General features: G+C 42.8%; 51 protein-coding genes and 2 pseudogenes. 31 read left to right on the top strand and 22 right to left on the bottom strand.

What is annotated here, in order from left to right; translation table 11 throughout:
• Window positions 1–10: 10 nt before the first annotated feature.
• Window positions 11–151, bottom strand: a complete 141-nt coding sequence (locus tag ABZA00_RS00970; protein WP_372880269.1) for a hypothetical protein — start codon at window positions 149–151, stop codon at window positions 11–13.
• Between the two features lie 40 nt (window positions 152–191).
• Window positions 192–558: pseudogene (locus ABZA00_RS00965) on the bottom strand (MmcQ/YjbR family DNA-binding protein).
• A 326-nt stretch (window positions 559–884) separates the two neighbouring features.
• Between ABZA00_RS00965 and ABZA00_RS00960 the strand changes: the two are divergent.
• From ABZA00_RS00960 to ABZA00_RS00915, 10 genes are all read left to right on the top strand, one after another.
• Entirely contained in the window at window positions 885–1595 is a 711-nt protein-coding gene (locus tag ABZA00_RS00960; RefSeq protein ID WP_372880268.1) for a cupin domain-containing protein, read from the top strand.
• A 5-nt stretch (window positions 1596–1600) separates the two neighbouring features.
• Window positions 1601–2956, top strand: a complete 1356-nt coding sequence (gene mgtE, locus ABZA00_RS00955; protein WP_372880267.1) for a magnesium transporter — start codon at window positions 1601–1603, stop codon at window positions 2954–2956.
• A 218-nt stretch (window positions 2957–3174) separates the two neighbouring features.
• Window positions 3175–3609 (top strand): SUF system Fe-S cluster assembly regulator, encoded by a 435-nt coding sequence (locus tag ABZA00_RS00950; RefSeq protein WP_372880266.1) that lies wholly within the window; start codon window positions 3175–3177, stop codon window positions 3607–3609.
• Window positions 3610–3797: 188 nt separating this feature from the next.
• Window positions 3798–5246, top strand: coding sequence for a Fe-S cluster assembly protein SufB (gene sufB / locus ABZA00_RS00945; protein WP_372880265.1), 1449 nt, complete (start codon window positions 3798–3800; stop codon window positions 5244–5246).
• Window positions 5247–5295: 49 nt separating this feature from the next.
• Complete coding sequence (sufC, locus tag ABZA00_RS00940; protein ID WP_372880264.1) at window positions 5296–6069, top strand: Fe-S cluster assembly ATPase SufC; 774 nt, start codon at window positions 5296–5298, stop codon at window positions 6067–6069.
• A gap of 56 nt (window positions 6070–6125) precedes the next feature.
• Entirely contained in the window at window positions 6126–7520 is a 1395-nt protein-coding gene (gene sufD / locus ABZA00_RS00935) for a Fe-S cluster assembly protein SufD (protein WP_372880263.1), read from the top strand.
• On the top strand, window positions 7520–8791 hold the full coding sequence (locus ABZA00_RS00930) for a cysteine desulfurase (protein ID WP_372880262.1): 1272 nt from the start codon (window positions 7520–7522) through the stop codon (window positions 8789–8791). Before sufD ends, ABZA00_RS00930 begins: the two co-directional genes overlap by 1 nt.
• Window positions 8792–8796: 5 nt before the next feature.
• Entirely contained in the window at window positions 8797–9258 is a 462-nt protein-coding gene (sufU, locus tag ABZA00_RS00925) for a Fe-S cluster assembly sulfur transfer protein SufU (protein WP_372880261.1), read from the top strand.
• Between the two features lie 5 nt (window positions 9259–9263).
• Complete coding sequence (gene sufT, locus ABZA00_RS00920) at window positions 9264–9821, top strand: putative Fe-S cluster assembly protein SufT (protein ID WP_372880260.1); 558 nt, start codon at window positions 9264–9266, stop codon at window positions 9819–9821.
• Window positions 9822–9847: 26 nt separating this feature from the next.
• Window positions 9848–10174 carry a Rieske (2Fe-2S) protein gene (locus ABZA00_RS00915; RefSeq protein ID WP_372880259.1) on the top strand — a complete coding sequence of 109 codons (327 nt, stop codon included), beginning with the start codon at window positions 9848–9850 and terminating at the stop codon, window positions 10172–10174.
• 49 nt (window positions 10175–10223) lie between these two features.
• Here ABZA00_RS00915 and amrS read toward each other — a convergent pair whose 3' ends face one another.
• From amrS to ABZA00_RS00890, 5 genes are all read right to left on the bottom strand, one after another.
• A complete protein-coding gene (amrS, locus tag ABZA00_RS00910; protein ID WP_372880258.1) occupies window positions 10224–11321 on the bottom strand; it encodes an AmmeMemoRadiSam system radical SAM enzyme in 1098 nt (365 codons plus the stop codon).
• 149 nt (window positions 11322–11470) lie between these two features.
• Window positions 11471–11734 carry a hypothetical protein gene (locus ABZA00_RS00905; RefSeq protein ID WP_372880257.1) on the bottom strand — a complete coding sequence of 88 codons (264 nt, stop codon included), beginning with the start codon at window positions 11732–11734 and terminating at the stop codon, window positions 11471–11473.
• Between the two features lie 40 nt (window positions 11735–11774).
• On the bottom strand, window positions 11775–13172 hold the full coding sequence (locus ABZA00_RS00900; RefSeq protein WP_372880256.1) for an MBL fold metallo-hydrolase RNA specificity domain-containing protein: 1398 nt from the start codon (window positions 13170–13172) through the stop codon (window positions 11775–11777).
• An 87-nt stretch (window positions 13173–13259) separates the two neighbouring features.
• Complete coding sequence (locus ABZA00_RS00895; protein WP_372880278.1) at window positions 13260–13370, bottom strand: hypothetical protein; 111 nt, start codon at window positions 13368–13370, stop codon at window positions 13260–13262.
• Entirely contained in the window at window positions 13361–13852 is a 492-nt protein-coding gene (locus ABZA00_RS00890; RefSeq protein WP_372880255.1) for a tetratricopeptide repeat protein, read from the bottom strand. Before ABZA00_RS00890 ends, ABZA00_RS00895 begins: the two co-directional genes overlap by 10 nt.
• 523 nt (window positions 13853–14375) lie before the next feature.
• Here ABZA00_RS00890 and ABZA00_RS00885 point away from each other — a divergent pair.
• Window positions 14376–15345: pseudogene (locus ABZA00_RS00885) on the top strand (transposase domain-containing protein).
• 43 nt (window positions 15346–15388) lie between these two features.
• On the opposite strand, the gene ABZA00_RS00880 reads toward ABZA00_RS00885, so the two are convergent.
• Window positions 15389–17782, bottom strand: coding sequence for a diguanylate cyclase (locus ABZA00_RS00880; protein ID WP_372880254.1), 2394 nt, complete (start codon window positions 17780–17782; stop codon window positions 15389–15391).
• Between the two features lie 382 nt (window positions 17783–18164).
• Between ABZA00_RS00880 and ABZA00_RS00875 the strand changes: the two genes are divergently transcribed.
• The 4 genes from ABZA00_RS00875 to ABZA00_RS00860 all read left to right on the top strand — a co-directional run bounded on the left by ABZA00_RS00875 (window position 18165) and on the right by ABZA00_RS00860 (window position 24148).
• On the top strand, window positions 18165–18809 hold the full coding sequence (locus ABZA00_RS00875) for an HAD family hydrolase (protein WP_372880253.1): 645 nt from the start codon (window positions 18165–18167) through the stop codon (window positions 18807–18809).
• Between the two features lie 300 nt (window positions 18810–19109).
• Window positions 19110–21032 (top strand): PrkA family serine protein kinase, encoded by a 1923-nt coding sequence (locus tag ABZA00_RS00870; RefSeq protein ID WP_372880252.1) that lies wholly within the window; start codon window positions 19110–19112, stop codon window positions 21030–21032.
• Window positions 21033–21350: 318 nt separating this feature from the next.
• Window positions 21351–22625 (top strand): YeaH/YhbH family protein, encoded by a 1275-nt coding sequence (locus ABZA00_RS00865; protein WP_372880251.1) that lies wholly within the window; start codon window positions 21351–21353, stop codon window positions 22623–22625.
• Window positions 22622–24148 carry a SpoVR family protein gene (locus ABZA00_RS00860; protein ID WP_372880250.1) on the top strand — a complete coding sequence of 509 codons (1527 nt, stop codon included), beginning with the start codon at window positions 22622–22624 and terminating at the stop codon, window positions 24146–24148. Before ABZA00_RS00865 ends, ABZA00_RS00860 begins: the two co-directional genes overlap by 4 nt.
• Window positions 24149–24378: 230 nt before the next feature.
• Here ABZA00_RS00860 and ABZA00_RS00855 read toward each other — a convergent pair whose 3' ends face one another.
• The 10 genes from ABZA00_RS00855 to coxB form a co-directional block, all read right to left on the bottom strand.
• On the bottom strand, window positions 24379–25650 hold the full coding sequence (locus ABZA00_RS00855) for a metallophosphoesterase (RefSeq protein ID WP_372880249.1): 1272 nt from the start codon (window positions 25648–25650) through the stop codon (window positions 24379–24381).
• A gap of 135 nt (window positions 25651–25785) precedes the next feature.
• Window positions 25786–27117 carry an MATE family efflux transporter gene (locus tag ABZA00_RS00850; RefSeq protein WP_372880248.1) on the bottom strand — a complete coding sequence of 444 codons (1332 nt, stop codon included), beginning with the start codon at window positions 27115–27117 and terminating at the stop codon, window positions 25786–25788.
• 113 nt (window positions 27118–27230) lie between these two features.
• Window positions 27231–28166 carry a heme o synthase gene (gene cyoE / locus ABZA00_RS00845; protein ID WP_372880247.1) on the bottom strand — a complete coding sequence of 312 codons (936 nt, stop codon included), beginning with the start codon at window positions 28164–28166 and terminating at the stop codon, window positions 27231–27233.
• Window positions 28166–29284 (bottom strand): heme A synthase, encoded by a 1119-nt coding sequence (locus ABZA00_RS00840; RefSeq protein ID WP_372880277.1) that lies wholly within the window; start codon window positions 29282–29284, stop codon window positions 28166–28168. The genes cyoE and ABZA00_RS00840 overlap by 1 nt, the downstream gene beginning before the upstream one ends.
• Before the next feature lie 92 nt (window positions 29285–29376).
• Entirely contained in the window at window positions 29377–29877 is a 501-nt protein-coding gene (locus ABZA00_RS00835) for a transmembrane cytochrome oxidase associated protein (protein WP_372880246.1), read from the bottom strand.
• Window positions 29878–29909: 32 nt separating this feature from the next.
• Window positions 29910–30626 (bottom strand): SURF1 family protein, encoded by a 717-nt coding sequence (locus ABZA00_RS00830; RefSeq protein ID WP_372880245.1) that lies wholly within the window; start codon window positions 30624–30626, stop codon window positions 29910–29912.
• A gap of 3 nt (window positions 30627–30629) precedes the next feature.
• On the bottom strand, window positions 30630–31514 hold the full coding sequence (locus ABZA00_RS00825) for a cytochrome c oxidase subunit 3 (RefSeq protein ID WP_372880244.1): 885 nt from the start codon (window positions 31512–31514) through the stop codon (window positions 30630–30632).
• Window positions 31515–31517: 3 nt separating this feature from the next.
• Window positions 31518–32039: a cytochrome c oxidase assembly protein gene (locus tag ABZA00_RS00820; protein WP_372880243.1), complete on the bottom strand. Its 522-nt coding sequence runs from the start codon at window positions 32037–32039 to the stop codon at window positions 31518–31520.
• Window positions 32039–33643 (bottom strand): cytochrome c oxidase subunit I, encoded by a 1605-nt coding sequence (ctaD, locus tag ABZA00_RS00815; protein WP_372880242.1) that lies wholly within the window; start codon window positions 33641–33643, stop codon window positions 32039–32041. Before ctaD ends, ABZA00_RS00820 begins: the two co-directional genes overlap by 1 nt.
• A complete protein-coding gene (coxB, locus tag ABZA00_RS00810; RefSeq protein WP_372880241.1) occupies window positions 33643–35268 on the bottom strand; it encodes a cytochrome c oxidase subunit II in 1626 nt (541 codons plus the stop codon). The genes ctaD and coxB overlap by 1 nt, the downstream gene beginning before the upstream one ends.
• Window positions 35269–35804: 536 nt before the next feature.
• Between coxB and ABZA00_RS00805 the strand changes: the two genes are divergently transcribed.
• The 5 genes from ABZA00_RS00805 to ABZA00_RS00785 all read left to right on the top strand — a co-directional run bounded on the left by ABZA00_RS00805 (window position 35805) and on the right by ABZA00_RS00785 (window position 39418).
• Window positions 35805–36164, top strand: a complete 360-nt coding sequence (locus ABZA00_RS00805) for a DUF2750 domain-containing protein (protein WP_372880240.1) — start codon at window positions 35805–35807, stop codon at window positions 36162–36164.
• A gap of 89 nt (window positions 36165–36253) precedes the next feature.
• Window positions 36254–36787 carry an RNA methyltransferase gene (locus ABZA00_RS00800; protein ID WP_372880239.1) on the top strand — a complete coding sequence of 178 codons (534 nt, stop codon included), beginning with the start codon at window positions 36254–36256 and terminating at the stop codon, window positions 36785–36787.
• A 256-nt stretch (window positions 36788–37043) separates the two neighbouring features.
• Window positions 37044–37712: a DsbA family oxidoreductase gene (locus tag ABZA00_RS00795; protein ID WP_372880238.1), complete on the top strand. Its 669-nt coding sequence runs from the start codon at window positions 37044–37046 to the stop codon at window positions 37710–37712.
• 481 nt (window positions 37713–38193) lie between these two features.
• A complete protein-coding gene (locus ABZA00_RS00790) occupies window positions 38194–38496 on the top strand; it encodes a DUF496 family protein (RefSeq protein WP_372880237.1) in 303 nt (100 codons plus the stop codon).
• Between the two features lie 130 nt (window positions 38497–38626).
• The gene (locus tag ABZA00_RS00785; protein ID WP_372880236.1) at window positions 38627–39418 is read left to right on the top strand and encodes a 4'-phosphopantetheinyl transferase superfamily protein; all 792 of its coding nucleotides are present in this window, start codon (window positions 38627–38629) and stop codon (window positions 39416–39418) included.
• 29 nt (window positions 39419–39447) lie between these two features.
• Here ABZA00_RS00785 and dauA read toward each other — a convergent pair whose 3' ends face one another.
• Window positions 39448–41145 (bottom strand): C4-dicarboxylic acid transporter DauA, encoded by a 1698-nt coding sequence (gene dauA / locus ABZA00_RS00780; protein ID WP_372880235.1) that lies wholly within the window; start codon window positions 41143–41145, stop codon window positions 39448–39450.
• Between the two features lie 395 nt (window positions 41146–41540).
• Here dauA and ABZA00_RS00775 point away from each other — a divergent pair, with 395 nt between their 5' ends.
• The 7 genes from ABZA00_RS00775 (at window position 41541) to gcvH (ending at window position 48659) form a co-directional block, all read left to right on the top strand.
• Window positions 41541–42476 carry an SPFH domain-containing protein gene (locus ABZA00_RS00775; protein ID WP_372880234.1) on the top strand — a complete coding sequence of 312 codons (936 nt, stop codon included), beginning with the start codon at window positions 41541–41543 and terminating at the stop codon, window positions 42474–42476.
• Window positions 42477–42478: 2 nt separating this feature from the next.
• The gene (locus ABZA00_RS00770; protein WP_372880233.1) at window positions 42479–42934 is read left to right on the top strand and encodes an NfeD family protein; all 456 of its coding nucleotides are present in this window, start codon (window positions 42479–42481) and stop codon (window positions 42932–42934) included.
• Between the two features lie 220 nt (window positions 42935–43154).
• Window positions 43155–43502 (top strand): putative quinol monooxygenase, encoded by a 348-nt coding sequence (locus ABZA00_RS00765; protein ID WP_372880232.1) that lies wholly within the window; start codon window positions 43155–43157, stop codon window positions 43500–43502.
• 50 nt (window positions 43503–43552) lie between these two features.
• Complete coding sequence (locus ABZA00_RS00760) at window positions 43553–44503, top strand: serine protease (protein WP_372880231.1); 951 nt, start codon at window positions 43553–43555, stop codon at window positions 44501–44503.
• A gap of 88 nt (window positions 44504–44591) precedes the next feature.
• The gene (gene dbpA / locus ABZA00_RS00755) at window positions 44592–45980 is read left to right on the top strand and encodes an ATP-dependent RNA helicase DbpA (protein WP_372880230.1); all 1389 of its coding nucleotides are present in this window, start codon (window positions 44592–44594) and stop codon (window positions 45978–45980) included.
• Between the two features lie 497 nt (window positions 45981–46477).
• Complete coding sequence (gene ptsG, locus ABZA00_RS00750; RefSeq protein ID WP_372880229.1) at window positions 46478–47887, top strand: PTS glucose transporter subunit IIBC; 1410 nt, start codon at window positions 46478–46480, stop codon at window positions 47885–47887.
• A 394-nt stretch (window positions 47888–48281) separates the two neighbouring features.
• Window positions 48282–48659, top strand: coding sequence for a glycine cleavage system protein GcvH (gene gcvH / locus ABZA00_RS00745; protein ID WP_372880228.1), 378 nt, complete (start codon window positions 48282–48284; stop codon window positions 48657–48659).
• A gap of 224 nt (window positions 48660–48883) precedes the next feature.
• Here gcvH and ABZA00_RS00740 read toward each other — a convergent pair whose 3' ends face one another.
• Window positions 48884–49561 (bottom strand): glutathione S-transferase family protein, encoded by a 678-nt coding sequence (locus ABZA00_RS00740; protein ID WP_372880227.1) that lies wholly within the window; start codon window positions 49559–49561, stop codon window positions 48884–48886.
• 270 nt (window positions 49562–49831) lie between these two features.
• Here ABZA00_RS00740 and ABZA00_RS00735 point away from each other — a divergent pair, with 270 nt between their 5' ends.
• A complete protein-coding gene (locus tag ABZA00_RS00735; protein ID WP_372880226.1) occupies window positions 49832–50269 on the top strand; it encodes a universal stress protein in 438 nt (145 codons plus the stop codon).
• Between the two features lie 85 nt (window positions 50270–50354).
• Here ABZA00_RS00735 and ABZA00_RS00730 read toward each other — a convergent pair whose 3' ends face one another.
• Both ABZA00_RS00730 and ABZA00_RS00725 read right to left on the bottom strand, forming a co-directional pair.
• Entirely contained in the window at window positions 50355–53174 is a 2820-nt protein-coding gene (locus tag ABZA00_RS00730) for a TRAP transporter permease (RefSeq protein WP_372880225.1), read from the bottom strand.
• A gap of 145 nt (window positions 53175–53319) precedes the next feature.
• Window positions 53320–54285 carry a TAXI family TRAP transporter solute-binding subunit gene (locus tag ABZA00_RS00725; RefSeq protein WP_372880224.1) on the bottom strand — a complete coding sequence of 322 codons (966 nt, stop codon included), beginning with the start codon at window positions 54283–54285 and terminating at the stop codon, window positions 53320–53322.
• An 849-nt stretch (window positions 54286–55134) separates the two neighbouring features.
• Here ABZA00_RS00725 and ABZA00_RS00720 point away from each other — a divergent pair.
• The 3 genes from ABZA00_RS00720 (at window position 55135) to ABZA00_RS00710 (ending at window position 57232) form a co-directional block, all read left to right on the top strand.
• On the top strand, window positions 55135–55290 hold the full coding sequence (locus tag ABZA00_RS00720) for a hypothetical protein (protein WP_372880223.1): 156 nt from the start codon (window positions 55135–55137) through the stop codon (window positions 55288–55290).
• 184 nt (window positions 55291–55474) lie between these two features.
• Window positions 55475–55786, top strand: a complete 312-nt coding sequence (locus ABZA00_RS00715) for a hypothetical protein (protein WP_372880222.1) — start codon at window positions 55475–55477, stop codon at window positions 55784–55786.
• Window positions 55787–56350: 564 nt separating this feature from the next.
• On the top strand, window positions 56351–57232 hold the full coding sequence (locus ABZA00_RS00710) for a LysR family transcriptional regulator (RefSeq protein ID WP_372880221.1): 882 nt from the start codon (window positions 56351–56353) through the stop codon (window positions 57230–57232).
• The last annotated feature ends 439 nt before the right edge of the window (window positions 57233–57671 follow it).

Genomic DNA, 57671 nt, shown 5'->3' with positions numbered 1-57671 from the left:
GTTTATCGCTTTATGGGCGGCTGGCGTGAGCACCTTGCTGCTGGTCGCCCTGCTGATCCGCTTGCTGCTGCCGGGTATGTAGACGACAATAAGCCGCTGTTACTGAGCCTCTAAATCCGGCTCCAATTTTTGTCTGCCAAATTAGAGACAATTGGAGCCCTCTTTCTTGCAATAGTTTCCTGTGGCAATAGTTATTCCTGATTTAAACCCAATTCTTTTTGCTTTTTTTTAGTCAATCCCAGCGAAACAATACGATAAGACTTCTTCAGATAATAGATTAAATCTTCATCTGTTTCTGCTGAGCTATCGTAGTGCTGTATCCACTTCATTCCCCGCGAAGCAAAGTAAGGGGCCGGCTTATAACCCGCGATTTCACTTAAAAAATAAAAAATTCTGCTCAGATGTTTTAAAAATAAAAGCAGGCTGATCATTTTTCCCTAAACCGCCAATAGCAAACACTTTTCCGCCTACTTTCCATACATGGGAGTTGTTCCATTGCATTACGTATGTCGTCGCCGGCAATCCACAACACAACGCATTAAATTCGTCATAGGTCATTCAGAGCCCCCCGCCCCACTGTCTGTTTTATTATTTTTCCCTGAATAAATTTACTTTCATACATGAGTTTAGTACCATTTTAATATTTAAAAACAATCAGTTGCAATAAAACATTAAAAAAACAAAGGTACTCTGGTAGGAAATCAAAACACTTGCCGATAATTATTGAGTGCAATAGAAATTAAAGCCAGGAGCTGCTCTCCTCCTTGTTAATTAGCCTCACCGGCAACGTACAATATATTGCTGACTTATACTTTCAGATCAGGCAGACTGAATGACAGTTTCCATCCGAAAAATAGACGCTTTGCTAATGACAAGGGGGATAAATGGCAGATTTAAACTTAGATTTTTGCAAACGGGTAGTGATCGATACGGCGAAGATGCCCTGGGTAAACTCTCCTATGCCGGGTGTAAGACGGAAACCGCTTGCCAGGGCCGCAGCTGAAGGTGGTCATATCACCAGCGTAGTGCAGTATTCACCTGGTTCTTACTTCAGCGGCCATTATCATCCGCAGGGTGAAGAGATATTTGTACTGGAAGGCACTTTTTCCGATGAAAATGGTGACTACGAAAAAGGGAGTTATCTGCGTAATCCGCCAGGCAGTTATCATCAGCCTTTTAGTAAAAACGGTTGTACTATACTGGTCAAACTCAACCAGTTTGATCCGCAGGATAAAAAATCTGTCGTTATTAACAGCAATACAACAGAGTGGCAACAAGGTTCAGGTGGTTTACAGGTGATGCCTCTGCATGATTTTGCCGGGCAACATACCGCGCTGGTAAAATGGCCAGCCGGAGAAATTTTTCATTTACATGAACACGTTGGCGGTGAGGAGGTTTTCGTTTTGTCCGGTCACTTTAAAGATGAGTACGGCAGTTATCCCAAACATAGCTGGATACGCAGCCCGCATTTGAGCACACATCGCCCTTTTGTGGATCAGGAAACCATTATTTTAGTTAAGGTTGGTCACCTTGAGTTGACGCACCACTCTGATTCAAAAACACAAGGCAACAATTGTTTAACTAAGGGTAAATAACAAATATGAGTGAAAATAGTACCGAACTAGTCAGTCAATTGATCCATTTTTTAGAGGAACAACAATCTGAAGAGCTGCTGCTTGCTATTGAACAGCACCATCCGGCCGAACTGGGTCGCTTGATTGAATCCCTGCCCAATAAATACCGTCAAACTTTTTGGGAGTTGATCCCGGTTAAAGATAAGGGTGAGGTTTTATTGGCAGTTCACCGTGAGCTGCGTCTTTCTTTAATAAATATTACCAGCGAAGCGGATCTTCTGAAATCTCTCTCTACCCTGCAGATGGATGAGCTGGCTGATATCGATGCCGATTTGCCCCTGCCCGTCGTTACCGCGATGGTCGAGGCCATGGACAGTCAGCGCAAAGCACGCTATCAAACCGTCAAGGATTTTCCGGATAATACGGCGGGCGGATTAATGGATACTGACGCTACCGCGGTTAGAAAGGATGTCAGCCTTAAAGCTGTGTATCGCTATCTGTGTAAATTGCGCAAAAAAGAGGGGATGCTGCCGGAGCAGCTGGATCATTTAGTGGTTGTGGACAGAAATAATCAGGTAAAAGGGATTTTACACCTCAGCGATCTGGTTTCATGGGATAACAGTCTGTCGGTCAGCGATGTGATGAAAGATGATGTGCCGTTAATTGACTCCTTACTATCAGCCAGTCAGGTCGCACAAATTTTTGAGGATCATGATTTGACCTCTGCTCCCGTGGTTGATCAGAATAAGCGTCTGCTCGGCAGGATAACCGTAGATGATGTTATCGATGTTTTAAAACACAATGCAGAACAGCGCTTATTAGCGCAGGCGGGTCTCAATAATGAGCTGGATATGTTTGCCCCAATTGCGCATATTTCATTGAACAGAGCAATCTGGCTGGGGACCAATCTGATCACCGCTTTTGTTGCTGCCTGGGTAATTGGTTTATTTGAATCTTCCATTGAACAGCTGGTTGCGCTTGCCGTACTGATGCCGGTGGTGGCAAGTATGGGCGGCATTACAGGTAGTCAGACGCTCACCGTCGTCACACGGGGAATAGCACGCGATCTGGTGAGCGGTGCCAATATTACTGCGCTCACTGTGCATGAATTAAAAGTATCTTTCATTAATGGCACACTGTGGGCAGCAGTGGTCTTTTTCGTGGCTTTTTTCTGGTATGGAGATTTGAAGTTAGGCGGCGTTTTTGCCCTTGCACTCTTTGTCGTCAGCCTGGCCGGTACAGTTTCCGGTGCACTTATTCCATTCATCTTAAAAAAAATGGGAATCGATCCTGCTATTGCCGGAGGGGTTATTTTAACTACGATTACCGACGCGGTAGGATTTTTAATCTTTTTAGGTGCAGCAACTTTAATTTTGATTTAGTTGATCTAGAGCCCGTAACTTAAGAAGTGGGCTATCTGCTTACGGCTGACGACTGACGACTGACGGCTGACGGCTGACGGCTGACGACTGACGGCTGAAAATACCGGATAATTTTTTATTGAGTACTTATACCAAAGGAAGTTATAACTTTTCACAGCCAATAATTTATCACTTTTTTTAACTGGTACTATAATAGTAATAGTTAAATGGAGATGTGAATGCTACGCGTGAATAAATTAACAGATTACGGTTCGGTGATTCTGGCGTTTATGGCCTCACGCCCCGATCAGGTAATGAGTGCAGCAAGTTTATCCAGAGATCTTTTACTACCGCTGGCGACTGTAAGGAAATTATTAAAGATGCTGGTTAACAGTGGTCTACTCTGTTCCAGCCTGGGCAAACAAGGTGGTTACCAGCTTGCCAGATCAGCAGATAAAATTTCTTTAGCTGAAATTATAAACGTACTGGAAGGTGGCATTGAGTTGACTGATTGTGCTATGAAAGAAGGCTTATGCCGTATTGAAGGCAGTTGTGAAATACGCCAAAACTGGCAGGGTCTTAACCAGATCGTCCAGCGAAGTCTCAGTCAGGTGAGTCTGCAGGAGATGTTGGTGCCCAGGGAGCGAGCCCAGAAAATTATCTCCGGCAGTTGATATAGGTTTATACCAAATGCATCAAATAGGTGATCGGTCTTGCTGGTTAAAATAAACCCTAACCGCGTAATGAGTTTTGAAAGGAGAGTAACTACTGCCTGCAACTCATACCTTGTTAGTACTGATTTTTTCTTCGCAATACAAGATCGCATCTTTAATACACTTGGTATTAATAGGTGGAGTAAATAATGACTGCATCACGGCACAATTTAGATCGCTTTGTCGATAGCGACTACCCCCATGGTTTTGTTACCGATCTGGAAACAGACAGCCTGCCTCCCGGCCTGAATGAAACGGTAATACGGCAGATATCGGCGCGAAAAAAAGAGCCGGCATTTATGCTCGAGTGGCGCCTTAAAGCCTACCGGCACTGGTTGACCCTGAAGACCCCTACCTGGTCAAAACTGCATTATCCGGAGATCGATTATGAGAAAATCGTTTTCTACAGCGCTCCAAAAACCAATGCAGACGGCCCGAAAAGTCTCGATGATATTGCCCCGGAAATTTTACAAACCTATGAAAAACTGGGCATTCCGCTGCATGAACGGGCACAACTGGCAGGTGTTGCCGTCGATGCGGTTTTTGACAGCGTATCAGTCGCGACCACCTTTAAAAAGAAATTAGCCGAGGTTGGGGTTATCTTCTGCTCATTTTCTGAGGCGGTAAAAGATCACCCCGAACTGGTGAAGAAATATCTGGGCAGCGTTGTTCCTCATACCGATAACTTTTACGCCGCGCTTAATGCTGCGGTATTCAGTGATGGCTCTTTCTGCTATGTCCCTAAGGGGGTTCGCTGCCCGATGGAGTTATCCACTTATTTTCGCATCAACTCTCTGAATACCGGCCAGTTTGAACGTACTCTGATAGTGGCCGAAGAAGGTAGTTATGTCAGTTATCTTGAGGGCTGTACAGCCCCGATACGTGATGAACATCAACTGCATGCAGCAGTAGTTGAATTGATCGCCCTTGATGATGCCGAGATAAAATATGCCACAGTACAGAACTGGTATCCCGGTGACAAAAACGGTAAAGGCGGGATTTATAATTTTGTCACCAAACGGGGATTATGCCGCGGGCGCAACGCAAAAATATCCTGGACGCAAGTAGAAACCGGCTCGGCCATCACCTGGAAATATCCCAGTGTTATTCTCCAGGGTGATAATTCCAGAGGCGAATTTTACTCCGTTGCATTAACCAATAACTATCAGCAGGCAGATACCGGTACTAAGATGATCCATATCGGTAAAAACACCTCAAGTACTATTATTTCCAAGGGCATCTCTGCCGGGCATGGCTCCAATGCCTATCGGGGGCTGGTAAAGGTCGGTCCGCAGGCAATTAATGCGCGTAATTACAGTCAATGTGACTCCCTGCTGCTCGGTGAAAAATGCTCTGCTCACACCTTTCCTTATATCGAAGTGAAACACCCTTCAGCTAAAGTAGAGCATGAAGCGACCACCTCCAAAATTAGTGACGATCAGCTGTTTTATTGTATGCAGAGAGGGATTTCTCAGGAAGATACGGTGGCGATGATCATTAATGGATTTTGTAAAGCCGTGTTCCGTAAACTGCCGATGGAGTTTGCTGTTGAAGCTCAGGCATTAATGGAAGTGAGTCTGGAAGGTTGTACAGGATAATCGCTGCTGAAAGCAGTGAATGCATAGTTGCTCAGCGCAGGAGTTCAGTATGTTAACAATAAATAATTTACACGCGGAAATTCAGGGTAATGCCATTTTAAATGGCCTTAACCTGTGTGTAAAGGCGGGCGAAGTGCACGCCATTATGGGGCCGAACGGTTCAGGTAAAAGCACCCTTGCTCATGTGCTGGCCGGTCATCCTGACTATCAGGTAAGCGATGGTAAAGTCGATTTTAACGGTCAGGATTTATTGTCGCTTTCTGTTTCAGATCGCGCCTGTGAAGGTATTTTTGTCGCTTTTCAATACCCGTTGGAAATTCCCGGGGTCAGCAATGTGCAGTTTCTGAAAATGGCACTGAACAGCCAGCGTAAATACCGCCAGTTGGAAGAGCTTGATGCGATTGATTTTTTACAGCTGGTCAAAAGCAAAGTACAGGCTGTCGCCATGGATGAGCAGCTTCTGTATCGCTCAATCAATGAGGGGTTTTCCGGTGGTGAGAAAAAACGTAATGAAATCCTACAGATGCTGGTGCTTGAGCCGCAACTGGCAATCCTCGATGAAACCGATTCAGGTCTTGATATTGATGCCCTGAAAGTGGTTGCCCAAGGAGTAAATGCCTTCCGCACAGATCCCGATTCAGGACAGAAACGCGCCATTATTCTGGTCACCCATTATCAGCGTTTATTAAACTATATCCACCCGGATTTTGTCCATGTGCTGTTTGACGGACGCATTGTACGTTCTGGCGGGCCAGAACTGGCGCTGGAGTTGGAGGAAAAAGGCTATGCAGATTTATTGCCCAAGGCGTCAGCTTCCGCCTGAGATTGAATTAAACTGAGGTTAATACCGTTTAGAATGAACATCAACAGGAGGCACAGATGAATGCCTGTGACCGTTTGCTTGAACAATACAAGCAAAGCAAAGAGCAGTTGCCGGGACACCTGTTGCCCTGGTTAAGGACAATGCGCGAAAGCGCTGCTGAACGCTTTGCCACGTTGGATTTTCCCGGGGCAAAAGATGAAAATTGGAAATACACTAATCTCAAACAACTGCAGAAAACTGAATTTCAGCTTGCTCAAGCACAACCGGCTACAAATATCAGCACCCTGCCCCTATCGATTAAACGCTGTGCTGATAACGAACATTTATTGGTATTTATCAATGGTGTTTATAACCCTCACCTTTCCAACATTGCCGGACTGCCTGAAGGTTTTATCCTGTGCAGCTTCGCTCAGGCTGTAAAGGATCATCCACAGTTACTCGCGGGAGCATTAGGAAAAGTAAACAATGAACCATCCCCGCTGTTCAGCGCCTTAAATACTGCGCTGATGTCTGACGGTGTGTTTTTATCGGTACCTGAAAATACCCATATAAACTCCCCTGTCCACTGTCTGTTTATCTCCTCGCCAGCGACGGAAGCTGAAATATGTAATTCGCGTTTATTGCTGCTGCTTAACAAAAATAGCCGCTTAACGCTGCTTGAACATTATATGGATCTTGCCGTACCTGATGCAGAAATAACAATCGCAGAGACAAAGCGCAGGCAAAATCTAATTAATGTGGTAACAGAAATAGCACTGGGTCGACAAGCGCACCTTAACCATTATAAATTGCAGGATCACTCTCTCAACAGCAGCCACATTGCCGCCATGTATGTCCAACAGCAACAGGAAAGTGTTTTCACATCGCACAGTTACTCTCTGGGAGCAGCGCTCGCCCGGCACGATATCCAGGTACAACTCAGCGAGCCGCAAGCCGAGTGCTCGTTAAACGGCGTATATTTGGTGGATGGCCACCAGCATGTCGACTACCACACGCAAATCGAACATTTAGCGCCGAACTGCAGCAGTCAACAGATCTATAAAGGGGTTATCCAGAATCAATCCCGGGCGGTATTTGACGGTAAGGTCAATATTCAACCCATCGCGCAACGTTCCGCAGCCAGACAGATTAATAAAAATCTCCTGCTCGGCGAGCAGGCAGAGGTGGACACTAAACCCGAACTGCAGATATATGCGGATGATGTTGTCTGCAGTCATGGCGCCACGGTCGGACAGCTGGATGCACAGTCACTGTTTTATCTGCAGTCACGCGGCATAAGTGAAAAGGATGCACAAGCCTGGCTGGTCTATGGGTTTATCAGAGAAGTACTTGAACGCATTGATAATTCCTCGATGGGGGAATTTATCCAGTTGCCTGTTATGGCAAAGCTTAACCAGCTGGTAGGCAATGATATCAGCACGTTGCTTGCGCCGGAAAGAGGAGAACAGTGATGTTTACAGCGCCTCAAGCGACAGATCATAAGAGCCTATCGGCTCCCGACTGGTCAGCGATACGCGCGGATTTTCCGTTATTATCTCAGCTCGCGCATCAGCAGCCGCTAGCCTATTTGGATAATGCCGCCACGACTCAGAAACCCAATGCTGTTATTGATAGTATCACCCACTTCTACCGTTTTGATAATGCTAATGTCCATCGCGGTGCTTATCAGCTAAGTGAGCGTGCAACGCTTGCCTTTGAAACTGCACGGGACAAGATACAGCGCTTTTTACATGCACCATCACGTGAGGAGGTAATCTTCGTACGCGGTGCTACCGAAGCGATCAACCTGGTCGCACAGAGTTATGCCAGACCCCGCCTGAAACCCGGTGATGAAATCCTGATCAGTGCCATGGAACACCATTCCAACATTGTGCCCTGGCAGATGGTTTGTTTGCAAACCGGGGCATTGTTAAAGGTCGTGCCAATAAACGATAGTGCTGAAATCAATATTGCTGAGTATCAGGCATTGCTAAATAAAAAAACTAAAGTCGTCGCATTAACCCACCTGTCCAATGCCCTCGGCAGCATTACTCCGGTGGACCAGATGATCGCCATGGCACACGCAAGGGAGATTCCGGTATTAGTGGACGGCGCACAGGCGGCCCCCCACCTCAGCTTAGATGTAAAACAGCTGGATTGTGATTTTTACACCTTTTCCGGCCATAAAATTTACGCTCCGACCGGTATCGGCGTGTTATATGGTAAACAAAGTTATCTTGAGGCGATGGAGCCTTATCAGGGCGGCGGAGATATGATCAGCCGGGTCAGCTTTGAGCACAGTGACTATAATTGTTTACCCTACAAATTCGAAGCGGGTACACCTAATATAGCGGGCGTGATCGGACTGGGGGCGGCAATTGATTACATTCAGGCAATCGGCATCGACCATATTAAACAGCGAGAACGTTTATTATTAGATTATGCCACTGCCGGAGTAAGTCTGATAAAAGGCTTACGCATTATCGGCACAGCCAGAGATAAAGCCAGTATCCTCTCATTTGTAATGGACAGTGCCCACCCCCATGATATCAGTACTATTCTGGATCAGCAGGGCGTGGCGATTCGCGCCGGACACCACTGCGCGATGCCGGTAATGACCCGCTTTGATGTACCGGCAACTGCCCGTGCTTCATTTTCTTTCTATAATAATGAAAGCGATATTGATCAGTTCCTGCAGGGGTTGCATCTGGTAAACAACATTTTTTCCGGAAAAAACGGGTGAAAGTTATGAATGAAGAGTTACGTGCATTATATCAGGAAGTGATTATCGATCATGGCAGACATCCGCGAAATTTTAAAAAGCTGGAACATCCCAGTTTTTGTCAGGAGGGCTATAACCCCCTCTGCGGTGATCATCTGAAACTTTATGTACGAATTGAAAATAATACCATTGTTGATGCAAGCTTTGAGGGACAGGGATGCGCTATATCCATGGCGGCATGCTCTCTTCTCACCGAACGGATTAAAAATACCAGCATAGTGGAAGCTCGGAAATTATTTGACGCATTCCAGATTCTGGTGAGTGATGCCAATCCGCCTGAAAAAATCCGTGACTACTTAGGTAAACTGTCGGTGTTAGGCGGCGTGAGAGATTTTCCGGTACGTATTAAATGTGCAACTCTGGCCTGGCATGCTCTGAAAGCCGGCCTGGATGATATCAATAATAAAAAAGTTGTTTCCACGGAGTGAATGGCATGTTCGAACACGTGACCTTATTACGCGATTGTGAAGCAATTACCATCCCCAATGGTCAGCCGATCAGGCTAAACAAAAATAGCGAGGTGGTAATTACCCAGGCATTAGGCGGCAGTTACACGGTCAACTATCAGGGACAACTGGTGCGCGTAGCCGGTAAAGACGGTGATGCGCTGGGCAAGTCAGATTTTCCACAAAACAAGACAAAAACAAGCCTTAGCAGTGGCCATTTAGGCGATCATCAGGTCAACCTGAGAGAAATCTATGATCAGCTTAAAAGCTGTTATGACCCGGAGATTCCGGTCAATATTGTCGAACTGGGTTTGATTTATGACGTCAACTGTTATCAATTAATTGACGGACGTAATCTTGTCCGTATTACCATGACCCTGACCGCTGCCGGTTGCGGTATGGGTAGCGTCATGACAGAAGAAGTCAAACAAAAATGTAAAGCTGTGGCTAATGTGGATGATGTTGATGTCAGCCTTGTGTTTGACCCGCCCTGGAGTTATGAGATGGTATCCGATGCGGCAAAACTGCAGCTCGGCCTGTTATAAAATCAAACTAATCGGGAGTATTTAATATGGCAAAATGGATAACAGTGATACCCGCAGATGAATTGAAACCGGGCATGCATACCTTGGTGGAATTGAATCATGTTGATCTGCTGCTGGTGAACATTGCAGGTGATTTTTATGCTATTGAGAATCTATGCAGTCATGATGGTGGTGACTTAAGTGGCGGTGAGATCGACGGCGCTGAAATAACTTGTCCGCGCCACGGTGCGCGCTTTGATTTAACAACCGGGGCTGTATTATCCGCCCCGGCATTTGAAAATATTCCGGCTTATCCGGTCAGGGTAGTCGATAATATGGTGCAGATATTTGATCAGGGGACAATCGCAGAATAAATATCTGCCTTGGGTGTACGAATATAAGCGCGCTATCAAAACGCTACAATCACTCTATCCTAATGGGAATCCGCTGCCGTCCGAAATTTCCCGGCGGCCCGTCGAAGCGCCCGGCTAACTGCTGCCCGCAATTTAAACAGGCTCCGTGCGGATCAAGATGATACTGCCCGAGCTGATACCAGTCTCTTTCAATCAGCAGATGCCCGCAGTTCGGGCAATAGGTACTGTCTGCTTCGCTATTATGGACATTGCCGCAGTAGACGTGATGCAGGCCGTAACTGAGGGCTATCTTCCTTGCCCTTAATAAGGTGGCCATGGGCGTAGGCCCTTTATTCAGCATCTTAAAATCCGGGTGAAAAGCACTGAAATGCAGCGGCACATCCGGGCCTAGATTTTCAGCTATCCATTGGCACATCCGATGCAGTTCTGCATCACTGTCATTTTCATCGGGGATCAATAAGGTAGTGATTTCAAACCATACGGAAGTGTGCTGTCTGAGATACAGCAGGGTATCTAATACGGGTTGTAACTGACCGTGGCAGATGCGTTTATAAAAGTCTTCGCTAAACCCTTTTAAATCAATATTAGCGGCATCCATATGTTCGTAAAATGCCACTCTGGGCTGATCGCACATATAACCCGCGCTCACGGCGACACTTTTTAGCCCCAAAGCTTTTGCCGCGATGGCAACATCAATGGCATACTCCATGAAGATTACCGGGTCGTTATAGGTAAAAGCCAGACTTTTACAGCCCTGCTCCTTCGCGGCTTGAGCCAATTGCTCCGGCATGGCGGTATCACAAAGTGTATCAACCTGACGTGATTTACTGATCTCCCAATTCTGGCAGAATTGACAGGAAAGATTACAGCCTGCAGTGCCGAATGAAAGCACTTTGGAACCGGGATAAAAGTGGTTGAGCGGTTTTTTCTCAATTGGATCGATACAAAAACCCGATGAGCGCCCGTAGCTGGTCAGTACAATTTTACCGTGATGGTTCATGCGCACGTAGCAGATACCGCGCTTCCCCTCACGGAGGTGGCAATGATGGGGGCAAACGTCACATGTGACCAACCCCTCTTTTTGCTCTTTCCCCTGCTCTTTATGCCAATAGCGGGTGGGGAAAAATTCAACCGGTCGCTTATCCATCACATCTCCGCCAGATTTGGATTGATACCAGAAGTATAGTTTATTTACCCATAACCAACATGGTGAGGAGATAGATGCCCGCCTTTACTGGAGAATCCGGTAAAGCCTATTTAATCGTTTTAATAGCAATAATCCGACATTTATTTCGTTTACCTGCCTATTTCAACATTCAGTAATTTAGTTAATAAATCTGCTTCATCTTTGCTGATGTCGATATTTGGCATCTTCCCGGACTCCAACCAAAAGCAGTCACCATCATTCTGCACCGTGACCTGGTGAGGTTTGCACATCACTTCAACTCTGCCGGTTTTGATATTAACCACTTCCGTACCCAATTTATCCCCCAAACTATTAGTCACCATCACCATTAAACCCGGTGCGATAAATTGCGCTTCATCCCACAAATGCTCCATTCTGTTCCCCTTGTATTATCAGCTGAATTGTTTGCTGTTGCTATATCCAAACTTCCTCTGCATATTCGACAATATGGGTGGTTTTATGCAGTCTCTCTTCAATGACCCGTTTAAAAGTAGCCTGCTGTTTAGGTTCGCCATGTATTAAGAATACCTTATCAAGTTTATCAAAGTCAGCCATCCAGGCTAACAGATTGCTTTGATCTGCATGTGCTGAAAAGCCGTTAATCATATGTATCCTGGCATTCACTTTTATACTTTCGTGATAAAGCTGAATCGACTCTGCGCCATCAATCATTTGCCGCCCCAGCGTCCCCTGAACCTGATAACCGACAAATATGACGCTGTTACGCTCATCCCATAACCTGTGTTTAAAGTGATGCAGAATACGTCCGCCAGTACACATTCCGCTGCCAGCGATAATAATGCAGCCGCTTTCCTGCTCATTAATCAGCATCGAATCCTGATTTTTAAGCGAGTATTGCAGATAGGGAAAATCAAACACAGAGCCGTCACGCTGCATCAGCTTATCTGCTGAATCGTTTAATTGATGATGGTAATTAGTGTAAATTTGCGTGGCCCGTATCGCCATTGGAGAATCTAAAAACACCTTACAAACCGGCAGCTCATTATCGTAATACATCTGCTTCAGCAACAGTAAAATTTCCTGCGTGCGCTCAATGGCAAATGAGGGGATCAGAACATTCCCCTGATTATTTAAAGTGCTGTTCAGGATCTCCTTAAACTCTTTTACAGTTTCCTGCAAGCCGCGATGATCACGATCTCCATAGGTTGATTCGATATACAAGGCATCCGTTGATTTTACCGGGGTTGGTGACGGCATGATCAAATCATCACGACCACCTAAATCACCACTGAAAACCACCGACTTTGAGACCCCCTCTTCGGCAAACTCAATTTGAATAGTTGCTGAGCCGAGAATATGCCCGGCGTTTCTAAAGGTGACTTTGACGTCGGGTGCAATTTGAATGGCCTTATTGTATTCGGCATATTGAATAGTTAAATCAAATACTGCCTGGGCATCATCAGAGGTATAGACAGGCGGGCGAACTGTTTTTTCCTGACCGGATCTTTTAGCTTTTTTAAGCGCCGTTTTATAATCCTCTTCTGCAATTTTGGCACTGTCCATTAAGATCACTTCAGCCAGATCCATTGTAGCCCTTAAGGCGATCACTTTACCGTCAAAACCTTCTTTAACCAGTTTAGGAATACGCCCGATGTGATCCAAATGACCATGAGTGATTAGCAGGATATTTACTTTTTTCGGATCAAAGTCAAAGGGCTCAAAAATCAGCTCTTCGTCGCGCCCCTGAAAGTAACCGCAATCAACAAGAATCTTCGGCCCTTTTTTAAGTTGTAAAAAGTGACATGAACCGGTAACCGTCTGCGCAGCTCCAAATGATTGAATAATAGCCATAAAAACTCCTCATTGTGGTTATACCAATTTAGATAACTCTGTTATCAACCTCGCTGCTGAGAATCAAAATCACAAAATAATCTTTCGTTACTGAGCAGTACTGCTATTTATTAATTTATCTTTAGCACTGACACTTCCCTGCGCCGCAGCTTTTTGCCACCAGTTTGTAGCTTGAGCAGCGTTTTTCGCTACACCCAGGCCAAGTTCGTAAATAGTGCCGAGGCTGTGACCTGAGCATTAACATGCCCCTGTTGTGCTGCTTTTTGCCACCATTTGGCTGCCTCACTCGGGTTATGGGAGATGCCCAGCCCCAACATATACATTAGCGCCAGGTTATTTTGCCCTGCGGCATGCCCCTGCAGCGCAGCTTTTTCATACCAGAAAAAAGCTTTGCTATTGTCCTGCCGTACCCCCAGACCTTCCTTGTACATAGTGCCAAGATTAACCTGAGAGTTAGCAAGCCCCTGTTCAGCGGCTTTAGCAAACCATTTGAAAGCCTGAGAGTAACTTTGCGCTACCCCGCTACCGGTCATATACATCACCCCGAGATTATGCTGTGAAGCAGCATCTCCCCGCTCGGCAGAAATACTGTAAGTTTTTGCCTGTTCCTGTTCGCTTATTGCGCATTCAACAGAGGATATACACATACAAAGCAGCACAAAAATAATGCGTTTGTGCATAACAGTTCCCTCCTCCCTTATTGTTCAGCTTGATCCATTGATAATAAGAAAAATTAATTTCTTAGAGGCTGAACTATCTTACCTACTGAGAAGTATAGTCTCTAAAATCATCAATCTAGCTGATTCAGTGAACTAATTTGCAGGGTGGATTACATGTACCTTAAACAACATTAATAACATTGCGCAGATTTAAATGGTCAAAAATAGATGAGAACAAAGCATTGCTTTATCAATAGCCTGCTTATGGGATTGAGTTATTTTGAATTTTAACCGGCAGGTTGATCAGATAGTTAATAAGTCAGGCAGTTTATTAAGCGGCGGGAATAAAGGCTGTTGAGCTTTTTTCCGTACTTTGAAGAGCAATGTGGAATGACCATTAGACAAAAATTATCACAGCACACGGATGTTGGGTCGATATGAAAAGACAAAACCCATAGTCTAATGCCGATCAGTTAAGAAAAATCGATTGATTGTTAGCTGAATGAGATCAAAATCCGATGTTCACTTAACATCGGATTTTTTTATGCCTTTAGATTATGATTTCCACTCTCTTTCTACGTTCTGTCCTGAAAATTTTCATTCGTTATCAGAAGTACTGTCCCCTGATCTAATTGATACCTGCCTTAAAGAGTCAGGTATTGTTACCCTAAGAAAGCGTAGATTACCCCTGTAAATGATGGTCTGGAGCATTATTGGCATGTCTATTTTTAGGCACTTACCGATGACTGATATCGTTAATCAGCTTGATATTATGCTGCCGGGAAAACGCCCATTTGTCGCACCCAGTGCCGTTGTTCAAGCAAGGCAACGATTAGGGGCAGAGGTTGTAAAACGTATTTTCAACCAAACTCAACAGCTATGGCATGAAAAAACACCTTCTCCTACTTTTTGTGGTTTGAAACTGCTCGGTGTCGATGGTGTTGTTTGGCGTACACCTGATACTCAAGAAAATGAAACTGCTTTTGGGAGGCTGCATAACGACAAGCGCGAATCTTCTTTGTTATAAAATTTAGTCGTACTCAATTCTCACTTCGATGACAGACCCGCTACGGTATCCTGTTGAAAATATTGCTGATTTATATACCCATCGTTGGAAAATCGAGTTAAGGTTTAGAGAAATGAAACAGTATATGCTTAAAAACCAACTCACATTAAGAAGTAAAAAACCGGAAATGGTGGAACAAGAATTATCGGGCGTTTTACTCGCGTATAATTTAATTCGTTTCCAAATGGCCAAGATGGCACATAGTTTAAAAGGAGTGATGCCCTATCAGCTAAGTTTTAGTCGCGCCTCTGCTTATATCATTGGTGAGTTAGCGATGTTGCCGTTTGTATCTCCAGGAAAAATACCTAAAGTAATTAACGGATTGATTGCTATGGCGGAAGCCTTTGTATTACCAGAGCGGCGGGAAAGGGCTTACCCAAAAATAGTGAAAGCAAGACCCAAAAGATACCCAGAGAAAAAAGGTAAAAAAATGCCTATCAGCTCTTAACTGACAGGCATTAAAACCCATAGTCGACTTTTTTCTATTATTTTTATATTTTCTGTACTTGATTTCGACCGTTTTGCTTCGCACGGTATAATCCCAAATCCGCCCGGCTGATCAGTTTTTCCAACGTCTCGGGATGCTGATACTGGCTAACCCCGATGCTGATGGTAATAGGTATATTCAGCTGATTGTTCCGGTATGAGTCCTGCTCCACAATCCGGCGTAATTTTTCAGCTACGATCAGGCTTTCGTCAATATTAACTTTTGGCAGTAATACAACAAATTCCTCTCCGCCATACCTGACAAAAATATCATCTGTTCTTAGCACCTTCTGTATATTTACCACAAAAAATTTCAATATATTATCGCCAATGAGGTGACCGTAGGTATCATTCACTTTCTTAAAATGGTCAATATCAATCAGCAATAATGATAGCGGCTCATTGAATTCATTAGCTCTGTTTAACAGTGGTTCAGATGCTTCAAAAAGATAATGGCGATTAAAAATGTCAGTTAAGTTATCTTTAAAGGCGACGTTTTGTAAAATTTCTTTGGAACGCTCTATCTTTCGGGTTCTCTCTTTTATTTTTCTTTCCAGGCTTTCATTGAGCTCTTGTAACGCCTTGGTTTTCTCGGCTACTTTTTCATTTAATTTTTTATTTAAGGTATTTAATACGCTTTGTCTGTATAAAAATGCACAAATAACCACGAACAGAATAAACAACAACCACCACAGCATTTCATAATCAAATTCCGGCTCATATTTAATGACCGCACTTTTGCTGACAATATTTTGTCTGGTTTCTTCTGATAAGTTGTCTACAAGTTTTTGAAAAATATTTAAAAGCAGGATTTCATCGTTTCTCACCCCGATCCCATATTGTTCTTTTTGGTCAAATTTACCGCTGACTTTAAGTTGCCCTATAAATTGCTCCTGTAATAAATGTCCAACCTCGCTCAGGCCGCCAATAAATCCGTAAAGTTCGCCCTTTGCAACTTTTTCAAGGCCCTCTTTGATGCTCTCAACCTCAACAATGATCATCTTCGGATATGCTTTTCTGATGATTTCTCCCTGTGCATAGCCTTTGGGTATCGCTATTTTTTTATCGGCAAGATAGGTGAAATTATCGATAAACGGGAGATTGGGTTTGGTCACCAGAACCCGCGGATAGACCAGATAAGGAGAGGTGAAATTGAGATATTTTTTTCGCTCATCTGTTTTTACCGCTAATGATAACAGATCACATTTTCTCTGCTGCGCAAATTGCAGGGATTGACTCCAGGTAGACGTTGGCACGATTTCTATTGGCACAGGTAACTGCTTTCTGAAAATATTAATAAACTCTGTATTTAAGCCGATATGCTTGCCGTCTTTATCAAAAGCCTCATAGGGCAGCCAGTTCGGGTCGATACAGATAGTGATCTTTTGTTTCTGGCTTAAATAAGCTTTTTCTTGCTGGGTTAAAAATAATCGCGGATTTTCAGGGTCAAATATCAGTTGCGAAAAATCTACATCTCCTCTCTCGACGCCTAATACCCGGTAAAGATCCAAAATTCTTTGTAATTTATTTTGATCTATTGTGCCTATTACATCTGTATCCAAATAGGACAGTTTTTTTAGTGCGGCACCTTCGAACAACAGCGCCTCTTTCGTTAAATTTTGCTGGTTATACTTGGCAAAAATTAAATCCACGGTTTCAGGCATATTGGCAAAGGCATATTGCCAGCCTTTTAATGACGCCTCCTTGAACGCCTTTACGGTAGTGATATCTTTGGCGATTAATTCTTCACTGGTATATAAAAAATCACTATACATATCAAAACCATAATCTTGAGGAGCAAAAACATTATAATCCACGCCCATTTTTTCCAACTCGTAAGGCGTTTTTGATATATAAGCAGACATGATATCGGTTTTTTTGTTCACCAACTCCATGATATTGTGAGAATGAGGTAATTCAATTAAATCCTTTAACGCTACACCATTTGAATTAAGCATGGCTTTTAAAGATACCTGTTCAGCATCACTGCTGCCAGCCATGACTTTTTTACCGGTAAACTGATCGATGGTATTGATCTGAGATTCTTTGGTGCTGAGAAGAATAAGAGGAGTTGATTGAAAAAGTGCGTATAAGATAACAATTTTTTTATTGTGCGCCCTTTCCAGGATTAAGGTTTCTTTACCGACGGCAAAATCAGCCTGGCCATCATGAACCTGTTGGGCAATGTTATTTTCACTAACAAGATCAAAAGGCTTTATTTCAACCGCTAAACCGACGTCATTATAAAAGCCTTTTTCTTTTGCAATATAATAACCGGCAAATTGGAATTGTTCGAACCAGGCGGGTTGCAGTGTTACCTGTTTTAATTCTTTTGCACATAAGAGGCTGCTGAATAAGACTAGAAGGCAAAGATATATTTTTAAACTTCTGATAAGCAACAAAAAATCCTTTTCTTAAAGCAAAATGGCAAGACATTAAGCACACATTATACACGCAAAAATCGACAATTATCTTTAAACTACCTCGATATTCTATGAATATCAATAACATATTGATTTGTTATTATTTTTTCCAAAATAACATAGTATCTGACTGACATATGCCACCTTTTCAATCGCAAAAACAGCGAATTAAAAATACAAATGAACAATATAATATAATTAAAGTCTAACACTGGACACAGGGTATCTATTTTGCAAATGCAATTTAGGACTGCCTGAAGCCAAGTTGCCTTGTACCCCCTACCGGAAGACTCCCCTAAAACAGAGGATCATTATATTGGGATAGTCTGAAAGTAGACGCGAGATAGTGAACTAACTAATGAACAAATTGAGCAGTATACAAGCCCTTATATTTGATTTGGATAACACCCTGGTCACCTCACAACTTAACTTCCGGTTGTTAAGAGATATCCTGAACTGTCCGGACAGGACTGATATATTAGAGTTTATCAAAGCGATGAAATCAGCAACGCTTATTAAACAGGCTAATGATTTTATTATTGCTCATGAAAAGTTAGACGCTCTGACATCTTCGCATTTGCCAGGCTGTGAAAGTTTATTAGCATTTCTTGCGCTGCAGAAATACCCTACCGCTATCGTGACAAGAAACTGTCTGCGGGCCGCGCAGCTCAAATTGAAAAAAAATGCGATCAACGTTGATATTTTATTAACTCGTGAAGATTATCCCGCCAAACCTAACCCTGATGCCTTAATTGCAATAGCACAACTATGGGGGATAGACTGTCGCAATATTATTTATGTTGGTGATCACCTTTATGATATACAAGCAGCAAATAATGCCGGTATGGTCTCTTGTCTTATTACCCATTTCGCAGACCTGCCCTACAAAGATAAAGCTTATTTGGTATTCAATGAGCTGCATGAGTTGGAGGCTAGTCTGCAGCAAAGCCAGTACCTGATGAAAAGTGTATACCCACCTAATTTCAATAAATGGATGCAATAATCAAAGTGATACTTTCACTCAATGACAACCGCTACAACAAGCAGCTGCAGGTGAAAAAGTTAAGAAAACCACCACTTAATATCAAAACAATTTTATGAAATTGTTACGTAAGCAACTATTTTTTACATACTTTTTTAAAAAGTAACGCAATTAATTTAGATTTTTGACTATTCTTAACTAAGAGTAATAATGTTGAGCGGCAGATAACATTAACCATCGCATGATGCATTGGGAAAAATATCACAGGCAAAACATATAAGCTGATGCAGCTTACTCTTTTACCTATGATGAGGAGAGGTTATGAATCTTTTAGATCACTATCGTGAGCGTTACGAGAATGTCAAAGAGGAAGAGATGTCCATTCAGGAATATCTGGATCTATGTAAAAAAGATCCCAGTGTTTATGCTTCTGCAGCGGAACGCATACTGATGGCAATTGGTGAGCCGGAACTAATAGATACCTCACGCGATACACGCTTAAGTCGTATCTTCTCCAATAAAGTAATCAAACGCTATGCCACCTTCAAAGATTTCTATGGAATGGAAGAGTGTATAGAAAATATTGTCTCTTTCTTTAAACACGCAGCGCAGGGCCTGGAAGAGAAGAAACAGATTCTTTATCTGCTTGGTCCCGTAGGTGGTGGTAAATCGTCATTGGCTGAAAAACTGAAATCGCTGATGGAAAAACAGCCGATCTACTGTATTAAAGGCTCTCCGGTATTTGAATCACCTCTGGGGTTATTTGATCCGGAAGAGGATGGACAGATCCTCAAAGAAGACTATGGCATTGCGAAACGTTATATAGGTACTATTATGTCGCCCTGGGCCGGCAAACGTTTGATTGAATACAATGGTGACATAAATAAATTCCGCGTGGTTAAACTCTATCCCTCTATATTAAATCAAATCGCTATTTCTAAGACTGAGCCGGGTGATGAAAATAATCAGGATATATCCTCACTGGTGGGTAAAGTAGATATTCGCCAGCTTGAAGATTTTCCACAAAATGATCCAGATGCTTACAGCTTTTCAGGTGCTTTATGCCGCTCCAATCAGGGGTTGATGGAATTTGTGGAAATGTTTAAAGCGCCGATCAAAGTGCTTCATCCATTATTAACCGCAACGCAGGAAAGTAATTACAACAGTACCGAGGGTTTAAGTGCCATTCCCTTTGAGGGGATTATTCTTGCCCACTCCAATGAATCTGAATGGCAGAATTTTAAAAATAATAAAAATAATGAAGCCTTTATTGACCGTGTCTACATTGTCAAAATCCCTTATTGCCTGCGCGTCTCCGAAGAAGTAAGAATTTATGAAAAATTGCTGGAAAACAGCTCCCTGCATGCGGCCTTGTGTGCACCGGATACACTTAAAATGCTGGCTAAGTTCGTTATCCTGTCTCGCTTAAAAGAGCCTGATAATTCAAGTATATATTCGAAAATGAAGGTCTATGATGGTGAAAACTTAAAAGACACTGATCCTAAAGCTAAATCGATACAGGAATATAGAGATACAGCAGGCGTCGATGAAGGAATGAACGGTTTATCCACCCGTTTTGCTTTTAAAATTCTGGCAAAGGTCTTTAACTTTGATCCTACTGAAGTTGCCGCCAATCCGGTCCATCTTTTGTATGTATTAGAGCAGCAGATTGAACAGCAGCAGTTTAATAAGGAGTTACAGGAAAAATATTTAACTTTTATCAAAGAGTTTATTGCTCCTCGTTACGTAGAATTTATAGGTAAAGAGATCCAAACCGCTTATTTAGAGTCCTACGCCGAATACGGACAAAACATCTTTGACCGTTATGTCACCTATGCAGATTTCTGGATTCAGGATCAAGACTTCAGGACACCTGAAACCGGAGAGATTCTCAACCGGGCATCCCTTAACGAAGAGCTAGAAAAAATTGAAAAACCTGCTGGCATCAGTAATCCGAAGGATTTCCGTAATGAAATAGTAAATTTTGTATTACGTGCTCGCGCAAATAATGATGGTAAAAACCCTACTTGGAGTAGTTATGAAAAGTTACGTACCGTCATTGAGAAAAAAATGTTTTCTAATACAGAAGATCTATTACCGGTTATCTCCTTTAGTAAAAAAGCGTCAGCTGATGAGCAAAATAAACACAGAGAGTTTGTTGATCGTATGAGTGCCCGCGGGTATACGGAAAAACAAGTTCGCCTGCTTTCCGAGTGGTATTTACGGGTCAGAAAGTCGCAATAATAACTCTGCTTAGGTTAGGGGCTATTTATCTTTCGAGATTGTTTTTACTGCCATTTTCAGGTTCTTTGTACAAGGCAAAGGCTGTGCGGTGTCGTTGTTCTACAAATGCCACCGATGGGTTCCGCTAAAAGTGTTTTACTCTTTGTTGCGAAGTATTTGTTTAGGATGACCAGGCCGCAAACTTCGCACCACGATTAAAACGATTTTATCCCGAACAAAATTAACCACGAGAAATAAACAGGCCCTAAGGAGATTAAATGTTTTTTACCCAAATAAAAATCCATCGCCTGCTATTAACTGCGCTTGAGGTCGTTGATTATGAGCTATATTGTTGATCGCCGACTAAATGCTAAAAAAAAGAGCACGGTTAATAGACAGCGCTTTTTAAAGCGTTACCGTATCCATATCAAAAAAGCGGTGGCGGATGCAATAACTCATCGTTCCATTACCGATATTGAACATGGTGAAGAGATACATATCCCCGCTGGGGATATACAGGAACCACTTTTTCATCATGGTCAAGGCGGGCATAGCGAACGCATATTACCGGGCAATAAAGATTTCATCAGCGGTGATCAGATCCCCCGCCCCCCGGCGGGAGATGCAGGTGGCAGCGGATCAGGTGCAAGTGACAGCGGTGAAGGTGAAGATGCATTCATTTTTGAAATAACACAGGAAGAGTTTCTTAATTTTATGTTTGAAGATCTGGCGTTACCTAATATGGTTAAGCGTCAGTTAGCCGGCATAGATGAATTCAAACTCCGCAAAGCAGGTTTCAGCAACCAGGGTTCTCCGGGGCAAATGGATGTTGTCAGATCATTAAAGTCCGCCCATGCTCGGCGTATCGCACTCACATTGGGTAAACGTAAAAAATTAAAAGTACTTGAGCAGCAGCTGCAATTATTAGAAGCAGCAGAGCCGATCCTGCGTAATCAGACTGAAATTGACAGGTTACTGAAAAAAATCAACCACTTAAAATCGCTGATAAAGCGCGTGCCCTGGTTAGATGATTTTGATCTGAAATACCACCTACGGGCAAAAGAGCCGATGCCGCAGGCGAAAGCCGTGATGTTCTGTATTATGGATGTTTCAGGCTCAATGGATCAAGCCACCAAAGAGGTCGCTAAACGTTTTTTTATTTTACTCTATCTGTTTATTCAACGGAATTATGAACGTACCGAAATTGTATTTATTCGCCACCACACCAGTGCTAAAGAGGTGGATGAACAGGAGTTTTTCTATTCACGCGAAACAGGCGGGACGATTGTTTCCAGCGCGCTGAAATTGATGCAGAAAATTATTGAACAGCGTTATCCCCTTGGTGACTGGAACATCTATGGCGCACAAGCATCTGACGGGGATAATTGGAATAATGACTCAGCAGTTTGTAAAGAGATATTATGTAATTCGCTTTTACCTAACTTGCAGTATTTTTCCTATATTGAAATCACGCCGCGTGCTCACCAGTCACTTTGGCATGTTTACGAGCAGGTTGAAGAAAGTTATCCGGATACATTTGCCATGGCACAGGTTGTTGATGCCTCTGAAATCTACACTGTGTTTCGCGAACTATTTCACAAGCAGGTCATATGAAACAAAAACCACTTTCTACCTCCTCTGAATGGACCTTCGAGCTTATCGAGCTCTATGACCATGAAATAAGTAAAATCGCGACAGAATTTGGTCTGGATACCTATCCAAATCAGATTGAGGTAATCAGCTCGGAACAGATGATGGATGCCTATGCTTCCACCGGAATGCCCTTAGGGTATCATCACTGGTCCTATGGCAAACAATTCATTAATACAGAACGTTCATACAGCCGCGGACAAATGGGCTTAGCTTACGAAATAGTCATTAACTCAAACCCCTGTATTGCCTACTTGATGGAAGAAAATACGATGACCATGCAGGCGTTGGTCATTGCGCATGCCTGTTATGGACACAACTCTTTTTTCAAAGGTAATTATTTATTTAAAACCTGGACAGATGCGGACTCTATTATTGATTATCTGCTGTTTGCCAAAAATTACATTGCAGAGTGTGAGGAGCGCCATGGCATTGAAGAAGTCGAAAAACTTATTGACTCTTGCCATGCAATAATGAATTACGGTGTGGATCGCTATAAACGCCCTTATCCTATCTCAGCTAAAGAGGAAAGCAATCGTCAAAAAGAGCGGGAAGAGATTCTGCAAAAGCTGGTCAATGATTTATGGCGAACCATTCCTCAGGGAAAAACAGCTGCGCGTAAAAACAATAAACGCTTTCCCAGAGAGCCGGAGGAAAACTTACTTTATTTTATTGAAAAGCATGCTCCCCTGCTGAGGCCATGGCAAAGAGAAGTGGTCCGTATAGTGCGTAAAATTTCTCAATATTTTTATCCGCAGCGGCAAACTCAGGTAATGAATGAGGGCTGGGCGTGTTTTTGGCACTACACCCTGCTTAATGAAATGTACAACCGGGGGCTGGTCACAGAAGGCTTTATATTGGAATTTTTACAAACACATACCAGTGTTATTTATCAGCCACCTTTTGACAGTAAATATTATAGCGGCATTAATCCCTATACCTTAGGCTTTAATATGATGATTGATATCCGCCGTATATGTGAGCACCCGACGGAGGAGGATAAGCAGTGGTTTCCTGATCTGGCAGGCAGTAACTGGCAGGCAAGTTTAGATAATGCCATGCGCAATTATAAGGATGAAAGTTTTATTCTGCAGTATTTATCTCCCAAGGTAATCCGGGATTTAAAACTTTTTTGTATTGTCGATGATGATAAAAACCCCTACATTGCAGTCGATGCTATTCACGATGATCGCGGATACCAGCACATTAGAGAAACACTTGCCGGTCACTATAATTTAGGCAATCAGGAGCCTAATATACAAGTTTACAGTGTTGATATTGAAGGAGATCGTTCATTAACCCTGCATCACAGTCAGCATGCCCGTAAACCTTTAGGCGATTCAACTGACAAAGTCTTAAAACATATTCGCCGTTTGTGGGGATTTGATGTGCACTTGCATTCAATCGAAAATGGTACCATCAGCAAAAGCTACCACTGTCCGCCTGTTAAAGAAAAAGAGCTGGAACTGGAGAAAACAAAAGACTGATAGCTCAATACTGCTGTTACAAAAACGGCTGTAAAAACAGAGCGAAAGGTAAATAACCTCAACTCTGGATAAGCAAATCAATACAATAGCGTTATTTTCGCGTATTTCTGCGTTAAATCATCTCCCAATAGCCTGCTATTGCTATGATAATTTACCTTGAAGTGCACAAAACTAACGGCACTGTATATATAAAAGGTTGGCAACCTGAGGTTAAATAGGTTTCAGGGTAGCTAAAATTCACTATTTTGATTAATACCGGAATCTTTAGCTTTTTCGATCAGCATCCATGCAACATGGGCGCATTTTTGCTTGGCATTTTTGATATCAAGCCCTATTGAAATACTCTGGGATAAATATAAATAAGCCCCCAATAAGGCCACATTACTATATTTTGCAAACAGGAAAGCCCCTTCTTCGAAAGATGAATACTCATCTCTGCAGTCATCTAAATCCGTTAATGCCATAGGGTTCCATTCCCGCCATAAAATGTCACTTAAAAACTCAACAAAGGCTTCTTCATTTTCAGTGAAATGTTCATCCTGAAATGTTTTAAATAACTGCAGCTGCAACTCTAATAAAGATATTAAACCCTGATTGGTTAAATCTTCCAGATCGGGTTGATCCACATAGCGAAAATAGCTTTTATTCGCAAATTCGTATTGCTGATCATCTGCCGGTAAGGAAACCTGATAGGAAACTAAAGGCTGTTCTGCTTTTGCCGCATTATAATCAACACAAACTACGTTTTTTGATTTCGCCTGAGGCAATCCTGACAGCATGTAATGACCGATAATAACGGGGGGGGTATCGTCCTGCTGATCATAAAATTGCCACCATTCTGAACGTTTCGTTGTACGTTTTTCACCTGTTATATCAAAAAAGAACTTCCCCTTGGGTAAGGGGTATTCAGGGCCTTTTAATAAGGTTTCACATAATCCAAACAACTCATGGTTCGGATCAAATGCATTTTGCCAGTACTCCTCTTTTAAACTGTGATTTTCATTTAAATAAGGTTCAATCGCGCTGATAACTTGTTCATCCCAACAGGCATGTATCGCACGTACTGATTCGAATTCAATAAAAAATGGCAGTTTTTTAAACCAGTTTATCCAATAGCTATGCTCCTCCGAACCTTCTCCAACCGCCTCTAAAAAACTTTGATGCTGTTTGAAATTATGCGCGGAATGTGGCCTTGCCCACTGCCCTGTTCTAAGCTCTGTGGCCCAGCCTATGGCATTAAATTCATGATTACCAAGCAGGCAATATGCATAATTGTTATCAACAAGGTGTTTAATAAGCCTCAGTAAATTTAAATGGTCGCCATCAAAACCCGGTTCACTATCAATCAGATCACCAATAAAAACCAGTTGAGCATTACCCGCATTTGATTCCAGATCATCAATATCAAAATCCAGATGTTCAAGCAGCTTAAGCAGTTTGTTATATTGAGCGTGAATATCGCCTATAAAATACAGGCGCTTTACATGATCGTTGTTTAGCATATCATCACCTGGTAGCGCTATATTCAGATAATTATCTGATTCGGTATCCCCTAAAGTTTAGCTTAAACCTGTCATTTAGGTGGTTAATCCTGCAAAATTACACTTGCCAATTTTTTAGCAATAGCTGACAAAGGATTAATCAATTAACGGCGAATGAACCGCTATTTTTCTAATGGCGTGATAATAAAGACTCCAGGCCATTAAACCTGCCAGGATATTGCCCAACATCGCGCCAATAAAAACCCCATCCAACTGCCAAAGTCTACTTGCTCCCCAAAGCAATGGCAGATAACAAACGAATAGACGTAATGCTGAAATAAGTAACGCCCGCATCGGCATGGCAAGGGCATTACAAATAGACACCATTAATATACATACACCTAATGAAGATAAACTAATCGGTACGAGCACCAGATATTGATAAATAACAGCCACTACCTGCTCCTCCGCACTAAAAAAAGAAGCTAACGGTGCAGCAAAAATAAAAAACACCACTGCTAATAGACCTTGTAAACACAGCGTGAATAATACTGCCATCTTCACCAAGCGAATAATGGTAAGGCAATCTTTTGCACCGAACAGTCGCCCAATCATAGGCGGTAACGACATGGTTAATGCGAGTACGACAACAATAGTAAAAAACTCAATACGCGATACCATTGCCCAGCCGGCTATTGCGGCAGCGCCAAAAGCGGCCACAATTTTAGTCGCAAGCATAGAGGAGAGCGGCGGTAATAATTGACTCATCATTGCCGGTATCATCACGGCGTTAAGCTCTTTGATTGACAGCCATATCTGCAGAGTAGCCCAATCAAAAGAGAGCCAACTTTTCTCCGCTACTTTGGGGATAATAATCAACAGGCCGATGCTGAAAGAACATAGGGTCGCGATTGCTGCCCCTACCAAACCAAAATCAAAATAAAAGATAAAAATCGGATCCAGGATGATATTGATAATGCTGGTTGTCATCATTAACATGCCGGGTAAAAATGTATTGCCATGGGAGCGGCAGATACTGTAAGCAAAATAGAGCATTGCCCCCAACCACGCACTGCATAACCAAAGCGGCCAATATTGGTTTATATAGGGCGTCACCTCCGCCGGGGCACCTAACAGAGTTAATATGTTGTAGCGAATCAGCCAGATAATAAGCGCAATGAGAAAAACCCCTAAAGCTCCTATAGTCATCACCAGCCCGCCAATCTGCCTGGCTCTGAGGTCCTCTTTCTGGCCTAAAATTCTTGAAATAATAGCCGTTGTGGCAATACCCAGTCCGACCTGCAGACCAATAATCACCATCTGTAACGGCATGGTAAAACCTTGTGCGGCCAATGGAAGCACGCCCAGTTGACTGATAAAAGTACTGTCTGCCAGCTGAAAGCTCATCAAAAAAAGGATACCAAAGACCATTGGCCGGGTTTGGATAAAAATGTCTTTAGCAAGCGCGATTGTTTCCGAGGTTCTCATATTATCCTTTCAGCTGATTGAATTATTATTAGGGGCTGCTGACCCTAGATCTGTTGACCATCATTTCACAGCCATGCATCGCATGGCTGTGAAATGATCGAGGGGGGGGGAGTTTACAGAAAGGCTTTATCTAAAAACAGGGCAATAAATAATATAGTTAAATGAATAATAGAATATTTAAAAAGATCCAGTGCGCCATAGGATTGATCAGATAGTTTTAATCTGGCTGCTTTATAGATAAAAACAACATTGATCAGGATTGCAATGGTCAAATACAGATAACCGGACATATGAATTAAAAACGGTAAACAACATACGATGGCAAGTAATAAGCTGTATAACAAAACACAGGTTTTGGTAAAATCGACGCCATGGGTAACCGGCAACATAGGAATTTTAGCTTTTGCATAATCAGCTCTACGGTGAATCGCCAGTGCCCAAAAATGAGGGGGGGTCCAGGTGAAGATAATCATCACCAGTATCCAAGGCTCTGCAGCCAATACACCGGTTTCAGAAACCCAGCCTAACAGCGGCGGCATTGCGCCGGCCAAGCCACCTATTACAATATTTTGCGGGGTGGCGCGTTTTAAAAAAATAGTGTAAATAAAAGCATAACCGACCAGGGAAAATAAGGTCAGTTGCGCAGTTAACCAGTTAGCGGCAAAAACTAACAAAACAAAACCCAACGTCCCTATCACAGCTGAAAACAACAAGGCTTGCTGACGCGATACGACTCTTCTCACCAGAGGCCGGTTTTTTGTGCGCACCATCTTCGCATCAATTTTATTGTCGACGATATGATTGATCACTGCAGCGCTAGCGGATAACAGCCCTATTCCCAGCAAACTTAAAGTTTGCACGAAATAACCGCGTCCCATATCAGGTGCCAGAGCCAATCCGACCAATGCGGTTAAGACCAGCAAAGCGACTACTTTAATCTTACACAACTCTAAATAGTCACCAGTACGAGGTGTATTTTTACACACTGAAGCACGATGAATGTTAGCCGATGCAGTTTTTAATGAATTGTTGCTGACACTATTTGCCATCAGTTTTCTCCTGAAGAAACAGTAAGGTGAGGAACGCCAGTAGGTGTATTTCTCGGCAGTGGTGATAATTTCACGTAATAAGTTAACCTTATTAAACTTAGCAATAGCATTGCCGCCATCAGGTTATGCGCCAGGGCGATACTGATCGGAAAAGTCCAGTAAACCAAAAATACGCCCAATAAAACCTGGCAGACAAGCAGTGTAATAACCAGCAACGCACTATTTTTTGTTTTCTGACAACGGCTTAACCAATAAATGCGCATTGCCACAACTAAAATGACCATAAAGGTAAAAATTGCCCAGAAGCGATGTAACAGATGGATAGACATTCTTGCCTGTGCAGATAACACCCCAAACTCGTAATTACTGGATGCGGCAGGTAACTGAAAAACATCTAAAATTGAGAAGTTTTGCTGCCAGTCTCCTGCACTCCAGCCGCCACTGCATAGCGGCAAACCCGCACAATAAGGAGCCGCATAATTAGCGGCCAGCCAACCACCCAGGGCTATTTGGATCAGCAATACCAATAAGGCGGTTACACACCATGAGAAGTAATGCGCGACAAAACTGCTTTTTGTTAATAACGGAGTCGTGCGAAGACGTAGGTAAAGTAGCGTTAATAAACTTAAGATGGCAAAACCACCTAATAAATGCCCCATAACAATCAGCGGCTGCAACTGCATGGTTACGGTCAGCATACCCAATACGGCCTGAAAGAGCACCAATATAACCAGTAAAACGGGTAATTTAAGCGGTATAATAATGCCTTGAGAAGCATTTATATTGTGTAGTGCCTGTTGCTTTAAAAAATGTCTTTTGATAAACAAAGAAAAAAATAAAATAGCCAACAGCAGCAAACCAAGTGCCCCGGCAAAATAGCGGTGGATCATCTCTTTCCAGGCTTTTGCTGGTTCAAAAACCATATCCGAGTCCGGCAGATTATGTTTTGTGACGCTCTGGAGATCAGCGTGTGTTGGTACCGTTAAAAAGCCGTAACAGCCCGGCCAATCAGGACAACCCAAGCCGGAATCACTTAAGCGGGTATACGCTCCTAAACCGACCACTATTACAGATAATAAACAGCTTAATAAAACTAATATTTTATATTTATGATAAATAATGTTGATGGCTTTTTTTTGCGTTATGTTCGGCGTTATTTTGGGCATTGTTATCCAATACTCCTGTAAAAAATATTGTCAGCTTTACACTGCTATGAGCTACGTGCGTAATTTAATAATTTTTTAAGATCTTTTATTAATCCTTTACGGGTTGCCCTGTTAGCCTGCGGATCGGCAACCAGCGGGTAATAAAATACCACCAGCCCCATCTGATCGATCAGATATAAAACCTCTTGCTGCAGCGCGTTATTGACCGGCTGATAATTTTTAAACCCTTCAACTTCCGCACTGTGATCACCTAACAACACCAGATCGACTTTATTTTGCTTTTGCCCAAGCGCAATATATAAATCCCTGACCTGTTGACGGTGTGCCAGACAAGTTGCAGTACAATTTTTATAGGTTAGGAGCGCAATTGACCAGGGTTTGGGCTCTATTTTCGCCCATTCATTTAATGTCACTTCAGGGATTAAAAAGTTGCCATTATTAACCGTGTTACCCGGTAACCAGTCTAATTTCAACACAGTAAAAGCGAGCAGCAAAGGCAATATAAAACTGAACACAAATAAGAATACTAATTTTTTATTGTTCACCACATTCTCCAACTATTATCCCTTGTGCTGCTTCAGCATTTATCAACTTGTCGCCAACTACGCAGTGCAAAAATATAAATAACCGCTGCAGCCAAGGCGATCAGTAACCATTGAAAAGCGTAAGCCCGATGTTTTTCAGGAAGCATCACAACCGGCTCATAATGCGGTTGAGCAACACCATTAAAGTCAACAGCGTAAGCCATAAAATCAAGAAGTTGCGCACTACTTTGCAGCGCCTGCTGTTGAACATCAATATATTGGATAAGTTTAGGCCATCCCGCTTTAACTTGCTCCGCACCCGGTAAATAAAAACCAGAAAGGTCCCCCTGTTTGAGCTGCACGGAAAGCGTTATCTCATCTTCCGGAAATCGCACTTGTGGTAACTCGTTGCGACTGTTCCCCAGTGCTACCCAGCCAAAATTGACTAATAAACCTTGAGCGCTGCCATTCGGATAAAACAGGGCAAGTAGATCATATCCAGGCCGTCCTTTAAAGGTGCGGTTATCTAACAGCCAGTATTGTTTGCCACGCACAAAGCCGGTTAACTGCAAGCGTAATCCGGTTTTATCGAGTGTTTCAGGTAATAAAAATAAACCAGACCAGTCCAGCAAACCTTTTGCCTGCATCATTTGGATGTTATCTAACCTTTGCTGCTTCTGCTGTGCTCGTTGCCATTGCCAATTTGCCAATCCTATACACACAGCAACCACCAACAGCACTATCGATGAACTAATTACCGGCAGTTTCACTGTTTAAACAACATAGACAAAAAAGAATAAACACAGCCAGACAAGATCAACAAAGTGCCAATACCAGGCCGCAGCCTGAAAAGCAAAATGACTGCCTTTGGTAAAATGTCCTTTAAAAATTCGCATGGTGACAATAAACAATAACAAGGCCCCCAGGGTGACGTGCATACCATGAAAACCGGTTAATAAATAAAAGGTATTCGCATAAATGCCGGATGCCAGGGTTAAATCCAGCTCACGGTAAGCATGGCTATATTCAACTACTTGAAAGTATAAAAAACAGATCCCAAGGAATACGGTGATTACCATCAGCGCTTTTAACAGGGGGCGTTTGCCTACCAATAAAGCGTGATGAGCAAAATGCAGAGTGACGGAAGAGGCTAATAAGATAAAAGTATTTAACAGAGGTAAGCCGAACCATCCCATGGCTTGGGTGGTCTCGCCTGATGGTGTTTTTATCAACGGCCAGACAGCCTGGAAATCCGGCCATAACAACTCATTGGTCATGGCATTATTGCCCGCTCCGCCCAACCAGGGGACCGAAAGCATACGTGCGTAAAATAACACCCCGAAAAAAGCCAGAAAAAACATCACTTCAGAAAAAATGAACCACCACATTGACTGGCGGAATGATAAATCCATCTGCCGGGAATAGAGACCTGTTTTTGACTCATGAATAACATTTTTAATCCAGCCAAAAAGCATCAAAAACAGGACGGCGAATCCGGCCATTAACAGATAGAAACCGGATGTTCCCTGCTTGCCAATCTGCATTACGGTCAAACCAGCGCCCGCTGCAATAAAAAACAGGCCGACAGCACCTATGATCGGCCAGTAACTTTGCGCTGGTACATAGTACTTGTCATGCTGTCTTGTTGTTGATTTCATCTGCTAACTCCCGGGCTTAACGATGTCAAATACGGTATAAGACAAGGTTAATTCCTCAATATCAGTCGTTAAGGCGGTATCTATATAAAACAACAAAGTAAGATCTATCGTCTCACCCGGCTGCAGTACCTGCTGAGCAAAACAAAAGCATTCAACTTTATGCATATACTGGGCTGCGAGCCCCGGACTTACCGACGGTACCGCCTGCATGGTGCGAATTTCATTGCTGAGATTATTCGCAGTGAAAGTGACCTGATTCATTTCGCCCGGTTTTACGCTGATAACAGCCTGATCAACAGTCACTTTAAAAGGCGCATCATTTTGTACATGGGTTAAAAACCCGACATCAACCAGCCTGGCACTGTCGATCACATCACTTACTTCAGCCTGCGTTAAAGAGGGTTTACCGTTGAGCCCGGTGATATCACAAAAAACGTCATATAACGGTACCAGGGCAAAAGCAAAAGCGAACATGCCTATACTGGCTAAAATTAATCGTTTAAATAACCTGTTATGTTTACTCATTATTTAATAACCGGCGGTGTGCTAAAGGTATGATGCGGCGCAGGAGAAGGCACTTGCCACTCTAATCCATCGGCACCATCCCATACTTTTGCAGGCACTTTTGCGCCCCCTCTGATACATTTTAATACCACCCAGACAAATAACAGTTGTGATAAACCAAAAGCAAAACCACCAATACTGATAATGGCATTAAAGTCGGCAAACTGTAGCGCATAATCCGGAATGCGCCGCGGCATGCCCGCTAGCCCTACAAAGTGCATCGGGAAAAACAGCACATTGACACTGATTAAGGATAACCAAAAATGCGTTTTCGCCAGTTTGATATCAAACATATTTCCGCTCCATTTTGGTAACCAGAAATAAACCCCCGCCATAATTGAAAAGATAGCTCCGGTTACCAATACATAATGAAAATGGGCAACAACAAAGTAGGTATCATGGTATTGAAAATCAGCAGGTGTAATAGCCAGCATCAAGCCCGAAAATCCGCCTATGGTAAACAGCACTATGAAGGCAATGGCAAATAACATCGGCACTTCAAAGGAGATCGCCCCCCGCCACATGGTTGCTACCCAGTTAAACACCTTCACCCCGGTGGGCACAGAGATAAGCATGGTACTGTACATAAAAAACAGTTCAGCAGCTAAAGGCATACCGGTGGTAAACATATGATGCGCCCAGACAACAAAAGATAAAATAGCAATGGAGGCGGTGGCGTATACCATAGAGTGGTAACCAAATAACTTTTTACGTGAAAAGGTCGGCACTATAGTAGAAATTATGCCAAATGCGGGCAGAATCATAATATAAACTTCAGGATGGCCGAAGAACCAGAAGATATGCTGGAACATCACCGGATCCCCGCCGCCCATGGCATTGAAGAAACTGGTACCGAAGTATTTATCGGTTAACACCATGGTCACGGCACCGGCTAAAACAGGCATCACTGCGATCAATAAAAAAGCGGTAATAAACCATGTCCAGACGAACATCGGCAGCTTCATCCAGGTCATGCCGGGTGCGCGTAAATTCGCAATGGTGACAATAACGTTAATTGCCCCCATAATCGAGCTGATCCCCATGATGTGCACAGCAAAAACAAACATGGCGGTATTATTATTACTGTAAGTGGTTGATAAAGGAGCATAAAAAGTCCAACCAAAATCCGGTCCTCCGCCCTCCATCAGGAGCGATCCTAAGAGCATGGCGAAGGCAAAAGGCAAGATCCAAAAACTCCAGTTATTCATGCGCGGTAAGGCCATATCCGGCGCGCCGATCATTAACGGAATCATCCAGTTTGCCAGACCGACAAAAGCAGGCATAACCGCACCAAAAACCATAATCAAACCATGAACCGTGGTCATTTGATTATAAAAATTCGGTTCAATTAACTGCAGCCCGGGTTGAAATAATTCAGCCCGGATCAGCATTGCCATCGCTCCGCCGACTAAAAACATAAGCAAAGAAAAACCTAAATAAAGCGTGCCGATATCTTTATGGCTAGTGCTGAATAACCAGCGCTTAATACCCGTTGGTCCATGATGCTCATGATCTTCAGAGGGATGCTGATAAGAGCCTTGATTGCTTTCAACTGTGCCGGTCATTATTGTTCTCCCTGCATTGCCTGCTCAATATCGCTTGGCTGGATAATATCACCTGTATCATTGCCCCAGGCATTTCGCTCGTAAGTGACAATAGCCGCCAGCTGTTTAGCCGTTAATTGCGCTGCAAAAGGCAGCATTGCTGTACCTGGTTTACCGTTCAAAACGATATTCAGATGCTCAGCAACATTTCCTTTTACCAGCGGACTGTCTTTTAAACCCGGGAAAGCTCCCGGGATACCCAGACCGGTTGCCTGATGACAGGCAGCACAATAAATCAGATAGTCCTGCTCGCCTAAGCTCATTAACTGCTCTCTGCTTAAAGTTTCTAATGCAGTGATCTGTTGTGCAGAAATTGCTTCAGCTGTGTTCGTTTCAATGCCCGCCTGCTCAGTAATAACTTCTTCAGAGCTCCCTCCTTCGGCAGTAACCTGCTCGGCAACAGCAACAGGAGTAACTGTTTTTACCTCACTTATTTCATTGCTGCTTTGTGCATTGATAAAATTACTGATGTGTATCGGCTGCACCAGGTCCCCTGTATCATTACCCCACGCGTTACGCTCATAGGTGACAATGGCCGCTACCTCTTTAAGTGAAAGCTGTTTGGCAAAAGCTTGCATCGCGCTGCCTGCTTTACCGTTGAGGACGATATCAATATGCGCATTAACATCACCGGTTGCAATCGGACTGCCTTTTAGTGCGGGGAAAACGCCAGGCAACCCTGTTCCTGATGGTTGATGACAAACTGAACAACTACCAATGTAAACCTGCTCACCGAGGCTCATCAGCTCATCCTCAGTCAACGTTACAGACTGTGATGCGAGCGCTTCCTGAGCTTTATTCTGCTGCGCTATTTTTGCTTCTGCGAGCCAATTGTCAAAATCATCCACTGCCATCGCATTAACCACAATAGGCATAAAACCGTGACTTTTACCGCACAGTTCGGCACACTGACCACGATAAATACCGGCATTATTAACACGCGTCCAGGCTTCATTAATAAAACCGGGTACAGCATCTTTTTTCACTGCAAAATCAGGCACCCACCAGGAATGAATAACATCATCGGAAGTTAATACAAAGCGTACTTTTTTATTGATCGGAACGACCAGCGGATGGTCAACTTCAAGAAGGTAGGTGGCCTGCTTTTGAGCCTGGTTATCTATTTGTGCCTGAGGAGTGGAAATAACAGAGTAGAAATCGACACCGACAGGTTCTTTATTATATGTCAGGTATTCATAATGCCACTTCCACTGCGAGCCGGTTATTTTAATGGTGATATCGGCTTTACTGCTATCTTCCATGGCAATAAGGGTTTTAGTAGCCGGAATAGCCATGGCGATCAGAATCAGAACAGGTATCGCTGTCCACAATAACTCGATTTTTGTACTTTCGTGGAAATGTGCAGGCTGGACGCCTTTCGATTGACGATGATGAAAAATAGACCAGAACATAATGCCGAAGACTACCAAGGCAATTCCGCAGCATATAAGAAAAATAGTCATGTGCAACTGATAAACATTTTCACTGATATCGGTGACACCTTCTCTCATATTAAATGCGCTATTAGCAAAAACTAACTGAGGGGTAAATAATGCAGATAACAAAAGAAATCTGGTAACAATCATGCAACATTTCCTTTTATACAAAAAGTAATGATAATTGACTTTATGTCAGACACCTGTTTAAGAATCATTTCTCGAAAGCGCACAAACAGACTGCGGTACTTATATTGTGAATAATATTTGTATGTAAGAGTGGCTTGTCAAGCTTTTACACACCCAATAAGTATTTAATATAAATGAGATATTTTTTTACTTTAGATTTCTTATTTATAATCCGCTCCACTAGGAATAGACAAGAATTGCCATTAGCGCAAGTTTTAGGTGAAATTGTCCAAGGTGATTACAGCCTATTTTTGGGGCGGAAATATTTTTTTGTAAAATGTTACATTACGTTAACAGCATTATTTTTTGAATTAACCTTGTCGACTAATAAATAGGGCAATTAGTTGCGAATATGCAAAGTTAAACAGTTTAATTTTCAGCACCTAAAACAGGATTAATGCAGTTCATTTTTAGCATTATTTGCACCTGCAGATACTGTCAATTCGGCTATATAACAGTATACTGTCGCCCTTAAATAAACTTAGATGAGAAAAACCATGACAAACACCACTCAAGTACTAGCAGCGTTTATTGCTGAAGTTAAACCAACGCAAACATTATGGGCACTGCAGGATAAAGAGAGTGAGGATTGGGTTGTACTTGACTCCCTTAACTACGAACAAACCGAAGTAATGCCGCTTTGGTCAAACGCTGAACTTGCTGCACAGCACTGTACAGAAGAGTGGCAGGATTACGTACCGGCAGCCATTTCATTATCTGACTGGCTGGAATACTGGATTGATGATCTGGTTGCTGATAATGTGGTTATCGGCATCAACTGGCTCGGAGAAGAGGATGATTTAGAAATTGATTTATCTGAATTCACTCAAGCACTTGTTGAAATTGAAACATTATAACCCCGTAAAAATGTGAAATTAATAATCTACAATCTATACCCGGCACTCAAACGCTCAGGGTATATTGTGCTATTGGGGCGAGGAATTTAATGCCTGAAAATAAAGTGTTGTTGGGTTTAGTGAATCCCAAAAGCCCGACCAATGTAGGTGCAGTGATGCGTGCAGCAGGCTGTTATGCCGTTAATCAAGTTTTGTACACCGGCAGCCGCTACGACCGTGCAGTGAAGCTTAATACCGATACTAAAAATATCAGCGGGCATATCCCTCTCACTAATGTACCTGATTTACTTGATACAATAACAAATGATATCACTGATAATCAGCGCGGTGATCTCAAGGTGGTTTGTGTTGACCTTATTGAGGGCGCCACTCCTCTGCCTAATTTTGTTCACCCTGAAAAAGCCCTGTATATTTTCGGCCCTGAAGACGGCACCATCAAACAATCCATGGTAAACAAAGCTGACGATGTAGTATATGTACCGACCATTGGCTGCATGAATCTGGCCGCAACAGTTAATGTTGTACTTTATGATCGCCTGGCAAAATCAACATCGCATGTTATTGATAATAAGTTAATTAAAAAAAGCAGAGATACCAATAACAGAGTGAAAGTTAACCGTTAGCCTGTATCTTAGTCGCAAGTCAGTGATAGGCTAACTTTTTGCAATCTAAGTTTGTTAGCATTTAGCTGCACGAATTATGAGCCACGAGCTTCGAGTCGAGAGCGACGAAGTTCGCAGCTTTCTCGCAATAATATAATAACCTTGTTGTTCAACTTTAAAGCATAAAAACTGTTACTCATACCAATAATTTAAATGGTGCTAGACTTAATTATGATCCAGTAGATCAAAGATACCATCATTTTAAATAGAGAGTGACATGTCCAAGCTTCCAATCATTCGCATTGACATCGTCTCGGACGTAATGTGCCCGTGGTGCATTATCGGCTACAAAAAACTCGAACAAGCTATGCTGAACATGAAAAATAATGTCGAATTTCAAATATATTGGCAGCCTTTTGAATTAAACCCGGAGATGCCATTAGCAGGAGAGCATTTAGCAACTCATTTGCAGGATAAATATGGCTCAAGTAAAGAGCAGAGTATAAAAAGTCGCCAACAGATTGTTGACATAGGCAAATCTGTCGGATTTGAATTTTCTTTTAATGAAAACTCACGTATTTATAATTCATTTCTTTCCCATCAATTATTACATTGGGCTAAATTATACGATAAACAGACTGAATTGAAACTGGCATTGTTCGATCTTTATTTCACGCAGCAGAAAAATCCAAGTGAATTAACATTACTGCTTGATGTCGCAGAAAAAGTTGGCCTTAACCGAGAGGCAGCAAAAGAGGTTTTAGAGACGCAGCGTTATGCACAAGCCGTCCGCGATGATCAGCATTTCTGGCATAAAAATGATGTTCAGGCCGTACCCGCTTTTATTTTTAATAAACAATATCTGCTTTCCGGCGCACAAGAGTCACAGACACTACAAGATGTCATTGAAACCATTATCAAAGAACAGAGAGAAAAATTGCTTTAGCATACAGCATCCCTCACTAGAGCACCATATAGTTTAAAAAACGAACGCCAGAGCTGACTAAAAATCGCTCAGGCAAGGCGTGTTAGCGAAGGAATAGAGATCTCTTTCAAGCTGACACAACGTAGTCTGGGCAATTTTCAGGCGCTCCCGAAGGGCGAGGCCCAAATGACCTCATGCTGCGTTAAATTTATCCGGTTTAGCGCACTAAATCTTCAAAAATTTGCCTTCCCTGAGGCCATTTTGGCTCTCGCTGGTGCCGTTTTTTTAAACTATATGGTGCTCTAGGCCTCTATCCTGCGCTCTAAAACAACCAACAACGACGAAAACAATCTCACAAGGTCAATAGAGCATCGTTATCCGAAAGTTAAAATTTTTTATAAGTTACGATTTTTTATAAAAAATTACTATCATCTTTCTTATTTCAATCGTTATAATAGATCGAGCGCACTTTACAATTTTAATTTAAAGAAAGGGTAAAATAATGGATAATTTGCTTGAATTGGTAAAAAATACTCGCCGTAAAAACAAACTTAAGCGTGAAATTCTTGATAATGAGAAAAAAATACGTGATAACACGAAACGTGTTGAATTACTGAGTAATTTATTAGAATACATCAAGCCGAACATGTCACATGCAGATATCGTTAATATTATTAACCATATGCAGGCAGACTACGAAGACCGTGTTGATGACCACATCATTAAAGGTGCGGAGCTTTCAAAAGAACGTCGTGAAATAAATAAACAAATTAATTCGTTCAAACTTAGAGAAATAAAAAAATAATTATTTAAGTTGGGTGAATCGTAAAGGGGTAGCTTGGCTATCCCTTTTTGTTATCTATACCCAAACTACTTTAAGATGCAAATTACTGCACCTTGGGTATAGCTTTGCATTTTATATTATTAGGTCACCAGTGCTCACTTATCATTCTGCTTCAATATTACCTCTTCATAATAATGAGATTCACCTCTGGTTGATAGAGCCGGCGAAGATAACCGATGGTGAACTGCTTAATTCGCTGAAAATGTTACTCAGTGAGAGTGAAGTTGAAAAAATACAACGTTACCGTCTGCCCAAATCACAACACACAGCCCTTATCACCAGAGCTTTTGTACGCAAAGTTTTATCTCAATACGCTGATCTTCCCGCTGAAAAATGGAATTTTGATATTGCTCCGCAGGGAAAACCGGAAATAAGCAACCCGCCTCTGCCACTCTCTTTTAATCTTAGTCACAACGATGAAGTGATCATATGTGCCGTGTGCCTGAATAAAAATATAGGTTGTGACATTGAAAGCTTATCCCGGAAAATCAGCATCAAAGGGATTGCCCGACGTTATTTCTCGACAACAGAGTTTGAGGCATTAATGACACTTCCCAGTGCGTTACAGAAGCGACGGTTTTTTGAGTATTGGACGTTAAAAGAGGCATTTGTAAAAGCCACGGGACTGGGTATCAGCCAGGGTTTAGAATCCTTTAATTTTACAATAGGCAAGGCAGAAACAAGTCAGTTTAATGATAATATTCAGCTCAATTTTGCTCCGAGCTGCAGTGAACAGAATAACCAAGACTGGTACAGTTGTCTGCTCTATCCGGATCAGAAACACTGTGTAGCCTTATGTGTAAAAGAACATAACCCTATTAATCATAAGCAGAGTTTTAACGTTCAGGTTTTTAGCGGTTTACCCCTGCTCAACCATTATTAATACCTGCTTATTCAACAATTCAACATATATCATCGTACGAGCATTTTATCGGCAATTCCAATCGCATCTGCAAGTGTCCGGGAAAACTGTATTTTTCCGGGTTTGTAGCGCACTCCGGCGCGGCGTAATTTCAGTACCATTCGTGGTTGCAAATTATTAATAATTAAGCCAATCTGCTGTTTAGCAAGACTCTCCTTGATCGATTCCATAGCAATAATCGCACTCATATCAAGCATATTAACTTCCGACATATCGAGTATGACAACACGCAGATCCGGGGTAACAATTGTAATGCTTTGCAGCGCTTTTTGCGCAGAGCCGAAAAATAATGAACCGTTAATGTCATAAATCGCAATATGATCAGATAGCTCACCATAGAGTTGGTGCTTTTTTTCCATTCTGGTTGTACTTGTCAGCGTGATGCTCCTGCGGATAAACAGCATTGCAGCTAATCCCATGCCGACCGCGACAGCAACTGTCATATCAAAGAGAACTGTCAGTAAAAAACATAAAATCAATACAATAAGATCATCCCTCGGGGCGATTTTAATGGTACGAATAAAATGTTTCGCCTCGCTCATATTCCATGCAACGACTAATAATAAAGCCGCCATCGATGCCATAGGGATAAACGCCAATAAGGGCGTAAGTGCTAAAATTGCAATAAGAATAAACAAACCGTGTACCACGGACGCGAGCGGTAAGCTGCCGCCGGCTTTAATGTTAGCCGCAGTGCGGGCAATGGCTGCAGTTGCAGGTATTCCGCCAAATAACGGCGCCATCATATTGCCTATACCCTGGCCAATAAGCTCATCATTTGGATTATGCTTTTTCCCCGTCATACCATCTGCGACTACTGCACATAACAGAGATTCCAGCGAACCAAGTATGGCGATAGTGATCGCAGAGGGTAATAACATTCTGATAAGCGTAAAACTCAGGCCAATGGGGTTTCCATCGGCATCAGGCAGATTCCAGGGCCACTCGAAGGCAGGCAAAACCGCCGGGATACCATCACCGATCAGGCCATTTATCTCATAATGAAATCGACTGCCGATTGTTGCCACGGAAAAGTCCTGGCTCAACTGGCTAAGTAGCCATGCGCAAGTAGAGCCGACCAGCAGCGCTACCAGATGTCCGGGTATTTGCGAGCGTAATCGCGGCCAGAACAATAAAGTGGTTATTGTAAGTGCGCCAATTAAAAATTCCTGCCAGTTAATAGTAGGTAATGCAGAGACTATCAATACAAGCTTATCCAGATAGTCTCCATCTAATGCATTGATATTAAGACCTAGAAAATCTTTTATCTGCAGCGTACCGATAACCACACCAATACCTGCGGTAAAGCCGATAATAACCGGATAAGGAACAATTTCAATGAGTTTGCCGAGTTTGCCAACTCCCATCAAGATCAATACGATACCGGCCATAAAACCACTAACCAGCAAACCGCCAATACCAAACTGCTGGACAATAGGCAGTAACACAACCACAAATGCTGCAGTAGGCCCGGATATATTAACTTTCGATCCACCACTGACGGCAATAACTATGCCTGCAACAATAGCCGTATACAGCCCATGTTGAGGCGCTACACCACTGGCAATAGCTAATGCCATCGATAGCGGCAGCGCAATAACACCAACGGTTAAACCTGCAAGGACATTCACCTGAATATCTTTAAATGTGACTTTACCCGCCAAAGATTTTGTTAAAGCTGAAAACAATCTTTACTCACTTATTGAGCGTTGTCGCCCAAATTCATCAAAAGTCTGGCCAATAGCGCTGCTTAACATCAAGAAGATGCAATTTTTCACACTTGAGAACTGTTAATATGCGCACTCCCTTTCATCAACACAGCTTTATATCACAAATACCTCTGCAAAACATCTGCAATTGCGACTTTAATTGCAGCAGGCTGCGTATTTTTCTATCAAAATTCACCAGCCATTGATTAGCTTTATTTCACAGATAATGCATAAATAGTGGTTCTACTGCATAATCTTAGAGGTTGATAACAAAGATAAACCGTCACTCTGGAATAGTCTTTTATAATGGTTTTATTTATCGAGCTAAAGGGTTATTCTTACCAGTATTATTGGACTTTATTAAAGGGATTCATATGGATTTTATATTTGATTATTTATTAAGAATTGAAGTTTTTATCCTTGTACTGGTGATAGTCATCTTAAAATCATCGGTAATTTTTGTGCCGCAAAACCGGGCTTACCTGATCGAACGTTTTGGTAAATACCAGTCAACCCGCGAAGCCGGATTAAATTTTCTTTTCCCATTTATTGACCGCATCGCTGCTGACCGTTCGCTAAAAGAGCAGGCCGTTGATGTGCCAAGCCAAAGCGCAATCACCAAAGACAATATTTCTCTAAGCGTTGATGGTGTTCTCTATTTCAGAGTATTAGATCCTTATAAAGCTACTTACGGAGTCGACGATTACGTCTTCGCTGTTACCCAGTTATCGCAAACTACAATGCGTTCTGAATTGGGTAAAATGGAGCTTGATAAAACCTTTGAAGAACGGGATGTACTCAATACTAATATTGTTGCATCTATCAATGAAGCATCCGGTCCATGGGGCATTCAGGTCCTGCGTTACGAGATAAAAGACATCGTACCGCCGCAAACCGTTATGGAAGCAATGGAAACGCAAATGAAAGCAGAGCGGGTGAAACGCGCACAAATATTAGAGTCTGAAGGTGACAGACAAGCAGCGATTAACGTTGCAGAGGGCCAAAAGCGTTCGGTCGTCCTGCAGGCTGAAGCTGAAAAAGAAGAACAGGTATTACGGGCAGAAGGTGAAGCGCAAGCAATTATTGCGGTTGCCAACGCTCAGGCTGAAGCACTGCACACCATCGGGGTGGCTGCTAATACAGAAGAAGGACAAAAGGCCATTCAACTCGATTTAGCCACAAAAGCCATTGAAGCTAAAGCAGCAATCGCCAAAGAATCTTCAGTGATATTGCTGCCTGAAAACGGCACGGATACGGCGTCTATTGTTGCCCAGGCAACCACTATCATTAATAGTTTGAGCAAAGGTTAATCATGGAAACTATTTTTCCGTATTTACCACAAAGTTTTATTGTAGTCGGGTTAATCTTATTGGTGATTGAAGTACTGATATTGGGTTTCTCAACCTTTTATCTGTTTTTTATAGGGGCAGGTCTTATCGCCAGCGGTCTGTTGATGGCGATCGGGGTGATCCCGGAGACGTTGTTTAATGCGCTATTATCAACGGCAATTATCACGAGCCTGATTGCATTAGTTGCCTGGAAACCGATGAAAAATATACAGAATAAAGTCGAGCCAAAACATGTTAATAATGACATGATCGGATATCAATTTATATTAACTGAAGAATTAGCCATCGGCCGGACGATCACTCATCGTTATTCAGGAATCGATTGGAAAGTCAAAGCAAAAGAGCCATTAAGCGCCGGCACCGAAGTCAAAATTATCGCTATCGAAGTTGGTGTGTTGACGGTTCAGCGAGTCGAATAATCGCTGCTGCAGGCAGTTAACTGAAATGAAAAGAGGTTAAATGTTTGTACTGCGCACTGCGTAATAAACACCAAAACTATATACCCATGTTAGTTCAAGATACATAATCAGCATCTTGAAGCACCATGGGTATAGATTAGCCCATCGTAACTCATGTACAATCCGCCCCTCCCCTGCTCTCAGGTCAATTTTCACTGTTAAGTTAAATCAAAGGTTATTTATGTCTCAAAAAATATACTGTATTGCCATGTTCAAACCTAAAGCCGGTAAAAACGAAGAACTGTTTAAAGTATTACAAGCCCTTGAGCCGAATGCTCAGCGGGAAGATGGTTGTATTCAATACTTAGTTACGCGTCATATTAAAAACGATTTTGCCCCGGGAACAAGTTATCCAATTGTCTTTAATGAAATATGGTCAAATAAAGCAGCTTTTGAAGCGCATTGCCAGCGCAAAGAGATTGTTGATTTTTTCCAGAGCCAGTGTATCGCGGAAAATGGACTTGTTGAAGCCTATAATGTTTGTGTCTATAGCGATCAACCAGAAAACTTTGATATTCCCGTACTATAATGAAATGGATGGCTCATCCATATTAACTATAAAAATGACAGGGAATATTTATGAAGTGCTGGTTAAGTTATATATTTAAAGCATCTTTAGCGACGTTATGTCTCCCTCTTGTTACCTCTGCAGCTGAAATATCTACACGTATTGTTGGTGGGCAAGAAAGTGATATTAACCAATTTCCCTGGGCTGTCAGTCTGAAAGACAGTACCACACAGAAACATTTCTGTGGCGGGTCGTTAATCGCTAAACAATGGGTATTAACAGCAGCTCACTGCTTGGATGATTTGCAGTCAGTATCACAAATCACCGCCACCATTGGTGAATATGACCTAGATTCAATACCTGCTACGACCGCAATAGAAATCGAGCAGTTCTATATCCACCCTGATTACACTAGCTCACCGCCTGTGAATGATATTGCCCTGTTAAAACTTGCCTCCGCCGTTGCTGATCCCAGTTTAATTTCACCGGTCAGTCTGGAGGATACAACAGATGCTGTTGTATCTCAGGACAACGTGACGGCACTGGGCTGGGGCTCAACAGTCCCGTCTGATGAGCGTAATGACCCTGATTTCCCAAATATTCTAAACTATGTCGAAATCCCATTATTGACAGATGATATGTGCAACGAGGCATACGATGATAATTATACTGCTGAAATGCTCTGCGCTGGTTTAGAAGATGGCGGTAAAGATAGCTGCCAGGGAGACAGTGGCGGTCCTTTAGTGATTAAACAAGATGATGACAGTTGGCAGCAGATAGGCATAGTCAGCTGGGGAAGTGGCTGCGCAGCCAAAGGCTATCCGGGAGTTTATACTCGTTTAGCCCTGTATGAAGATTGGGTGAACGGCATACTCTGGATGAGCCAAATTAACATTAGTGATGACTCAAACAGCGACTCAAACAGCGACTCAAACAACTCGGGCGGTGGTGGCGCTATAGGGTGGCTAACTGTTTTGCTCTTTCCTCTGTTATTTATTCGCCGCTGTTATAAATTCTTATAATATTACCCTTAACACTTTGTGAAGTAGTTCGCAAAGTGTTAAGGTGCGCTCTTTTTTTAAACAATGTATATTCTATAGGATTTAAACCTTGAGCCAATCTCCATTCTCAACATTATCATTACATGCCGATCTGTTACATAACCTGGACTCATTAGGCTATCACGGTATGACCCCTATTCAAGCGCAAAGCCTGCCCCATGTACTTGCGGGTAAAGACGTCATTGCACAGGGTAAAACCGGCTCCGGTAAAACGGCGGCATTTGGTTTGGGTTTGTTAGCAAAGCTTGATGTTAAGCGTTTCCGCATTCAGGGCCTGATTCTCTGCCCGACACGCGAGCTTGCTGACCAGGTTAGTAAAGAGCTGCGCAGGCTTGCCCGTACCATTCATAATATTAAAGTATTAACTCTGTGCGGCGGTGTACCGTTTGGTCCGCAAATAGGATCATTAGAACATGGCGCTCATATTATCGTCGGTACTCCCGGACGGATTGAAGATCATCTGCGCAAAGGCACGTTACGTTTGGATGACTTACAAATGTTAGTATTGGATGAAGCCGACCGCATGCTGGAGATGGGCTTTCAGGTATCCCTTGATGCCATCATAGATCAAACCCCTAAACAGCGGCAGACTCTATTATTTAGTGCCACCTTTCCGGAGCAAATTAATAATATCGCCAAACGCATTATGCTAGCACCGGTCATGGTTAAGGCTGAATCTCAACATGACGACAGCATTATTGCACAGCATTTTTATAAAGTAGAAAATAATCAGGAGCGCATGATTGCTTTGCGATTATTATTGCAACGGTATCAACCGGAATCATCAGTAGTTTTCTGTAACACTAAAAAAGAAGTGCAGGAAGTAGCAGATGAACTGGCAAATCGCGGCTTTAACGCACTTGCCCTGCACGGTGATTTAGAGCAAAAAGACCGCGATCAGGCATTAATACGCTTTGCCAATAAAAGTGCCAATATCCTGGTTGCAACAGATGTGGCGGCACGTGGTCTGGATATTGATAACCTCAGTGCAGTCTTTAATTTTCATATCGCTCATGATCAGGAAGTCCATGTACACCGCATCGGCCGTACTGGACGAGCCGGTAATAAAGGCCTGGCATTCTCTTTTTTCAGTGATAAAGAGCACCACAGAGTGATCCTGCTCGAGGATTATTTAGATCGTGATATTTCACCTGAACAGCTGCCTCCTTTAAACTTACTGGATCAACAGCCGGCGCAGGCAAATATGATCACTATCCGTATTGATGGCGGTAAAAAGCAGAAAATCAGACCGGGTGATATTGTTGGTGCATTAACCGGTGAAAATGGTATTAATGGTAGTGAAGTCGGAAAAATCCACGTAGCAGATAATTGGTCCTATATCGCGGTACAACGTAATACCATCAAAGTGGCGTTTAAAAAGTTAAGTGAAGGCAAACTAAAAGGGCGTAAATTCCGTGTGATGGTAGTGCGCGGCTGATATACTTTTTATGGTTCAGATGTTGGCGCATCTGAACTTCCCCATAACATCTCCAAGTCCCTCTCAAAACAGCACTTTCACTAGAGCACCATATAGTTTAAAAAACGAACGCCAGAGCTGACTGAAAATCGCTCAGGCAAGGCGTGTTGGCGAAGGAATAGAGATCTCTTTCGAGCTGACACAACGCAGAATGAGTGATTTTTAGGCGCTCCCGAAGGGCGAGGCCCAAATGGTCGCATGTTGCGTTAAATTTTTTCGATTTAGGTGCTCTAGTCTATAAAATCTTTTTTTTCAACAATCACTGTGTAACAAAATGTTACGCAGTGTAACGTCCGCCTCTTATCTGTAAGTAATTGTAACTTAAAAAAAAGTGTGACCTGCTTATCACTAGCTTACCTAATATCCTGTATATACTTCAACAAAATTAAATTAAAGCAATTTGATTTATCAGTTTTTTACCATACGAAAATTTAACCTTATAACTGGAGAAAAAGTTTATGAATATTTTCGGAAGTTTACAAAAAGTAGGAAAGTCATTAATGCTTCCTGTATCTGTACTGCCGATAGCCGGTATTTTACTGGGTGTGGGTGCTGCAAAATTCGCTGTATTACCGGATGTTATATCCTTACTGATGGAACAGGCTGGTGGCGCTGTTTTTGGTAACATGGCATTATTATTTGCTATCGGTGTAGCCCTTGGTTTTACAAAAAATGATGGTGTAGCTGGTCTTGCTGCTGCAGTTGGTTACTTCATCATGATGCAGACTATCGAAGTACTTGCACCGGGTGCAAATACGGGTGTATTAGGTGGTATCATCGCCGGTGGTATTGCTGCTGCAATGTTCAACCGTTTCTACAATATCACCTTACCTGATTACCTGGGTTTCTTTGCCGGTAAACGTGCTGTTCCAATCATGACCGGCTTCACAGCTATCATCATGGGTGCGATTCTTTCTGTTATCTGGCCTCCTGTTGGCGCGGCAATTGCCGGTTTCTCTCACTGGGCTGCAGAGCAAAACCCAACGGTGGCATTCGGTATCTACGGTATTATTGAACGTTCATTAATCCCATTTGGTTTACACCACATCTGGAATGTACCTTTCTTCTTCGAAGCAGGTAGCTGTGTGAATGCTGCTGGTGAACAGTTAAACGGTGTTTTAACTTGTTACCTTTCTGCAAACGAAGCAACACGTGCTGCTGCGGGTAATGGCTTTGGTCAGCTGGCCGGTGGTTACATGTTCAAAATGTACGGTCTGCCTGCTGCTGCTATCGCAATTGCTCACTCTGCTAAGCCTGAAAACCGCGCTAAAGTAATGGGTATCATGCTTTCTGCTGCATTAACTTCATTCCTGACCGGTATCACTGAACCAATCGAATTTGCATTCCTGTTCGTAGCACCGGTTTTATACGGAATCCATGCCCTATTAGCTGGTTCTGCGTTTGTTGTAACAAACTTATTTGGCATGGTTCACGGTACTTCATTCTCACACGGTCTAATTGACTTCTTAGTACTATCTGCTAACTCTCAAAAATTCCTATGGTTCCCGGTTGTAGGTATTATCTATGCAGGTATCTACTACACAGTATTCCGTGTTGTGATTGCTAAGTTAGACCTTAAAACGCCTGGTCGTGAAGAACTTGAAGCTGAAGTAACAGTAAAAGTTGACAGCACTGAAATGGCTATCCTGTTAGTAGCAGCATTCGGTGGTAAAGCAAACCTTGATAACTTAGACGCATGTATTACCCGTCTGCGTGTTACGGTTAAAGACATTGCTTTAGTAGATCAGGCTGAACTTAAAAAACTAGGTGCTGCGGGTGTATTTGTATCTGGTAACGGTGTTCAGGCTATCTTCGGTACTAAATCAGATAACCTAAAAACTGACATGGAAAATTACCTCTCTAAATAATAATTTTCCCGGCAGGTGCTTCACCTGCCATGTTTTAAAGTAGAAGTCTGACAATTTTACTCACTGTTCAATTGTCGGACTTTTTCTTTTTGGCCGCTTCGCAACGTCAACACTTTGTTCTAAAAGATCGATACTTACCAATCTAAAATCCATCGTTTTCATAACCAACATCCCCTATGATCAGATTTAGTAAAGATACAATAGCGCTATTTTCGCGTCTTTCTGCGTTAAATAAGCTTCAGCAAAATATTGTCTTTTGCAGGAGCTAAGCAGAACGTTTCTGCATAAAGAAGCAAAGTTATTTGTATAAAATTTAAATTCGACTATCGTCATAATCTCATCCAGAGAAATTATTGGTAAATATTTCACATAATCAATTAGCAAAGGATTTAATATGGAAAACACATTAAAGTTCGCCGATACGCATGAGTGGGTACTGGATAACGGTGACGGTACGGTGACTGTCGGTATTTCAAACCAGGCGCAACAACTTTTAGGTGATGTGGTATTTGTTGATCTGCCGGAAGTCGGCGATGAGACCGAAGCCGGTGAAACTTTTTCGTTAGTCGAATCGGTCAAAGCAGCCTCCGATCTCTACGCGCCGGTCACAGGTGAAATTATCGAAATTAACGAAGAACTTGAAAACAGCCCGGAATTAATTAATGAATCACCTTATTCAGCCGGCTGGATTGTCAAAATTCAAGTCGCTGATATGGGCGAACTGGATAACCTTATGTCCGGAGAAGATTATCTTGCAGCTAATGAGGAATAATTGTAACTACTCAGGTCGTTGCTATTTAAGACTATTTATGAAGTACATCCATGTACCTCATCGCTACGCGACTGACTAAAGTCATGCAAATATGTTCCATACATATTGGTCATCGCTGAAAAATGCTTAAACAGAGACACCCTGAGTAGTTACGTTCCATATACATCAAAAGCAGGTGTTGCAGGCAGCCCCGCCTTCTTAGGTATAATCCGGCATATACCTTATTAAGCGGTCTTAGGATAGTTTTGTGGGAAAAACGCACGTTTTGCCTGCTCATCAAAGTCTGTCTTAAACTTGATATCTTTACTGATGTTGCGGGCGCGCGCCACGGCCGGGCGGCTTTCAATATTAGCGAACCAGCGCTGCAGATTTGGATAAGGCGCTAACCCCTCTTCACCCAATACTACCGTCGCTTTATCAATCCACCCCCAGGCTGCAACGTCTGCGATACTGTATTGCTCACCGACAATGTAGCTACGATCCTGAAGATGATTATCCAGTACTTCATAATGACGCTGAGCTTCACGAAGGTATCGGTTAATAGCATAAGGCAGCTCTGGCGCTGCGTGTCTAAAGTGCACTGACTGACCAGAGTAAGGGCCAAGTCCTGTCGCGATAAACATCATCCAGGATAACATTTCGCCGCGATCTTCAGGGGCACCGCCCAGTTGCCCTGATTTCTCGGCCAGATAAAGCAGAATTGCGTTGGAATCAAAAACCCGCACACCTTCATCTTCGATTGCCGGGGCTTTACCATTCGGGTTGATAGCCCGATATTCCGGTGTGTGCTGTTCACCTTTTAAGGTATCAACAGGCATCAGCTCATAGGGTAATCCGGTCTCTTCCAAATAAAGTGCAACCTTCATTGGATTAGGGGTAGTGTGAAAATAAAACTTGATCATTTGCCGCTCCTTGAAAATTTGAATAACCTATTCAATCATATTATGAACGATTGTTCAATATTAATTTGAACGAACGCTCAGATCATTGCTGTTACCTTTATGGGATAAAAACAAACACAGTAATACCAAGGAGATCATCAGGTGATGTCCATCAACACTCTGTTTAAATTAACATTTTTTTTAGTAAAATTTTTTTTTTCTTTCTATCCCCTTTTATTCTTCTTATACTCAAAGAGATAGCTGATTCCCCTACAATAAGAGCAAAAAACTATGTATAAAAATATCCTGGTACCCATTGATTTGAATGAAAAAGGCTTTGCAGATAAAGCACTTGAACTGGCCGTTTGGCATGCGAAACATGCTAATGCAAAACTGCATCTTCTTAAGGTACTACCCGGGGTTCATATGTCCATGATTGCGGCATATTTTCCCAGAGATGCTGCACAGCAGATGAAATTAGATGTGAAAAAACAACTGAAAGAGTTTGCCGTGACTCATATCACCGAAAACGTCAGCTATGAAACTTACGTCGCCGAGGGCAAACCTTATGAAATCATTTTGCAATATGCAGCCAAATTAAAGGCAGATCTGATTATTATGCCAAGCCATAAGCGTTCCAAGGTAGACAAAGTGATTTTAGGCTCTGTTGCGAGCAAGGTGGTAGAAAACTCACCGATCAATGTATTGGTAGTAAAACCCAAGGGCTAAGAGTAAAAAAAACGCTTTGCTTGAATAACAGCAAAGCGTTTCTCTGTATCAGGACTAAGCAGACTTAGTCCTTATTTTTCATAGTTTAGAGATCAAGTGATTGACTTTCGTCACGGCGACGACGCTGCAGGATAATAATAAAGGCTAACAGCAATAATACCGGAATGTAGAACCACTGTCTGGCCGGGCGATCTACTGGCACACCTACGGTGGCGATAATCTGGTCGAAATCAAATCCGGCTTTTTCTGCCGCACTGTCAAAACCAACTCCGTCGACCATGATCGAACCATCATCCTGAGGCAGCAGCTCCAAACCATAATCGAACAGACGATCATCACCTGACTCCCCTTCACCGACAATCATTAACATGGTTAAGGTAACGGGATCGCCGACATCATTCTGGCCATCAACCAGCACACGCAGCTCCGTACCGGGAGCAACATCCCCCATTGACTGTACCAACTCCGCGCCGGGGCGTTCATCATAAGGCGGGATCACATAATCCATCCAGAAACCCGGACGGAACAAAGTAAATGCAATCAGGATCAACGCAAAAGATTCCCATAATTTAGACTTGGCAATAAAGTACCCCTGAGTACCTGCCGTGAAGATCAGCATGGCCATCGTGGCAACAATAAAGACAAAAATTCCCTCCATAAAGGTGACATCCATCAGCAATAAGTCGGTGTTGAAAATAAACAGGAAAGGCAATAACGCGGTACGCAGCGAATAGAAAAAAGCCACAAAGCCGGTTTTAATCGGATCGCCTCCCGATACCGCAGCGGCGGCAAAGGATGCCAGTCCGACAGGCGGGGTCACGTCCGCCATAATACCGAAGTAAAAGACAAACATATGCACCGCAATCAAAGGCACAATCAGGCCATTTTGCTGGCCAAGACTGACAATCACCGGCGCAAGCAGCGAGGATACGACGATATAGTTCGCCGTGGTCGGCAGCCCCATCCCCAGGATCAGACTGAGAATTCCCGTCCAAAGCAGGATCAGCATGATATGCCCCATCGACAGGAATTCCACCAGAGCGGCCAGTTTCAAGCCGACACCGGTTTGTGACACCGTGCCAACGATGATCCCGGCTGCCGCTGTTGCGATAGCAATACCAATCATATTTCTGGCACCTGCAATCAGCCCGTCAATCAGTTCATCGAAGCCGCGTTTAAAAGCACCGGAGGTGTCTTTGCTGCGGAAAAAGGCAAACAGATAACGCTGAGTCAGCAGGATGAAGATCATCAATGCCGTCGCATAAAATGCAGAAAGCCCCGGTGATTTTCGTTCAATCATCAAACACCAGATTAACACCACCACAGGCAGTAGAAAATGCAGGCCAGATTTCACCGTCGGGCCGGTTTCCGGCAGGCTTAGTACCGGCGAATTGGGATCATCCAGAATAAGATCCGGATACGCCGAACTGATTTTAGCCAGCACAACGTAAGCGACAAGCACCAGAACTGTAATTGCCCAAAACATCATTTCCGGATCGATAAAAGCTTTTAATAAGTCGATCAGAAAGAATAATCCAAAGGCGCCAATGACGGTATTACCCAATACAATCGCACCTGTTGAGATAGTTCGCGACAACGCCGCTTGAGTCGTTCTGGATTTCAGGGTTTTCAGCACGGCGTATTGAATGGCGATCACTGCCACTACACCGGCCAGTCTGGCCGCCGTAGTCGAAAGCATTTCATACAATACTGATAAATAATACGCTCCGCCGGCAAGGGCGATAATGGGCAGTAATGTCATCGCCCATGAGAGCAGCACATCTTTAGCAGATTTGCCGTTGTCTTCACGGGTGAGGCCCTGCATATTCAGCTTCATCGCTTCTAAATGCACGATATAAACCAGGGCGATATAGGAGATAACCGCCGGCAGAAATGCATGTTTTACCACATCAAAATAAGGAATATTGACATATTCCACCATCAGGAAAGCCGCAGCCCCCATTACCGGCGGCATGATTTGCCCGTTGACCGATGAGGCAACCTCAACGGCGCCGGCTTTTTCCGATGAAAAGCCAACCCGTTTCATCATCGGAATGGTAAATGTCCCTGTGGTGACCACATTGGCAATAGACGAGCCGGAAATTAACCCGGTCATGCCGGAGGCTACCACAGCCGCTTTTGCCGGCCCGCCACGAAGATGGCCCATCAGCGAGAAGGCGACTTTGATAAAATAGTTACCCGCACCCGCGCGATCCAGCAGCGCACCGAACAGCACAAACAGGAAAACCAGATCCGTCGATACCCCCAGAGCGATACCGAAAACACCTTCAGAGAATAACCACTGGTGATCCATGACACCACCGAACGTCGAGCCCTTCCAGGCAATCAGCTCCGGTGCATAAGGACCTAAAAATGTGTAGCCGAGAAACACCATGGCTACCACCATCAGCGGCGGACCTAATGCCCGCCTGGTTGCTTCCAACAGCATCAGCATACCGGCAATAGAAACAGCAATATCAACGGAGTTCGGTGCACTCGGACGATTACTGAGACGTATGCCGAAAAGGCTGTCAACCAGCATAGAGTCGGCAATTAAGGGATACAGCGCGCAAAGAGAGCCGGCAATAGCCAGTCCCCAATCAGCCATCGGGATCTTGCTTCGTGATGAGCGGTTAAAAGCAGGATAAGCAAGGAATGCTAAAAAGATAGCAAAGCCTAAATGAATTGAACGTGCTTCTCCGCTTGAAAAAACGCCCCAGCCGAACACAAAGGGCAAGGGCGATGCTATCCATATCTGGTAAAGTGACCAGACCAGGGCGACGCCGGCCATCAGCTTTACAACCTTTTGATTATCCGGGTTTCGACCGCCCGTGTCGGTGGAGGCAACAAGGTCTTGAAGTTCCTCATCATTCAGCAGTGTATTATTGCTTTTATCTGCATTCATCCTCAAAATTCCCTATTTAAATGAAAAAGCCACCTGAAAACACTGCAATCAATGCTTTCAGGTGGTTTAGATCGCGGTTTAGATATTTGCCCGCAAAACAACAGGGCGAAGTGCCTATAACGGACGCCCTATTGTTAACAGCGGATTACATCCAGCCTTTTTCTTTATAATAACGAACCGCACCGTCATGCAATGGTGCAGACAGGTTGTTGGTTATCATATCGCTCTCTTTCAAGTGAGCAAAAGCAGGATGCATTTTTTTGAAACGTTTGAAGTTATCAAATACAGATTTAACCATCTGATAAACGGTTTCCTCGTCAGTTTTTGTCGAGCTTACAAAGGTCGCAGCTACGCCAAATGTTTTTGTATCGGTATCTGTACCTTTATACATACCCGCCGGGATGGTGGTCATTGCATAATATTCGTTATCAACCACTAACTTTTGCACAACGGCATTATCAACGGGTACTACAATCGCATCACAAGAAGTGGTAGCTTCTTTGATTGACCCGTTCGGGTGACCTGCTACGAAGATGATCGCATCGACTTTACCATCACATAAAGCAGCCGCCTGCTCTGATGATTTCAGCTCAGATGCAAGGGCAAAATCATCCATCGTCCAGCCCATTTTTTCCATGATGATTTCCATGGTGCCGCGGTTGCCTGATCCAGGGTCACCGACATTCACTTTTTTGCCTTTCAGATCATCAAAAGTTTTAATCCCTGAATCGCTGCGCGCAACTACAGTAAAAGGTTCTGCGTGAACGGAAAATACCGAACGTAATTCTTTAAACGCACCGTCAGGAAACTGCTCCGGTGCAGTACCGTTATAAGCATGATATTGCCAATCTGATTGAGCCACCCCCATATCGACATTGCCGGAACGGATGCCATTAATATTGGTAATTGAGGCACCTGTTTTATGCGTACAGTTGATTTCATGCTTAGCTGTGCCCTTATTGACCAGACGGCAGATCGCACCACCAGCCTGATAATAAACGCCGGTTTGACCGCCAGTACCAATCACAACGTGTTTAGTCTCCGCGATTGCAGATGTTGCCATCAGCGCGGCTCCTGCTAGTGCAGTGATCGCCAGTTTTTTCATAAACATATTAAAACTCCTTTATTAATTATTTTATAGTAGTTGCTTTATCGCTTTACTTGATTAGCGATAAGATAACTAACTCAAGCTTGTTCATTCATACTAAAGCTGCATTGGCAGGGCAATATAGCCTCGGCGGTTTCTGAGAATATCTCCGATATTGGCATAATGGCTGAGTCTAAATAAAAACCCGCTCTGCTGCTTTATTCCCGTTACATATATTCGCGACAGCTTTATTTTTTGTATTTCTTTCTGCTCAGGGTTTACTGAACTTTCACGGTAAAATTTTGTTCGAGATAACAGCGTTTTGATCGCGGCAAATGGGTGCCCTAATATCAGGCAAAACTATTACCCTTTATTACGGTTTAGTCAATTTTGCCACTTAACAGGCTCCCCTTTATTCTCTGTTTTATCAAAACAAGAAAAACGAAGCAAATAGTATGCCAAAATAAAACCCGTAAAAACACAGAGTTAATGGGGTTTTATGAGTTTTATCACAATCAGGCAGTGTGGAAAGGAATAGCTTGCACCACAAAGGTGCGGCTCTGCCTCCTAAGTGTGCGTTAAAAAGGAGCGTGATTTTTCTGCTTTCCTATTTTATACCCAAACGCCTTGAAGACGTGGTGATCTACTTGTTGGTAAGTAACCTCAATTCAGGATAAGTAGTTTTATTTTGCGGAGCAGAGGGCAAGAGATAAAGTTCAACTTCTTAGCTGCTAATTGTTCAATTGAACATCGGGGAAAAGAATACCAAAGCCGTGATCCAGCAAATAGATAAGGCGACAGCCCGCTAAAAAACGTAGCTAGCATTCATTTTAACAAGCATAAATGAATAGATAATTATCGGATTTGGTATTATTGGCTAAAGCCACTGCCGCTGTATTTCTAGTTAGCGCAGATGAATTGATGATTACTCAGAGAAGTAACAATTGGCACTCTTCCGGTCGTTATGCCGGATTCACCGGTCAGCAAAAATCTGGTTTTGACGCTCTGCAGGCGGCAGCCCCCGTTTAACAGATTGAATTAAGAAGAATAGAGTTGCTGCTTGATTTTATTGGGCCACATAGCCTATTTAAACAAATTTAAGTCAAAATTAAGGCAAGTTAACATAACAGGAAGAAGTGAAACATTCTTGACCTCCTTCATTTTAGTTGTATTATGTGACCTGCATCTTATTATTGTATTCAGAAAGGAAAATATGCGTAATATCATTGATATCAAGTTGACCTCTATTTTCTCCCCGATATGCCAAACATTACTTAATGAGACGGCACAACAGCGAACAGGAGAATTTGATAATAAATGTACTGAATTATTTGTGATTCGTTTAGACGGGACAATTATTGCCTACGCTACTTTTAAGGTTACCGATTTTACAGATGTTAGTATTGACTCGTTGTATTTTAGAAATATTCTTAAAGATCATGATTTTGCTGACTTCTGGCTATCACGTTATTTAAAACGTCATGTAGGCAAAAACACTTATTTGAATTATTTAATGGCTCTTTAGGGCGCAAAGTTATATGCCTGTTTTACTGATCAACGCAACACCAGCATATGGCAGGAATAATCCGTTGAGCAAGTAGATAACCGTAAAACAGAATCGCCCGCTTTTTGGTTATATTTAAGCGTTTACCACCAACAGCTACGATTTTCTCAGCCAGCTCTTCCAGATTCGTCTCATGTACGTAAAAATAAAAGGTGTCGGTTGCGAATATTCAAAGTTACCTTCCGGATTTTTCTGGTTTTTAAATTCAAACAATTCAACAGCAATGCGATCTCCAATGGTAAATGGGCGATACCGCATCTTTCCCGGCCCGCACCAAATGCATCGCTACACATTTCACCAGTTGCACTGTCATCCTCTACCACTTCGCTCGCTTCATGATGATCTACCAGTTTAATACTTCTCTATAAAATGTAACGGCAACTTCAAGCTCCGGCATAGATATGCCAATATAGGAAAAGTTTTCAGGCCTGTTTACAACAGGTTATAGCGAATAATACAGAAATAATAAATTATCAGTTATTGTTTTTATGATAATATTTTGTTATTACAAAACAGGATAGTCTGATGATAAATGAAAAATGGTTATTAACTTTCAAAACACTCGTCGAAACAAAACATTTCACCCTAACCGCAGAAAAATTGAATATGACACAACCCGGGGTCAGCCAGCATATTCAAAAATTAGAAAGACAACTAAAAACCCCGTTATTACAGCGCCTGGGTAAACAATTTGAACTGACTCTTGCGGGGCAAAAACTCTATCGCTTCGCTGTTAATAAAGCACAGTTACAGCAGCAGCTATTGCAGGAGATGCAGTTCGATGATCCCTTTAGCGGAGAGTGTCGTTTTGCCTTTTCAGGCGCTTTGGCCATGTTTCTTTATCCGCACTTTATCAGCTACCAATCTCTTCATGAAAACCTGAATGTGTTTGTTGAAGCTGCGCCTAATAATAATATTATAAAAGATTTACTGAGTGATAAGGTGGATATCGGTATTGTTACGCAACGCCTTGATTCAGAGCAACTGCAACAGGAGAAGGTTGGCAGCGAGTTATTACAACTGGTGACCCCTGCCCGCTACGAGGGGGAGACGATGAACTTCGCGTTATTAAATAAAATTGGCTTTATTAACCACCCTGACGGGCTGCACTTTTTAAATAAGATCAATAATAGCAATGCACTTTGTCAAGGTAAGCAGGTAGAGAACATAGCAATACGGGGTTATGTTAATCAAATCAATCAAATATTACTGCCGGTGGCGCAAGGCATTGGTTTCACAGTATTGCCTGAGCGTACAGTGAAACAATTCCAACAGACACAGTTGTTAAACATTGCGCCACTTGATAATCCGGTTGCTGAACCGTTATTTTTGACTAAAAAACGTTATCGCCCTTTACCGCTTAGATATGAGTGGTTTGAAAAGCAGATTCGAACGTTACTGGTTTGAAAAACGGCAGCAGCGATTGTGCCCGTATATCCCCATGATACTTCAAGATGCAAAGTCAGCAAGGCAAATTGTGCCGAGATGCCAGGCATAAAATTGAAGTATAGTTATTCTACATAGAAATTATATAACAAAGCAGATTGGTGCAATTTACCTTGCCCTACGGGGCGCTGGCTCGAAAACCAGTGCTGTGTTGCACCAATCGAAAAGGGAATAACCATTACCTCATGTTGCGTCTTGCTCTGGTCTCCAAGCTCGTGCCTGACAAAGCATTTTGAAGTAACATGGGTATAAGCATAACGCTTCATTAATACCAAGCAGACTAATGATCTGATCATTTATGCTTGTTAAAATAAACGCTAGCTAGACATAAAACTACGTTTTAGTCTTTGTTATTGATTTGATTCAGAACGTCCTGTTCTTCACCACTTTGTGGCCAGCT

The organism is Psychromonas sp., from assembly GCF_041586535.1.
Classification (GTDB): domain Bacteria; phylum Pseudomonadota; class Gammaproteobacteria; order Enterobacterales; family Psychromonadaceae; genus Psychromonas.
This window is presented reverse-complemented; position numbering and strand designations above follow the sequence as displayed.

Coding starts and splice junctions, on each gene's coding strand:
- ABZA00_RS00860 (WP_372880250.1), top strand. CDS start 22,622: ATGAAACAAAAACCACTTTCTACCTCCTCTGAATGGACCTTCGAGCTT.
- ptsG (WP_372880229.1), top strand. CDS start 46,478: ATGAATATTTTCGGAAGTTTACAAAAAGTAGGAAAGTCATTAATGCTT.
- ABZA00_RS00930 (WP_372880262.1), top strand. CDS start 7,520: ATGTTTACAGCGCCTCAAGCGACAGATCATAAGAGCCTATCGGCTCCC.
- coxB (WP_372880241.1), bottom strand. CDS start 35,268: ATGATTGTTACCAGATTTCTTTTGTTATCTGCATTATTTACCCCTCAG.
- ABZA00_RS00740 (WP_372880227.1), bottom strand. CDS start 49,561: ATGATCAAGTTTTATTTTCACACTACCCCTAATCCAATGAAGGTTGCA.
- amrS (WP_372880258.1), bottom strand. CDS start 11,321: ATGGATAAGCGACCGGTTGAATTTTTCCCCACCCGCTATTGGCATAAA.
- sufU (WP_372880261.1), top strand. CDS start 8,797: ATGAATGAAGAGTTACGTGCATTATATCAGGAAGTGATTATCGATCAT.
- ABZA00_RS00865 (WP_372880251.1), top strand. CDS start 21,351: ATGAGCTATATTGTTGATCGCCGACTAAATGCTAAAAAAAAGAGCACG.
- cyoE (WP_372880247.1), bottom strand. CDS start 28,166: ATGGCAAATAGTGTCAGCAACAATTCATTAAAAACTGCATCGGCTAAC.
- ABZA00_RS00800 (WP_372880239.1), top strand. CDS start 36,254: ATGCCTGAAAATAAAGTGTTGTTGGGTTTAGTGAATCCCAAAAGCCCG.
- ABZA00_RS00950 (WP_372880266.1), top strand. CDS start 3,175: ATGCTACGCGTGAATAAATTAACAGATTACGGTTCGGTGATTCTGGCG.
- ABZA00_RS00850 (WP_372880248.1), bottom strand. CDS start 27,117: ATGAGAACCTCGGAAACAATCGCGCTTGCTAAAGACATTTTTATCCAA.
- ABZA00_RS00890 (WP_372880255.1), bottom strand. CDS start 13,852: ATGCACAAACGCATTATTTTTGTGCTGCTTTGTATGTGTATATCCTCT.
- ABZA00_RS00905 (WP_372880257.1), bottom strand. CDS start 11,734: ATGGAGCATTTGTGGGATGAAGCGCAATTTATCGCACCGGGTTTAATG.
- ABZA00_RS00765 (WP_372880232.1), top strand. CDS start 43,155: ATGTCTCAAAAAATATACTGTATTGCCATGTTCAAACCTAAAGCCGGT.
- ABZA00_RS00960 (WP_372880268.1), top strand. CDS start 885: ATGGCAGATTTAAACTTAGATTTTTGCAAACGGGTAGTGATCGATACG.
- ABZA00_RS00770 (WP_372880233.1), top strand. CDS start 42,479: ATGGAAACTATTTTTCCGTATTTACCACAAAGTTTTATTGTAGTCGGG.
- gcvH (WP_372880228.1), top strand. CDS start 48,282: ATGGAAAACACATTAAAGTTCGCCGATACGCATGAGTGGGTACTGGAT.
- ABZA00_RS00760 (WP_372880231.1), top strand. CDS start 43,553: ATGAAGTGCTGGTTAAGTTATATATTTAAAGCATCTTTAGCGACGTTA.
- ABZA00_RS00870 (WP_372880252.1), top strand. CDS start 19,110: ATGAATCTTTTAGATCACTATCGTGAGCGTTACGAGAATGTCAAAGAG.
- ABZA00_RS00805 (WP_372880240.1), top strand. CDS start 35,805: ATGACAAACACCACTCAAGTACTAGCAGCGTTTATTGCTGAAGTTAAA.
- ABZA00_RS00825 (WP_372880244.1), bottom strand. CDS start 31,514: ATGAAATCAACAACAAGACAGCATGACAAGTACTATGTACCAGCGCAA.
- sufC (WP_372880264.1), top strand. CDS start 5,296: ATGTTAACAATAAATAATTTACACGCGGAAATTCAGGGTAATGCCATT.
- ABZA00_RS00710 (WP_372880221.1), top strand. CDS start 56,351: ATGATAAATGAAAAATGGTTATTAACTTTCAAAACACTCGTCGAAACA.
- ABZA00_RS00715 (WP_372880222.1), top strand. CDS start 55,475: ATGCGTAATATCATTGATATCAAGTTGACCTCTATTTTCTCCCCGATA.
- ABZA00_RS00795 (WP_372880238.1), top strand. CDS start 37,044: ATGTCCAAGCTTCCAATCATTCGCATTGACATCGTCTCGGACGTAATG.
- ABZA00_RS00915 (WP_372880259.1), top strand. CDS start 9,848: ATGGCAAAATGGATAACAGTGATACCCGCAGATGAATTGAAACCGGGC.
- ABZA00_RS00735 (WP_372880226.1), top strand. CDS start 49,832: ATGTATAAAAATATCCTGGTACCCATTGATTTGAATGAAAAAGGCTTT.
- ABZA00_RS00875 (WP_372880253.1), top strand. CDS start 18,165: ATGAACAAATTGAGCAGTATACAAGCCCTTATATTTGATTTGGATAAC.
- ctaD (WP_372880242.1), bottom strand. CDS start 33,643: ATGACCGGCACAGTTGAAAGCAATCAAGGCTCTTATCAGCATCCCTCT.
- sufD (WP_372880263.1), top strand. CDS start 6,126: ATGAATGCCTGTGACCGTTTGCTTGAACAATACAAGCAAAGCAAAGAG.
- ABZA00_RS00900 (WP_372880256.1), bottom strand. CDS start 13,172: ATGGCTATTATTCAATCATTTGGAGCTGCGCAGACGGTTACCGGTTCA.
- ABZA00_RS00790 (WP_372880237.1), top strand. CDS start 38,194: ATGGATAATTTGCTTGAATTGGTAAAAAATACTCGCCGTAAAAACAAA.
- mgtE (WP_372880267.1), top strand. CDS start 1,601: ATGAGTGAAAATAGTACCGAACTAGTCAGTCAATTGATCCATTTTTTA.
- ABZA00_RS00725 (WP_372880224.1), bottom strand. CDS start 54,285: ATGTTTATGAAAAAACTGGCGATCACTGCACTAGCAGGAGCCGCGCTG.
- ABZA00_RS00820 (WP_372880243.1), bottom strand. CDS start 32,039: ATGAGTAAACATAACAGGTTATTTAAACGATTAATTTTAGCCAGTATA.
- sufT (WP_372880260.1), top strand. CDS start 9,264: ATGTTCGAACACGTGACCTTATTACGCGATTGTGAAGCAATTACCATC.
- sufB (WP_372880265.1), top strand. CDS start 3,798: ATGACTGCATCACGGCACAATTTAGATCGCTTTGTCGATAGCGACTAC.
- ABZA00_RS00775 (WP_372880234.1), top strand. CDS start 41,541: ATGGATTTTATATTTGATTATTTATTAAGAATTGAAGTTTTTATCCTT.
- ABZA00_RS00855 (WP_372880249.1), bottom strand. CDS start 25,650: ATGCTAAACAACGATCATGTAAAGCGCCTGTATTTTATAGGCGATATT.
- ABZA00_RS00730 (WP_372880225.1), bottom strand. CDS start 53,174: ATGAATGCAGATAAAAGCAATAATACACTGCTGAATGATGAGGAACTT.